This window comes from Streptomyces sp. NPDC002276 (assembly GCF_053891435.1).
Window position 1 is genome coordinate 1 of record NZ_JBSFCQ010000023.1, and the last position, 56050, is coordinate 56050.

Genomic DNA, 56050 nt, shown 5'->3' on the forward strand with positions numbered 1-56050 from the left:
TGCAGGGGGGACCCTGTGGGAGAGTAGGACGCCGCCGAACAAATATTGCGAGAACCCCCGTACCGTTAATTCGGTACGGGGGTTTTCTGCGTTTAGGCTACGGTAGCTATCGTGGCCGATATGAACTACAAGATCCGTTCGATACGCGCCGACGAGTGGGCCCAGGCGAAGGAGCTGCGGCTCGTCGCGCTTCAGGACCCCGTCGCGCACCTCGCCTACCTGGAGACCTACGACACAGCGGTGGCCAGGCCGGACTCCTTCTACCAGGAGCGGGCCGTAGGAGCCGCCGAAGGGGCTGACGGGGCTCAGCAGATCATTGCCGAGGGGCCGGACGGCGAGTGGGTCGGGATGCTGACCGTGCTGCTTGAGGAGGCCGGGTCGGTCGACTGGGCCGGCTATGAGGTCGAACGGAAGCAGGGGCACATCGTCGGGGTGTTCGTGCGCCCGGAGGTCCGGGGCATCGGGCTGACCGAGGTGCTCTTCGACGCGGCCCTGGAGTGGGCCTGGGGGCGCGGGGCCGAGCGGGTGCGGCTCATCGTGCACGAGGACAACGAGCGGGCCCGGCGCTTCTACGGCAAGGCCGGCTTCGTGCCAACGGGCGTCACCGTGCCCTTGGGTGAGCACGCGGACCAGATTGAGGTGGAGATGGCGGTCGAGCGGCCGTAGTAGCCGGGCTGCCGTGCGTAAGTCCCGTTGCTATACCGGGAGTTCGTGGTGCGGCCAGCGGGCCCTGGCCTGTTCCCGGGAGCGGAGGAGGGCCAGGGTGGGCAGGCCTCGGTCCGCTCCGGTGGCCAGGAGGTCGGGGAGTTGGGGGAGCGGGGCGACCGCGGCGATGTCGTCCAGGACGAGCGTCATTGGTGGGTCGAGGCGACCGGCCGATGACCGTTCGGCCATGTGCCGGCCGCGCTCGACCACGCTTGATGCGAGGGCGGTGAGCAGAGGCATCGCACCCGGGTTCGTACGGGGGTCCTCGATGGATTCACCGACCAGATAAAGCGTGCCCCCTTCGTTCGCGAAGGAATCCAAGGAGAGCGCGTCAGTTCTGTTGGGTGTGCAGGCTTCGCGGATGTTGACCGTGAAGAGCGAGGACAGCGCGCGGCTCGTCAACTCCTGCGCGATGTCCCGGCGTTCGGGGTAGGAGGTGAGCGCGGCTTCCAGTTCGCCTGCCGCGCCGGGAGCCGCCTTGGGGTTCGTACGGAGGGTTCGTACCGCGTCCTGGATCTGGGTGCCCTGGGACCAGCGGTGGACGTGGCGGATGGTGCGGCCGTCGATCGCGGCTGCGTGCAGGTAGCTGCGGAGGAGTGTCTCGGCTGTGTCCGCCACCGCCTGGTCGATCTTCGCGGTGGGTTTTACGGGGGCCAGGAGGGCGGCGGCTCGTTTTACCGCGGTCTGCTTGTCCTCGCAGCCTGTTGTGGGGGACCAGTGGAGGCGGGCCGGGGTGTCGCAGAGGTGGGTGGGGTCGTAGAGGAGGACCGGGCCGAGTTTGGCTCGGGCGTCCTTGGTGTCCTGCCAGACCGTTTTGTTCGACGTGACTACCAGGACTGGGCCTTCCGCGTCCCGTACGGCCTGGGTCGCGGTTGCCTGGCGGGTCTCCGCTGTCGCGAGAAAGACCTTTTCCCACCCGCCCAACCGTTCACCGTTCATCGGGGAAGCAGAGGCAGAGGCAGAGGCGAGCGGGGGTGCGCTCGGCGGCTGTTCGAGGACGGCCGTGGGGTGCGGCTGTGGTTCCGGTCTCTGTGCCGGGACCTCGTGAACTTCCGGCGCCTGCCGCTCTGTTCGGGTCCGGGCGCGTACCGCTCGCCATCTCGCCACCGTGCCCATCGTGAACACGGTCAGGACGCACAGGACCATCAGCTGGCCGATGAACAGGCCCCAGAAGAGGCCGTAGCCGGAGAGTTGGGTGGGTGGGGTCTCCGGCCAGGCGCCGGTGATGTCGTGCGGCTGGCCGATCAGGTGGCGCATGGCCAGGGGGGTGCGGGCGAAGGTGACGCCCGTGGGCCAGGCGCCCTTGGAGAACAGGGCTGCCAGGCCCGCGGCCGACCACACCAGCAGGGTCATGCCGAGGAGGAAGGCGAGCAGGCCGATCAACAGGCCGTCGGGGATGCCTCCTCGGCGTTCCCGTTCTCGTTCCCGTTCGTCGTTCGGTCTCATCTCGCCTCTTCGCCTCTCACGCCACCGTGGACTCGGAGGAGCCGTCGAGATCGCTCAAGTGCTGTTCCATGAAGGCCGCCGCGCGTTCCTCCGCCTCCAACTCGGCTGCGCGCAGGGCGTCGTCGGTCAGTTCGCGGTCGTGGTCGCGGGAGGACTGGGTCATCGCACGGTCGGTGAAGACGAGGGGGCGTTCCGTCTCGGTGATGAGGTGTTTGACCACCTGGACATTGCCGTTGACGTCCCAGACCGCGATGCCCGGGGTGAGCGTCGGGATGATCTCCACCGCCCAGCGCGGTAGCCCCAACACCCGGCCCGTTGCGCGTGCTTCGTCCGCTTTTTGAGCGTAGATCGTTCGCGTCGAGGCCATCTTCAGGATCGCCGCTGCCTCTTTCGCCGCCGCTCCGTCCACCACGTCCGACAGGTGGTGGACCACCGCCACGAACGACAGGCCCAGGCGGCGGCCGAACTTCAGCAGGCGCTGGAAGAGTTGGGCGACGAAGGGGCTGTTGATGATGTGCCAGGCCTCCTCGACCAGGAAGATGCGCTTCTTCCGGTCGGGGCGGATCCAGGTGTGCTCCAGCCAGACGCCGACGATGGCCATCAGGATGGGCATGGCGATGGAGTTGCGGTCGATGTGGGACAGGTCGAAGACGATGAGGGGGGCGTCGAGGTCGATGCCCACCGTCGTCGGGCCGTCGAACATGCCTCGGAGGTCGCCGTCGACCAGGCGGTCGATGACGAGGGCCACGTCCAGGCCCCAGGCCCGTACGTCGTCTATGGCGACGTTCATCGCCTCGGCCGACTCCGGTTCTGGGTGCCGTAGTTGCTCGACGATGTCCATGAGGACGGGCTGGCGGTCGACGATCGTCTCGTTGACGTAGGCGTGCGCGACCTTCAGCGCGAAGCCCGAGCGTTCGTCGAGGCCGTGGCCCATCGCCACCTCGATGATCGTGCGGAGCAGGGCGAGTTGGCCCGTGGTGGTGATCGCCGGGTCGAGGGGGTTGAGGCGAATTCCCATGTCCAGGGCGGCTGTTGGGTCCAGGCGGATAGGAGTTATTCCCAACTCCTCCGCGATCAGGTTCCATTCGCCGACGCCGTCCTCGCCCTGGGCGTCCAGGACGACGACTTGGCGGTCGCGGAAGCGGAGTTGGCGTAGGACGTACGTCTTCTCCAGGGCCGACTTGCCGTTGCCGGACTCGCCGAGCACCAGCCAGTGGGGGGCGGGGAGTTGCTGGCCGTAGAGCTGGAAGGGGTCGTAGATGTAGCCCTTGCCGGAGTAGACCTCGCGGCCGATGATGACGCCCGAGTCGCCCAACCCGGGGGCGGCCGTGGGGAGATAGACCGCCTGGGCCTGGCCCGTCGAGGTGCGGACCGGGAGGCGGGTGGACTCGATCTTTCCGAAGAGGAAGGACGTGAAGGCGTCGGTGAGGACGGACAGCGGATCCCGCATCTGACCCCTACCTCCGGATGCCGGTGGCGAACGGCAGTGTGTTCACAAACGCGCGGTGGTGCTCGCGGTCGCACCATTCGAGCTTCAGGTACGACTTGCCGGCGGACGCCCTTATCGTGCGCTTGTCGCGCGCCAGGGCCTCGGGATTGCGGGAGGAGACGGTGATGTAGCCGACCAGGTTCACCCCGGCCGCGCCGCTCGCCAGGTCCTCGCCGCGCTGGTCCATGCGGCCGTGGGCGGCGACGTCGCGGGGGTCGACGGTGCGGTTCATCTTGGCGGCGCGGGAGGCGTCGGCCTCGTCGTTCGTCTTCTCGGTCAGCATGCGCTCGATGGCGACCTCGGTGGGTTCGAGGTCCATCGTGACGGCGACCGTGCGGATGACGTCCGGGGTGTGGACGAGGAGGGGCGCCAGGAAGTTCACGCCTACCGGGGTCATCGGCCACTCCTTCACCCAGGCCGTGGCATGGCACCACGGCTCGCGGGTCGACGACTCACGGGTCTTCGCCTGGAGGAACGTCGGTTCCATGGCGTCGAGTTCGGCCGGCCAGGCGTTGCGCTTCGTCATCGCCTGGATGTGGTCGATGGGGTGGTCCGGGTCGTACATGGAGTGGATGAGGGAGGCGAGACGGCCCTGGCCGAGCGGCTGCCGTACGCGGATGTCGGCTTCCTGGAGACGTGAGCAGATGTCCGTCAACTCGCGCGCCATGACTACCGCGAGGCCCGCGTCCCGGTCGAGCTTGCGGCCCGCGTGCGGGCGCGAGGCGCGGGCCATCGCGTGGGCCTCGGCGGAGAGTTCGCGGGTGAAGTGCATGCACGCGACGAGATAGGCGCGGTGCTGCTCGCTGCTGGTGGACACCATCGACTGGAGCTGGTCGTACGACTGTTGCAGCCAGGTCAGGGACTTCTCGTCGCCGCGCTGGGCGACGTCCTTGGCGTGGGCGTCCGGGTCGGCGGGGAGGGTGCGGGCGAGCATCTGGATGCGGGTGACGAAGCCGTCGCCGTTGGCCACATGCTTGAGGAGGGTGCCGAAGCGGTCGACGAGGGCCTCCTGGTCCTCGCTGTCGCGCAGGCCGACGCCCGGGCCCTCGATCTCGATCGCGGCGGTGACCGTACGGCGGTCGGCGTGCAGGAGTACGGCGATCTCGTCCGGGCCGAAGGGGGCGGCGAGCCAGTTGATGCGGCCGATCCCGGGCGGCGGGCCGATCTCCACCTCGCGGCCGTCGAGGTGGACGCCGGCCTCCATGACGGAGGAGCGGTACGTGGTGCCGTTGCGCAGGGTGCGCTTGTAACTGCGGTTGATCTCGAACCACTTGTAGAACGTGCGGCGCTTGTACGGCACGTAGACCGCCATCAGCGCGAGCAGCGGGAAGCCCGTCAGCAGCACGATGCGGAGAGAGAGGACGGGGACGAGGAGTCCGCACATCATGCCGAGGAACGCGCCCACGATGATGAGCGCGATCTCGCCGGTCTCCCGGTTCTTGCCGACGATCGCGTTCGGCCGTGCCCGGCCGATCAGATATGTCCGGCGGGGCGTGATCGGATGGGACAAATGGGCCGTGTGGGATTCAGCCGTCAACGCCCTTCACCTCCCGTGCGGTTGTTGCGGGCGTTGCTGGCGTGCGGGGTGTTCGCCGGGCTCTGGCGGGGCGGGGGCGCGGAGGTGGGGACTGCTCCGCCGCTGCCTGAGGACGGGCGGGTGCTGTGGGCGGCTACGCCGCCGGAGACCGGGTTGGACGGGCGGGCGCCGCCGGAGGACTGGCCGCCTCCGCCTCCGCCGTCGTTCGTGCGGGCGCTGTGGGTCTTGATGCCCTGGGCGACCATGGTGGCCGGGGAGCTGATGACCGCGGCGGCCTTGCCTTCGGCGCCCTGCATGATGCGGTTGTTGCGGCCGTTGGCGATCTCGTCGCCGAAGCCGGGGACGAAGCGGTAGATCATCGCGCTGGCGAAGATGGCCAGCAGGATGATGGCGAGGCCGGAGACGACGGCGGAGAACGAGTCCGGGCCGTCGGCGGAGGACAGCGCGCCGGCCAGGCCGAGCACGATGACGATGACCGGTTTCACCAGGATCACCGCGATCATGATGCCGGCCCAGCGGCGGACGTGGCCCCACAGGTTCTTGTCGACGAGGCCCGCGTAGACGACGGTGCCGAGGAGGGCGCCGACGTAGAGGAGGGCGGCGCGGATGACGAGTTCCAGCCAGAGGACGCCGGCGGCGAGGATGCTGACCAGGGAGACGACGATCAGCATGATCGGGCCGCCGCCGATGTTGTCGCCCTTGGCGAGGGCGCCGGAGAAGGTACCGAAGAACGTGTCGGTCTGGTTGCCGGTCGTCTTGGCGAGGACGTCCGTGACGCCGTCCGTGGCGGAGACGACTGTGTACAGGATCAGGGGTGTGAACGCGGAGGCGATGACCGTGAGCCAGAGGAAGCCGACCGCTTCGGAGATCGCGGTGGTGAGGGGGACGCCTCGGACCGCGCGCTTCGCTACCGCGAGGAGCCAGAGGAGGAGGGTGAGGATGGTGGAGGCGGCGAAGACTACTGCGTATTGCTGAAGGAAACGCTGGTTCGTGAAGTCGACGTTCGCTGTCTCTTTTACCGCTCCGCTGAGCTTGTCGATCGTCCAGGAGGCGGCGTCGGCGCAGCCTTTTCCTAGGGAGGAGAGGGGGTCGAGGGTGGAGGTGGGGTCGTCGTTGATCGACCCTCCGCCGGTCTTGTCCTTGTGGTCGCTCTCGCACAGGGAGCGGGCGGCCCCCTGGATGAGGCGGCAGGCGTCGCTGCTGGCCGTGGGAGTGGGGGTCGGTGAGGGTGACGGAGCCGCGAAGGCGCGGGTCGCCAGGAGCACGGTGGCGGTCTGGAGTACCGTGACCGCCGCCGCGGCCCTGAGCACGCGGTGCTTACCGGGCATAGGTGAACCCTCCGTACTCCTCGACGGCCTTGGCCATCTGGTCGGCGCTGGACGCCTTGTCGTCTCCGGGGACCGGCGCGGGGCCGTCCGTCTGGGAGAAGGTGTCGACCTTCCAGTCGCCGTCCGCCCAGCGCAGTTGGAGGGTCAGGGTGAACCAGTCGCTGGTGACGGGGTTGGTCGAGCCGTCCCCCGCTGTGCCGTAGAGCCCGGTGCACCAGACCTCGACCGCTGCCGCGGTGTCGGAGTATCCGGTGACCTTGGTGCCGATGGGTACGGTGCGTGAGATGTAGGTCTTGCCCGTGGCCGCGTTGCCGTTCTGGTCGAGGCCGAGGCTGCTCAGGAACTGCTTGGAGTAGGCCTTGTCGAGTTGGGTCTGCACGGCCGTCTGTTGACCGGCGACGAAGACCTGCCGCACGATCTGGGTCCGCCGGGTCGGCTTGAGGATGTCCGCCGAGACGAGAACCGTGGCGTAGTTGGTCGCCGCGCTCTCCGCGCCCTGCTGTCCGTGTGCGAACCCGGCGGGAATCCCGCCCGCCTTGGTCTCCACCGGCTTCGTTCCGCTCGCTGCTGTGGACGCGGCGTCCGGCTTTGAACCGTTGGATGTGGTCGTGTCGTTGGAGGAGGAGTCGTTGCCGCCCCGGTTCGCGAAGGCGATGGCGGCGATGAGGAGGACTACTACTCCGACGACCGTTACCAGGCTTCTGGAGGAGGAGCGGCCGCCTCGGCGGGCGCCGCCGTAGACGTCGCCCGGGGTCTGGGGGTAGCGGGTGCGGGTCTGGCCGGTGCCGCCGTAACCGCCGGAGGTCTCGTGCTCGTCTCCGGAACTCATGCCGGGTACGCCCCTTCGCCGTCGTCCAGAAACATCTGGAAGTACGACGGTAGCCGTGCTGGTTCCCGCGCGGGCGCGGTGTGGTGACTCGACATCAGGGAAACGCAACCTCAGCCGGTGGGCGCGACGGGCGGGTGGGGTGGGGAAGGGGGAAGGCGGTCGAGGTCGGCGGCTATACCGCCATGCCGTACACGATCGTGAAGAGGGTGCCCAGGGAGCCGATGATGAAGACCCCGGTCAGCCCGGCGACGATGAGGCCCTTGCCCTGTTCCGCGCTGAACGTGTCGCGGAGCGCCGTCGCGCCGATGCGCTGTTTGGCCGCACCCCATACGGCGATTCCGAGACAGAGGAGGATGGCGACCGCCATCACGACCTCGATCATCACCTTGGCCTCGTTGCCCAGGCTGCCGAAGGGGCCCCAGTCCGGAGCGATCCCCCCGATGATGGTGTTGATGTCTCCCTTGTCGGCCGCAGAGAGCATGTAAGTCACCGCCCCTGATGGGTAGTTCCGCATCCCCTGCAGGTGCGCAGAGGTCAGGCATCATTGTCGCCGACAATGGCGCCGACGTATGTCGACTTGGCGTCATTGGTTGGCGAGTTTCGTACGAATACCGCGTACGGTCACTCTGTGTATCACGGTAGGTAACGCCGGGCAACGAGGCCTGGGCGGAACCTGTGCGTGGTTCGGTCGTTAGCCCCTGATTATCGAGTTGCTCGTGCTGATGTTCTCATGATGAACGGGCCGCGGCTGGATGCCGCGGCCCGTTCTCTCATGCCACGTGTGGCCCCCACGACCCACGGTGGCATGACATGTGACTGTGGATCAGATCCGAGTGGAGCGGAGGGGGAGCTGGTCGGCCGTTAGTTCGCGAAGGCCGAGATGCCTTCCGGGGTGCCCCAGCCGGTCGGGCCGTCGTAGCCGGTCTCGGCGGTGCAGAAGTAGGCCGTGGTGCAGGAGCCGTTGTAGCCGCTCGTCACGTCGTTGAGGGACGAGGTGCCCGCGTAGTCGTAGGGGTACTGCGCCGGGTAGGTGCCGCTGGCCGGGGTGCCGGCGAGGGCGTAGACGCCGGCGATGATCGGGGCGGAGACGCTGGTGCCGCCGAAGGTGTACCAGCCGGCGGTGACGCCGTAGGAGTCGTAGACCGAGACGCCGGTGGCGGGGTCGGCGACGGCGGAGACGTCGGACTCCATGCGCTTGGTGCAGCCGGTGTCGGTCTGCCAGGTGGGCTTGGCGTCGTAGGCGGAGCAGCCGGAGCCGGTGCCCTCGGTGCTGGAGGTGCGCCAGACGGCCTCGGTCCAGCCGCGGGTGGTGGAGGAGGTGGAGAGCTTGGTGCCGCCGACGGCCGTCACGTACCGGGAGGTCGCCGGGTATTCGGCGCCGTAGGCGCTGTCACCGGAGGAGACGGTGATGGCCACGCCCGCGTGGTTGTAGTACGAGGTGTCGTACGACGTCTGGGACGAGGACTCCGAGCCGCCGTAGGAGTTCGACACGAACTTGGCGCCCAGGGTTACGGCCTCGTTCTCGGCGGTGCCGAGGTTGACGTAGCTGGCGCTGGTGGCCTCGACGAGGGTGATGTTGCAGAGCGGGCAGATCGCGCTCGCCATGTCGAGGTCGAGGGAGATCTCCTCGGACCAGCCGGCGTCGGACGTGGGGAGGGAGGTCGTGGAGCCGGTCTGGCTGACCTTCTTGAAGCAGCCGTTGGCCGTGGTGCAGGCGGAGAGGCCGTAGTACGAGCGGTAGGTCGCGAGGTCGGCCTCGGCGTTGGGGTCGTTGTACGCGTCGACGATGGCGATGGTCTCGCCGGAGCCGTTGGAGGCGGCGGCGGAGGTCAGGCCGTAGGCCGAGCGGAGGTTGGTCGGGCTGTAGCCGGACGGGGTCGTCGCGTCGGCGGCCTTGGGGGTGATGCCGGTCTTCGCGGCCTGCATCTTCTGGAAGGCGGTGAGGCCGCCGGTGACGCGGTAGGACTTGCAGGTGAGATCGCCCGTGTGCTTGGGGGTCGCACAGGGGGTCGCGGCGTAGGTCACCGCGGTGGAGGTGGTGGCGCCGGCTGCCGCGTCGGCCTGTGCGGCGGTGCCGAGGCCGGTGAAGACGAGTGCGGCCGTGGCGACGGCCGCGGAACCTATGCGGCGCCATCTACCGTGCGTGTGGGGGGAGTTGGGGGTCGTGGTACGCAAGGTGCAGCCTCCTGAGTCGGTGGAACAGGGGCGGTGCGGGTGCGTGTCGCCGGTGCGGTTTCCCCGGCGGTGGGGGGCGGCCCGCGATGACCATCTCTTGTTGAGTACGCGACAACAAGAGGCTGCTGGAATCCTGACTTCCGGCTTACCGAACAGGGTCTGGCTCTTTACCAAACCCACAGGTTTTTCATGGGAGTCGGGGGCGGGTCGAGGTCCGGGACACGGCGAACGGGCCGCGGCTGGTTGCCGCGGCCCGTTGCCACTTGCTCCGCCGAGGGGACCCCACGTCCCCCTTTGCCGGCGGCTCCCCGTGACCCGACGGGGAGGCTCTGCGGGAGTGCCTCAGCCGGTGAAGGCCGAGATGCCCTCCGGGGTGCCCCAGCCGGTCGGGCCGTCGTAGCCCGACTTCGCGGTGCAGTAGTACGACGTGGAGCAGGTGCCGTTGTTGCCGCTGGTCACGTCGTTCAGGGCGGAGGTGCCGGCCGCCGCGTAGGGGTAGGAGGCCGGGTAGTCGCTGCTGCCGGGGGTGCCGGCCAGGGCGTAGACCGAGGCGATGATCGGGGACGAGGCGCTGGTGCCGCCGTAGGTGCCCCAGCCGGTGCCGTCGTCGCCGTAGGTGTCGTAGACCGAGACGCCGGTGGCCGGGTCGGCGACCGCGGAGACGTCGGAGATCATGCGCTTGGTGCAGGTGGCGTCGGTCTGCCAGGTGGGCTTGGCGTCGTACGCCGAGCAGCCGGAGCCGGTGCCCTCGGTGCTGCTGGTCTTCCAGACGCTCTCGGTCCAGCCGCGGGAGTTGGAGGAGGTGGAGAGCTTGGTGCCGCCGACGGCGGTGACGTAGCGGGAGCCCGCCGGGTACTCGGCGCCGTAGGCCTCGTCGCCCGCGCTGGCGGTGATCGCGACGCCCGGGTGCTTGTAGTACGAGGTGTCGTACGTCGTGTCGGAGGAGGACTCCGAGCCGCCGTAGGAGTTCGAGACGAACTTGGCGCCCAGCTTGACGGCCTCGTTCACCGCGGTGCCGAGGTTGGCGTCGCTCGCGGACTTGGCCTCGACCAGGAGGATGTTGCAGTTCGGGCAGGTCGCGCTGACCATGTCGAGGTCGAGGGACTCCTCGCCCGCCCAGCCGCTGTCGGCGGAGGGGAGGGAGGTCGTCGAGCCGGTCTGGCTGACCTTCTTGAAGCAGCCGTTGGCGACCGTGCAGGCCGAGAGGCCGTAGTACGAGCGGTAGGTCGCGAGGTCGGCGGCGGCGTTCGGGTCGTCGTAGGCGTCGACGATGGCGACGGTCTGGCCCGAGCCGTTGTCAGCCGCCGCGTCGGCGAGCCCGTAGGCGGACTGGATGTCCGAGGGGCCGTAGCCGGTGGGGTCGTCGGTGGCGGCCTTCGGGGAGATGGTCTTGGGCGCGACGCCCTTCAGCGCGGCCTGCTTCTCCATGAAGGCGGTGGTGCCGCCGGTGACGCGCAGCGCGTTACACGCGGCGAAGCCCTTCTTCGGGGTGGCGCCGCAGGCGGCCTTCTCGTACTGCACATGGGCCTTGGCGACCTGTGTGGCGATGGCCTTGGCGGTCACCTTGTGCGGGGCGGTGGCGGCGCTCGCGTGGGCCGCGGTGCCGAGGCCGGCGATCAGGAGCGCGGCGGTCGCGGCGGCGGCGGAGCCGAGTCTGCGCCAGTTGCCGCGTATGTGGGGGGAGTTGGGGGGTGACGTACGCAACGTACAGCCTCCAGAGAGAGGTGGGCAGAGGCCTGCGGGTGGGGGATCCACCGGTCAGGTTCCCGGTGGGGGCGGCGGCCCGTGACGACCTTCCCTTGTTGAGTACGTGACAACAAGGAGGGTTCCGGAGTTCTGACTTCCGCGTTACTCAAGGGGGTTGGGGGATTGCTGATCAATGGCGCCGGGATGGTACGGCAATGGCCGGAACTTGACTCTCTCCACGGAAAATCCACAGCGTGACGCGCGTTGAACGGCGTCGGGGAGGGGTGCCGGAAGGGCGCTGGGAGTGCGCTGTAAGTGCGGCTGGAAGGGCGCTAGAAGTGGGCGAGGAGCTGGCGCAGGGGGTGGCCGAACGCGGCGGTGACGGTGGCCAGTTCGTCCTCGGTGAGCCAGCCGCGGTTCGGGTACAGGACCTCGATCCTGAAGCTCGCGAAGCCCATCGGCCAGTCGTAGTCCAGGTCGTTGAGCGATGTCTCGGTGCCGCAGCAGGGGACCGTGACCAGGAGGGTGGAGAAGCCGTCGTCGTACCGGTCCTGGACGGCCTCGCCCCACCAGCCGTCGGAGTCCGCGCCGCAGTGCGGGCAGTGGATCGTCTTCAGGTTCGCGCCGCAGTGGACCATTTCGACCGTGTCGTGCCACCGGGCCGCCAGGCCGCGGCGGGCGTCGGCGTCGGGGAGCAGGGCGGACAGGGCGGCCGTGGCACGGTCCGCTGCGGCGCGGTCGGGTCGCCGGTGCGGGTCGGTCGGGATCACCGTCAAGTAGTTGTCGCTCATTGCTCGTTCAGCGCTCGCTCACTGCTCGTTCTCGCGGGGCTTGAGGCCGTTCAGCAGGTGGTGGATCAGGGTCGGGACGCCGGCGACCGCGGACTCCGGGGTGAGAGTGCCCTGGGCCGCGAAGGAGGCCGTGCCGTGCAGGGCGGCGCCGACCACCAGGCTCACCGTCCAGGCGTCGCCGGGGACGATCTCGCCGCGCTCCTGGGCGTCGGAGATGATCCGCACGAAGGGGACCGTGGTGCTCTCCACGGCCGCGCTCAGCTGCTCGGAGATGTCCGCGTCGTGCTTGCGGGAGTACATGACTTCGAGCAGCTCGGCGTTGGACGCGGCGAAGTGGACGTACGCCTTCGCCAGCGCGGTGAGCCGTTCCTCCAGCGGGAGTTCGGGGGTGTCGGCGCCGCTCAGCGTCTGGGCCATGCGCTCGAAGCCGGACAGGGCCAGCGCGTCGACGAGGGCCTGCTTGTCCTTGAAGTGGCGGCCGGGGGCGGCATGGCTGACCCCGATGTCCCGGGCGAGCTCACGCAGGGACAGGGCTGCGACGCCCTTCTCCAGCAGGGTGCGCTCCGCGCTCGCGAGCAGGGCGGAGCGCAGGTCTCCGTGGTGATAGGGGCGTACAGGCATGCGAACCATCGTATCCCGATGTAGACAGCGGCAGCATTGTTGCTACCGACATCATTGTTGTCATTGACAGCATTGTAGTCGTTGCCTACATTGGGAGGCATGGACAACACGGGCAAGACCATCAGTGGCAAGGGCGGCGGCAAGGCCGCCAAGTGGGACGCGAGCCGGATCCCCGACCTCACCGGCCGGACGGCGGTCGTCACGGGCGCCAACAGCGGTATCGGCTTCGCGGCCGCCGCCGAGCTGGCCCGCGCGGGCGCGCACGTCGTGTTCGCCGTACGGGACCCGGAGCGCGGGCGGGCCGCGGCGGCGAAGGCGGGCGGCAGCACCGAGGTACGGCGGCTGGACCTCGCGGACCTGGCGTCCGTGCGGGAGTTCGGCGCGGGCTGGGACGGCCCGCTGGACCTGCTCATCAACAACGCGGGCGTGATGATGCTCCCCGAGGGGCGCACCCGGGACGGCTTCGAGACGCAGCTCGGCACCAACCACCTGGGCCACTTCGCCCTCACGAGCCTGCTGCTCCCGCACATCACCGACCGCGTGGTGACCGTCTCCTCCGGGGCGCACCGGATGGGCGACGGCTACATCCACTTCGAGAACCTCAACCTCGACGGCATCTACGGCCCGCAGCGCGCCTACTCCCAGTCCAAGCTGGCCAACCTGCTGTTCACGCTCGAACTCCAGCGCAGGCTGGAGGCCTCCGGTTCACACGTCCGCGCGCTGGCGGCCCACCCGGGCTGGGCGGCGACCAACCTTCAGAGTCATACGGCGAACCCGGTCAGCCGCGCGCTGATGGCCGTCGGCAACAGGGTCCTCGCCCAGGACGACAAGGGCGGCGCCCTGCCGACGCTCTACGCGGCGACCCAGGACCTGCCGGGCGCGAGCTACGTCGGACCGAGCGGACTGGGCGAGATGCGCGGGGCGCCGACGCTGGTGGGGCGCAGCGCGGAGGCGAGTGACGTGGAGGCGGCGGGGCGGCTGTGGACGGCTTCGGAGGAACTCACCGGGGTGCGGTTCTCGGTGGGGGCGGTGGCGTAGGGGGTCGTAGGGGTCGTAGCGATCAGAGGGGAATCAGGGGGGCTCAACTCCAGCTGCGCGCCTGGGCGTTGAAGACCTCAGAGGCGCTGTGCACCGGCAGGACGCACAGGAGGTGGCCGCCGGGGGCGCGCAGGGTGCGGCACTCCAGCCAGCGGGAGACCGGGGTCGCGCCCAGGGCGAGCAGACGGGCGGTCTCCGCCTCCACGTCGTCGGTCTCGATGTCGATGTGGAAGCGGGGGTTGGGATCGTCGACCGCCTGAACCGCCGTCACCAGGCCGGGGATTGCCTCGTGCAGGGTGGTGAACTGCTCCTCCGCGGGGACCGGTGCGGCGGGGGCGCCGAGGGCCGCCGACCAGAAGGCCGCCGCGGCGGCGGCCTCCGGCCCGGGGGTGTCGATCAGGAGGGCGAAGACGCGGCTTCTATGCATGTGGTCCGGTTTCCGGGGGTGTTGGGTCTGAGGCGTCGGTCGCGTCCACCGCGGCCGTGTCCTCCACGCCCTCCACGAAGTGGTCGAACTCGCCTGCCTGGACGCCCAGTACGAAGGCGTCCCACTTGCGGCGGTTGGTGGTGACCACGTTCTCCGGGTCGCTGGTCTCGCGGATGTAGACCGGGGCCTCGCCGTCGTCCCCCGCGCCGAAGGCGATCTCTATCCAGGGGCCGGGTCCGGTGGCGTCCGGAGGGGCCGCGCGTTCCCAGGTGAGGTCGGGGGGGATGTCGGACACAGGAGATTCCTCTTTCTGGAGCCGGGGCGGCATCGAGTATCGCTCAGGGGGCAGAAGAGACGGGAGGACAGTACGGTGGAATGACCGCCGAACGAAGCGCCGAACGAGTCATTGCACGAGCCGTTCACAGCGAAATCTCAGCAAACGTCGACGTCCTTTCTCACCTTCGTGGGACAAAGTGGGGGCCGATGAAGCGCAGCTCACGCATCTCCCGTTCCGCTCACCTCGCGGGCAACCGCCGGTACGCGCTGTTCGTCGCCGTGGTGACGCTGGCCCTGACCTCGGCGTCCGTGGCCACCGCCGACGACGGCCCGGGGCCCTTCGGGGTGACCACCGTGACCGAGGTGAACAAGCAGAGCGTGCGGGTCGGAGCCCTGTTCGGCGCGGCCCACGCCACCAGCCTGGCCGGCGGCCACCACTGCACCGCGTCCGTGGTGCACAGCGCCGGGCACGACCTCATCGTCAGCGCGGCCCACTGCCTGGACGGCGACCCCGGCGACGTCTTCGTGCCCGGCTACCGGGACGGCAGGGCGCCGTACGGGGTGTGGAAGGTCGTGCGGCGGTTCCTGCCGGACGGGTGGAACCAGGGGCAGGCCGAGGACAGCGACATCGGCTTCGCCACGGTCGCCGAGGTGGACGGTAAGAACATCGAGGACGTGGTCGGCGCCGACCGGTTCGCCACCGGCATGGCCACCGGGGCCACCGCCGTGACCATCACCGGCTACCCCTCCGCCACCGACCAGCCCATCAGCTGCACCAACAAGCCCACCCAGCACAGCGCCACCCAGCAGCGCATCGACTGCCCGGGCTTCACCGGCGGCACCAGCGGCAGCCCCTGGGTCAACGGCGACCAGCAGGTCGTCGGTGTCATCGGCGGACACGAACAGGGCGGACTGACGCCCGATATCTCCTACAGTGTCGTGCTCGGGAAAGAAGCGGCCGAGTTGTACAAGGACGCCACGAGCGACCCGTAATAAGGGCCGCCGCACCTCCCGTTCCGCTCGCTGAATACGCGTCACATCCGGCGGAAACACAGCGAAATGCCGCCACCCTGCCCCGAAATGGCCTTGAACAGGGCTGACATGGGGGAGGGTTGAGCCGTGCGAAAAGTATGGGTGATCGGTGGGGTCGCGGCCGGGCTCGGGCTCAGCTTCGTGATGCTGCTCGTCGTCGGGGTCTACCTCGTCGCCGGGAACCTCGTCAACGGAGCCGGCGGAGGCAGCGTCTCGCTCGCCAAGGGCGCGGTGCCGGCGGCCTATTCGTCACTCGTGCAGAAGTGGGGCAACCTCTGCTCCGCCCTCAACCCCGCACTGCTCGCCGCCCAGCTCTACCAGGAGAGCGGCTTCAACCCGAACGCGAAGAGCCCCGCGAAGGCCGAGGGGATAGCGCAGTTCATCCCCGGCACGTGGGCCACGCACGGGATCGACGGCAACGGCGACGGCGTCCGCAACGTATGGGACCCGAACGACGCGATTCCCTCGGCCGCGACCTACGACTGCCAGCTCGCCTCCTATGTGAAGGACGTGCCCGGCAACCAGAGCGAGAACATGCTCGCCTCGTACAACGCGGGCGCGTACGCCGTCATCAAGTACCAGGGTGTGCCGCCGTACGCGGAGACCAAGAACTACGTGAAGACGATCACGTCCCTGGAGCAGAGTTTCGCCGCGCCCGTCAGCCGGGTCGACCCCTCCCAGCAGGCCGCCACCGCCATCACGTACGCCCAGAGCAAGCTCGGCACCCCCTATCTGTGGGGCGGGAACGGCACCGCCGACCAGAACGGGCGGTTCGACTGCTCGGGGCTGACCAAGGCCGCGTTCGAGAGCGCGGGGATCACGCTGCCGCGCGTTGCGAACGACCAGTACAACGCGGGACCGCATCCGCAGCGGGCCGAATTGCTGCCGGGAGATCTGGTGTTCTTCTCGGACGACCTCACCAATTCCCGCGCCATCCGGCATGTGGGGATTTATGTCGGCGGCGGATACATGATCGACGCGCCTCGCACGGGTGCTGTGATCCGTTTCGACCCTATTGACACCCCTGATTACTTCGGCGCCACCAGAGTCACCGAAGATGGCGCGAAAGCGCTCCCCACGACGGTGTGAACCGAGCGTGAACCCACCCCCTGAGCTGCGGCGATGAGTCTCTCTTCGATAACGTCTGCGTGATCATTCGGTGGAGTGTGGAACGTATCAAGTGAGGCCGTGCGTTCCTGTTGCAGTAACGCGCACGAGAGGTGCGCCCGGAACCACGACGAAGGAGCCGCAGCACCATGGCTGTACTCGCCGAATCCGGGTCCAACCCCGACGTCGATCTGCTCTACGACATCAATGGCCTCGCCAAGGACGCGCCGCACTGGCTCGACCGGGTCGTGGAGTTCGTCGGTGAGTACGGGCTGCTGGTCGCCATGGTGCTGCTCGTGGTCTGGTGCTGGTGGTCCGTCCGGCGGCGCGCGGACGACGACGCCGCGCAGTCCGTCGCGGCGCTCGTCTGGACTCCGCTGGCCGCGGCGATCGCCGTTCTTGTGAACGTGCCCATCCGCGGGTTCGTCGAGCGGCCCCGCCCCTTCCTCGACCACACCGGCATCGACGTCCTCGTCTCCGGGAAGACCGACTACTCCTTCGTGAGTGACCACGCCACGATCACCATGGCGATGGGCGTCGCGCTGTTCGTCGCGAACCGGCGGTTCGGCCTGCTGGGGATCGGGCTCGCGCTGGTGGAGGGGTTCTGCCGGGTCTATATGGGCGTGCACTATCCGACCGACGTGATCGGTGGGTTCGCGCTCGGTACGGCTGTGGCTCTTCTGCTGTCTCCGCTGGCGATGGCGCTGCTTACGCCTGTGCTGAAGGCTGTTGAGAGTTCGCGGTGGGGGGCGTGGTTGGTTCGGTCCGGTGATGCGCGTCGGTTGGCCCGGGACGCGGTGATCCCGGGGGCTCGGACGGAGACTTCGGGGACTGAGGAACGGGACCTGGCTGCGTAGGCGTCGATTTTCGTCTGCGGGTGCGTTGTGGCTGGGCGCGCAGTTCCCCGCGCCCCTTTGGGGCGCCTACAGGCCCTGTGGGTATGTGAAGAAGTGATTCGGGTCGTACTGCTTCTTCAAAGTCGTGAGGCGGGTTGCCGCGTCGCCGTAGTACGCCTTGCGCCAGTTGGTGAGGGTGGGGTCCGTGTAGTTCTGGTAGGCGGCGCCCGAGGCGTACGGCTTCATCGCGGTGTGGAAGCGGGTCAGCCAGGACTGGGCCGCGGTGCCCGCGGTGCCGGCCGGCCAGGAGACGAGGTACTGGGCCAGCATCCGGGAGCGGCGGTGCACGAAGGCCGTCGCCGTGGGGGAGACCCGGTTGACCGCGCCGCCCAGGGCCGTCAGCGCGATGTCGCCGCTGCCGCTGACCGACCGCATCTGCGCGAGCATCGTCTGGATGCCCGCGTCGGATATCGAGCGGTCGAAGAAGTCGGAGCGGCCGGTGTAGGTCTCCCTGGCCAGCGCGCCCTGCGGGTTGCGGCCCGGGGTCGTACCCGGGAGGTGGCACTGGGCGTCGGTCGAGAACGACGAGCAGCCCGCGTAGGCGTTCATCGACTCCTCGTACGTGTGCCGCCTGAGCGAGACGCTCGACGCGTTGCCGCCGACGAGGTGGGCCAGCTTGTCGACCGCGTTCTGGAGTTCGTTGTAGGTGCCGAGGGAGAAGGCGGCTACGGAGACCTTGGGGATGCCGCCGGGGGTGTTCGAGAGGTGGCAGGACGACCAGATCTCGTCGGGCTGGTCGGGGCCCCACTCCTGCCAGGCCTTCACCACGGCCGCCGCCATGGAGGACGGCCAGGTCAGGTAGCCCGACACGGCCTGGGGCGCGGGGTGGGTCTTGAACTGGAGTTCCGTCACGACGCCGAAGTTGCCGTTGCCCGCGCCGCGCAGCGCCCAGAACAGGTCCTTGTTCTCGCTCGCGTTGGCGATCAGCTGCTTGCCGTCGGCGGTGATGAGCGTGGCCTGGGTGAGGCTGTCGCAGGTCAGGCCGTACGCCCGGGAGACCACGCCGTGGCCGCCGCCGAGGGTGAGGCCGGAGACGCCGACCGTGGGGCAGGAGCCGGCGGGGATGGTCACGCCCTTCGCGGCGAGGCCCCGGTAGACGTCGATGAGCTTCGAGCCGGCGCCGACGACCGCGGTGGAACCGCTCGCCCGGATCTTGTTCAGCTTCGACACGTCGACGATCAGCCGGTTGTCGCCGGAGGACCAGCCGGCGTAGGAGTGGCCGCCGTTGCGGATCGCGACCTTGATGCTGTGGGCGCGGGCGTAGGAGAGGACGGAGTGGATGTCGTCGGCGTTCGCGACATAGGCGACCGCGGCCGGCTTCAGGTTGTCGAAGCGGGTGTTGTAGAGCTGGTGGGCCGTCTTCCAGGAGGCGTCGCCGGGGCGGACGAGGGTGCCGTCCAGGTCCCGGGCGAGGGCGGTCCAGTTGGCCGCGGCGCTAGGCAGTTTGCCGGTGCCGGTGGTCTTGGAGGTGTTGGCGACGGTGGACGTGTCACCACTGCCGATGTCCAGGCTCTTGCCGCTGCACCCGGCCGTGGCCACCGCCGCTATCGCGGCCGCGCCGCCGCCTATGAACGTACGCCGTTCCATTTCGCCTCCTGTGGGGATTCCGTGAAGTGAGATACGTCCGGCGTCCCACAAGTTCTCGCGCTCATGTCACGGGTTCGGAACAGACGGGTTCGGCAAAGACAGGTGCCCCGCGGCGTCCGTTCTGGCCTGGCTTCTCGCCCGTCTCGCCGGACCGCGCCAGCCGCATACGCACCGCCCGAAGCAGAAAGGTCCCTGCTCGACGAGTGCCGTGCGATGTTCCGGATGTACGGGGGGAGCCTCTCGGCCGTCCTGCTGCGCCACTCCGACAACGTTACCGAGGTTCAGTAAAGGGTTCGTATGGCGGCCGGAAGTCGTTGTACCCGGCCCGGATCCGCGTGACGGGGTCACCTGCCCGCTCGTTAGGCGGGGCGACAGGGGGCCCGTGACGACGTACCGGGGGTACGGCAGCGATGGAGGAGCGGCAGCGCAGGCGCGCCGGTGGGGTGGTCGTCGCGGCGGGGCTCGTGATGGGGGTCTGTGCCGGGGCCGGTGGATGCGGTGGTGGCGACGGGGCGGTCACGGCGGACGCGCGTGGTGGCGGGGACGCGGTCGCGGTGGTGCGGCGCGCGGCCGACACCCTTGTCGCGGCGGGGAGTTCACAGGCCCGTACGTCCATGGAGATGGCCACCGGCGGCACCCGCGTGACCATCCGCGGCGCGGGCGGCTACGACTTCCGCCGCCAACTCGGCCGACTCACCGTGCAGTTGCCGCAGGACCCGGCCGGGGCCAGTGAGCACCGGCCGATCACCGAACTCCTCGCGCCCGGCGCCCTGTTCATGAAGAACCGGGGTGCCGGGGTGCCCGCCGACAAGTGGGTACGGGTCGACACCGGGACGCTGTCCGACGGCAACCTCGTGACCGGCGGGGCCACCGACCCGTATGCCGCCGCCGAGGTGCTGCGCGGGGCGACTACGGCGACGTATCTGGGGAAGACGGAGGTGGCCGGGGCCCTCGTGCGTCACTACCGGGGGGTCGCCGATCTCTCCGTCGCCGCGCGGAGCGCTTCGGCGGGGAACGCGGCGGCTCTGAGGTCGGCGGCGAAAGGGTTCGCCACCGCCCGGGTGCCCTTCGACGTCTACCTCGACGACCAGGGGCGCGTCCGCAAGGTCCGGCAGCGGTTCAGCTTCGTCAACGGGCAGCGCCGCAGCACCGTGGCGGTCGCCTCGACGACGCTGCTGTACGACTTCGGGGCCTCCGTGGACGTACGGCTTCCGGCATCGAAGGACATCTACGCCGGGCAGATCGCCGAGAAGTGACCTGATCCGATCGGTGACGAGTCCCTGTGAGAACTAGCCCGTCCGTGCCATGCGCGGTGTGTAGACCGCTCCCTACTCTAGGAAGTCGGTGACGGCAGAGAAGAGGTGACGCACGTGGCTCCGGTCGGCGGTACGGCAGTTCAGGACCACGTGGCACTCGCCGAGATCGAGCTGTGCGGAGACCTGATCATCGCGGCCTCGGCCGCCCAGGACCGGCTCAGCCTGGAGAGCATCGACGAGGTGCTGAAGGTGGCCGAGGAGCGGGACGCCTCCAACAGGTCCTAGGTACTGGGTACTTACTAGGTGCGCAGCAGTCGGGCGATGGCCTTCGTCGCTTCTTCGACCTTCGCGTCGATCTCCGTGCCGCCCTTGACTGCGCCCAGAGCGGAGCTCTCAATGGCTGCAGTGGCGACGCAGTGGCGCAGGTGTTCCTCCAGGAGTTGCAGCGCGAACGACTGCAAGGCCTTCGTGGAGGCGGACACCTGGGTGAGTATGTCGATGCAGTAGACGTCCTCGTCGACCATGCGCTGGAGGCCGCGGATCTGGCCCTCGATCCGGCGCAGGCGCTTGAGGTGTTCGTCCTTCTGTTTGTGGTAACCGTGGGTCACCGGTCCGGAAGGCGTCGTCGCCGCGTCGGCCTCGGTGGTCGTCATCGCGTCCGTCGCGTCCATCACGTCCTCCAGACATATACCCCTAGTGGGTATATCGTAACGAACTTTGCTGGGTATAGGGCCTGTGGTACGCCCCCGTGCGGATCACTGTGCCTGATGGGCGACACTGGGGGACGGCCCATTAGCCGTGGCCGGATGATGCACTTAGCATCAGCCTGACCGAAACCGATGCATCCCGAGGACCCCTTGTGCGCTTTCGTCTGACCCCCAGGGAGACGAGCTTCTACGACATGTTCGCCGCGTCCGCGGACAACATCGTCACGGGCTCGAAACTCCTCATGGAACTGCTCGGGGCGGACACCGCCGGCCGGGCCGAGATCGCAGAGCGCATGCGGGCCGCTGAACACGCCGGTGACGATGCCACGCACGCGATCTTCCACCAGTTGAACTCCTCCTTCATCACGCCCTTCGACCGCGAGGACATCTACAACCTCGCTTCCTGCCTCGACGACATCATGGACTTCATGGAGGAGGCCGTCGACCTGGTCGTCCTCTACAACGTGGAGGAACTGCCCAAGGGCGTCGAGCAGCAGATCGAGGTTCTGGCGCGGGCGGCGGAGCTGACTGCCGAGGCCATGCCGAACCTGCGCACGATGGACAACCTCACCGAGTACTGGATCGAGGTCAACCGGCTGGAGAACCAGGCCGACCAGATCCACCGCAAGCTGCTGGCCATGCTCTTCAACGGCAAGTACGAGGCCATCGAGGTGCTCAAACTCAAGCAGATCGTGGATGTGCTGGAGGAGGCGGCGGACGCGTTCGAGCACGTGGCGAACACGGTGGAGACCATCGCCGTCAAGGAGTCCTGACCTCTCCATGGACACCTTCGCTCTGGTCGTGACCATTCTGGTCGCGCTCTTTTTCACGTACACGAACGGTTTTCACGACTCCGCCAACGCCATTGCTACGTCCGTCTCGACGCGGGCGCTGACTCCGCGTGCCGCGCTGGCGATGGCCGCGGTCATGAATCTCGCGGGTGCGTTTCTCGGTTCCGGGGTCGCCAAGACGGTGAGTGAGGGGCTGATCGAGACGCCCGAGGGGTCGAAGGGGATGGGGATCCTCTTCGCCGCGCTGATCGGTGCGATCACCTGGAACCTGATCACCTGGTACTTCGGGCTGCCGTCCTCGTCCTCGCACGCGTTGTTCGGCGGGATGGTGGGGGCCGCGCTGGCCGGCGGTACGGATGTCATCTGGCACGGTGTCGTCGACAAGGTCATCATCCCGATGTTCGTGTCGCCGGTCGTCGGGCTCGTCGCCGGGTATCTGGTGATGACCGCGATCATGTGGATCTTCCGGAAGGCCAATCCGCACAAGGCGAAGCGGGGGTTCCGGATCGCGCAGACGGTGTCCGCGGCGGGGATGGCTCTTGGCCACGGTCTCCAGGACGCGCAGAAGACCATGGGTGTCGTGGTGATGGCCCTGGTGATCTCCGGCCACTCGACCTACGGCGATCCGATCCCGGTGTGGGTGAAGATCGTCTGCGCGCTGATGCTGTCGCTGGGGACGTACGCGGGTGGGTGGCGGATCATGCGGACGCTGGGGCGGAAGATCATCGAGCTGGATCCGCCGCAGGGTTTTGCCGCCGAGACGACGGGGGCGGCGATCATGTTCACGACCGCCTATCTCTTCAAGGCGCCGGTTTCCACGACGCATGTCATCACCTCGGCGATCATGGGTGTGGGGGCGACGAAGCGGGTGAACGCGGTGCGGTGGGGTGTCGCGAAGAACATCGTGATGGGGTGGTTCATCACGATGCCGGCGGCGGCGGTGGTCGCGGCGTGCTCGTTCTGGATCGTGAACCTCGCGTTCCTGTAGGCGCCGTTGTATGCCGGGGGCTGCGCCCCCTGGACCCCCGGGCCTATCCCACCCACCACCCGACTCGGTGGGTCGAGAAGTGGGTCATCACGCGACTCGGGTCCCTTGAGCGTTCACCTCTTGACCGACCGTAAACGGGTGGGTGGGTGGGCAAAGAACGAAACGAAAAGGCCCGCCCCCGGGAGCCAGGGGCGGGCCCTTTTCGTCCTCGCGGTGGCACCGCCATGCAGCACCGCGAGGGGTTTCAGGAGAGGAGCGGCTCGGTTTAGCCGAAGCGGCCCGAGATGTAGTCCTCCGTGGCCTGGACCGACGGGTTGGAGAAGATGCGCTCCGTGTCGTCGATCTCGATGAGCTTGCCGGGCTGGCCGACCGCCGCGAGGTTGAAGAAGGCCGTACGGTCCGAGACGCGGGCCGCCTGCTGCATGTTGTGCGTCACGATGACGATCGTGAAGCGTTCCTTCAGCTCACCGATCAGGTCCTCGATCGCGAGGGTGGAGATGGGGTCCAGGGCCGAGCAGGGCTCGTCCATGAGCAGGACCTTCGGCTCTACCGCGATCGCCCGCGCGATGCACAGACGCTGCTGCTGGCCACCCGACAGACCCGAACCGGGCTTGTTCAGGCGGTCCTTGACCTCGTTCCAGAGGTTCGCGCCCTTGAGCGACTTCTCCACGACGTCGTTCAGTTCGCTCTTCTTGTACGAGCCGGCGAGCCGCAGACCCGCCGCCACGTTGTCGAAGATCGACATGGTGGGGAAGGGGTTCGGGCGCTGGAAGACCATGCCGATCTCGCGGCGCACGGACACCGGGTCGATGGCGTGGCCGTAGAGGTCCTCGTCGTCCAGGAGCACCTTGCCCTCGACCCGGCCGCCGGGCGTGACCTCGTGCATGCGGTTGAGCGTGCGCAGGAAGGTCGACTTGCCGCAGCCGGAGGGGCCGATGAAGGCCGTCACCGTGCGGGGCTCGACCGTCATCGAGATGTCTTCGATTGCCTTGTGGGAGCCGTAGTAGGCGGTGAGCCCACTTACGTCGATTCGCTTGGCCATGACTGCTTCACTTCCAGACTTCAGAACGGTCGCTGAGGGGGTCGCGTCAGCGACCGGTCTTGGGGGCCTTCCAGCGGGCGATGCCGCGGGCCACCAGGTTGAGGATCATCACGAAGGCGATCAGCGTGAGGGACGCGGCCCAGGCACGGTCGTAGGCCGCACCGGAACCCGCGCTCTGCGCGAACTGCTGGTAGATGTACAGCGGCAGCGACGCCTGAGCACCGGAGAACGGGTCGTTGTTGATGAACGGGTTGCCGAACACCAGCAGCAGGACGGGCGCGGTCTCACCGGCGATGCGTGCCACCGACAGCATGATGCCGGTGGTGATGCCGCCGATGGCGGTCGGGAGGACCACCTTCAGGATGGTGCGCCACTTCGGGATGCCGAGGGCGAGGGACGCTTCACGCAGCTCGTTCGGGACGAGCTTCAGCATCTCCTCGGTGGAGCGGACCACGACCGGCATCATCAGGATGGCCAGGGCGCAGGAACCGGCGAAGCCGGAGGGCCCCATGTCCCACATGAGCATCAGGGACAGGATGAACAGACCCGCGACGATCGACGGGATGCCCGTCATGACGTCGACGAAGAACGTGATCGCCTTCGAGAGCCTGCCGTGTCCGTACTCGACGAGGTAGATCGCGGTGAGCACACCGATCGGGGCGCCGATCACGGTGGCGAGGCCGACCTGCTCCAGGCTCCCGATGATGGCGTGGTAGATACCGCCGCCGGGCTCGGTGTCGCCGACCACACCCATCGAGTGGGTCAGGAAGTAGACGTCGAGGACCTTCACACCGCGCGCGATCGTCGTCCAGAGGAGGGAGACGAGCGGTACGACGGCGAGCAGGAAGGCGACCCAGACGAGGCTGGTCGCGATGCGGTCCTTGGCCTGGCGGGAACCCTCGACGCGCGCGGCGATGACGTACGTGCCGACGACGAAGAGGATCGCCGCGATCAGGCCCCACTGGATCTTGCTGTCCAGGCTGCCGACCAGTCCGATGAGGATGGCCACCACGATGGATCCGCCGGCGATCGCGTACGGCGACCACTTGGGGAGTGTCGCGCCCTGGAGGGTGCTCACGGGCTTGTCGGCTACGGCTGTGTTGCTCATGCGTTGGCCCCCGAGTACTCCGCGCGGCGGGCGATGATGAGCCGGGCCGCGCCGTTGACCAGCAGGGTGATGACGAACAGGACGAGACCGGACGCGATCAGTGCGTCACGGCCGAACGGTGTCGCCTCGCTGAACTTGCTGGCGATGTTCTGGGCGAAGGTTCCGCCGCCCGGGTTGAGCAGGCTGGCGTGGATGATGAAGTCCGGGGAGAGCACGGTGGCGACGGCCATCGTCTCGCCGAGCGCGCGGCCGAGGCCGAGCATCGAGGCGGAGATCACGCCGGAGCGGCCGAAGGGGATCACCGCCATGCGGATGACCTCCCAGCGGGTGGCGCCGAGGGCGAGGGCCGCTTCCTCGATCATCTGCGGGGCCTGCCGGAAGACCTCGCGGCTGACGTTCGTGATGATCGGCAGGATCATGACCGCGAGCAGGATGCCGACGGTGAGCATCGAGCGGGGCGCGCCCTCTTCCCAGGAGAAGATCCCGGTCCAGCCGAAGTAGTCGTTCAGCCAGCCGAAGAGGCCGATCATGTGCGGTACGAGGATCAGGGCGCCCCACAGGCCGTACACGATGGACGGTACGGCGGCCAGCAGGTCGATCACGTAGGAGACCGGGCCGCGGAGCTTGCGCGGGGCGTAGTGCGTGGTGAACAGGGCGATGGCGACCGCGATCGGGACCGCGATGACCATGGCGATGATCGAGGACACCACCGTGCCGAACGCCAGGACGGCGATGCCGAACTTCGGCGGCACCAGGCCGGTGTTCCACTCGAAGGTGGTGAGGAAGTTCGCGTGGTCCTTGCTGATCGCGAGGGAGGCGCGGTAGGTGAGGAAGACCGCGATGGCGGCCATGATCACCAGCAGCAGGATGCCCGACCCGCGGGAGAGACCGAGGAAGATCCGGTCACCGGGTCGGGTGGCGCCGCGGGCCGCGGACTTCTCCGGGGCGGCGGGCTCGGGGGTGGGAGGGGGTGCTTCTTCGGGGTTCTTTGTCGATATATCCATCGGGATTCTCCGGTCTGCGGGTCCACACGTGCGGTGTGCGGTCCGTGGCGGCGGTGCACCGGACGGTGCGGCCGGGCCCCTGGATCGGGACCCGGCCGCACACTCGGACTAGCTGATGCTCGCGATGGTGCTGCGAACCTTGGTGATGATCGCGTCGGGGATCGGCGCGTAGTTGATGGTGGAGAGGACCTTCTGGCCGTCCTCGCTGGCGATGTAGGTGAGGAACGCCTTCGTGGCGGGCAGCGTGTCGGCCTTGTTGCCCTTGTCGCAGACGATCTCGTACGTCACCAGGGTGATCGGGTACGCGCCCTCGGCCTTGGTGTTGTAGTCCAGCTTCAGCGTCAGGTCGTTGCCGGTGCCCGTGACCTGGGCGGCGGCGATGTCCTTGGTGGCGCTGTCGGTGCTGGGCGCGACGGGGGCGGCGGCACCGGTGTTGATGCTGACGGCCTTGACGCCGTCCGCGACGTAGGACAGCTCGAAGTAGCCGATGGCGCCGGAGGTCTGCTTGACGCCCGCGGCCACACCCGCGGAACCGGACGCCGACTGGCCGCCCTTGGCCTGCCAGGCCTTACCGCCGGAGTACTTCCAGTTGTCCGGGGTGGTGGCGATCAGGTACTTGGTGAAGTTGTCCGTGGTGCCGGACTCGTCCGAGCGGTGGAACGCCTGGATCTTGAGGTCGGGCAGCGTGGCGGACGGGTTCAGCTTCTTGATCGCCGCGTCGTTCCACTTGGTGATCTTGCTGTCGAAGATCTTGGCGAGCGTCGGGGCGTCCAGGACCAGGTTGTCGACACCCGGGACGTTGTAGCCGAGCGCGATCGGGCCGCCGACCATCGGGAGGTCGATGCCCTGGCCGCCGGAGCAGACCTGCTTGGAGGCGGTGACCTCTTCGGGCTTCAGCGCGGAGTCGGAACCGGCGAACGCCAGCTGACCCTGGTTGAAGGAGGTGACGCCGGCGCCGGAGCCGCCGCCCTTGTAGTTGATCTGGACGCCACAGGCCGTGCTGAACGCCTTGACCCACGCGTCGATCGCGTTCTTCTGCGCGGACGAGCCGTCGGCGAGCAGCTGCTGGCCCTTCTTGGCGTCGCCGCAGATGGCCGAGCTCGCGTTGTTCGTAGCCGAGGAGCTGCTGCTCGACGTGCCGCCGTTGTCGTCCGAGCCGCACGCCGTGAGGGCCAGGGCGCCGGAGACCGCGAGAGCACCGAGGGTGAGGGCCCGCCGGTTCATGCGCTGAAGCTTCACTTGAAAGAATTCCTTCCGAGAGCCGCCGTCCTGAATTCCGGCGGCGTGCGAAGACGTGGGTGACGCGGTAGCGACCCCCAGGTCGCGGCTCGCATCGCGTAAGGCCGAAATTAGGCAGAACAGGTGAAGGCGCCTATGGGCATAAGTGAACGGAGGGTGAACCCCTGTGGGCGGTGCGGTTAGGTCACGGAACGCTTACGTCGAGGACACGACCCGATTCCGGACTATGCCAGGCGTAGTGCCGTCAACTGGGCGCCCACGAGCGGACGGTCCCTCGGTCGGGTGACGGCCCCGCTCGGACCGCCTCCTCGCAACGTAACGCGAGGCGGGAGGCGCGGCACCCGCGGCACGGCGGGCGTAATCCGCTGGTCCCGCGGTGGCGCGGGCACGTAGGTTCACGTCGTTCCCAGGAGGTGCGGCCATGTCCACGTACGGCTCGCTGTTGATTCCCGTGCCGCTCGACCGGGCGGCCCCCGTCCTGCGCGAGGTCTGCCCGGCGGCCTACGCGGCGCCCGCCGGGCCGGGATTCTGCCTCGTCCATCCGGACCGGTTCATCGACGGCAACGATGTCTTCTCGGTCGCCGGGCCGGTCGCCGGCGCGCTGGGCGTTCCGGTGCTGGCCGCCTTCCAGTACGACGGCGACCGGCTGGAACTGGAGGTCTGGCGGGACGGGGCCCGTGCCTACCGCTACGACTCCTGGCCGGACCGGGACGACGAGGGCGCCGACGGCACACCCGAGGACGCGGACCCCACCGCGTTCCTGGACTTCGCCGCCGGCCCCGTGGACGGCTACGGGCTCGCCTGCGCGCTCGCGGACACCCCGCTCGACGAGCGGGAGATGGACGTCGACGGGGAGCCGGGGTACGTCTGGGCGCAGGGCCTGCACTGGGACGTGCTGGGCGCGCTCGGACACCCGGACGAGGTGATCGGCCGCGCGCAGCGGGACCACTGCCATTTCAAGCGCGCGCCGCAGGCACTCGCGCGGCTCCTGGAGTGCGGAGAACTCGTCGACCTGGGCACGGCCTAGTCACGGGGGTCCTCGTCCGTGCCGACCGCCATGAGCACCAGGGAGATCAGGTCGCGGTCCCGCTCGTGGGTGAGCCGCCGGTGGGCCTCGTCCGGCCTGAGCCAGACGAGCGCGTCGACCTCGTCGTTGGGCTCGAAGGCCCCGCCGGTGGCCTCCGCCGCCCAGTAGCGGACCTCCTTGGGCCGCCCGTGGTGGTCGACGTACCGGGCGGAGGGGAGCCGCGTCCCCAGCCGGCAGGTGTGGCCGGTCTCCTCCAGGACCTCGCGGTGGGCCGCCTCCTCGAAGGTCTCGCCCCGCTTGAGCTTGCCCTTGGGCCACGACCAGTCGTCCCACTTGGGCCGGTGGACCAGCGCCAGTTCGAGATCTCCGGCGGACCGGTGCCGCCACAGGGCGCAGCCAGCCGCCTGGACGGTGGTGTCGTTCGTCGAGGAAGTCACTGAAGGTTCACCGTTTCCTCCGCGCGGGTTGGTGCGGGGTGTCAGGGGGTGCCCGCCACCCGTTTCTGCCACGACTGCTGGAAGGCGAAGCGGGCCGCCTCCACCTCGTGCCGCTGGTCGGCGTGCAGCACCCCGAGGGCGTACGCGGTCGCCGGGGCGATCCGCGGGGTCCGGGCCGCCGACGCCGCCGCGGCGGCGGCCTCCGAGGCGTCCCGGTGCAGATTGAGGGCCTGTCCGGCCGTCAGCAGCCGTACGTCCAGGGGCGGGCCGTCCCCGTGCAGGACCTCACCGGCGTAGCGGTGCAGCCGCAGCAGCAGCCGGACCTGGTGCCAGGGGCCGTCCTGGGGGTGCGGGGCCGGGTCGGGGGAGAGGCCGTGGATGAGGGCCTCCGCGTTGTACGGGTGCCCGGCGGTGATCAGCGGCAGCGCGGTGACCGCGTCGTTCAGCCGCTCCCCGGCGGCGGCGGCCAGCGGGCGCAGGTCGGCCCCGGCGGCGGCCGGGGTCAGGGGGACCTCGCTGGCCAGTACGGCGACCTTGTCGGCGACCGCGTGGAAGCGGGAGGAGCCGAGGGCCTGGAGGGCGGTGGAGTGGGCCCGGGTCCGGGCGAGGGTGAGCTGGCGTTCCAGGAGGGCGCCCGCCTTGGCCGCGCCCACGGTGAGGTTGCCGCGTTCGGCGGTGGCGGTGGCCGGTGCGGTCGCTCCGATGCCCCGGCCGCTCGCGGGTGCCGGGACGCCCCGGCCGGCGCCGGTGAGCCGGCCGCCCACGGCGGAGGCCGCCGACTGGGCGGGGAACACGGCCGAGCCCGAGAGCCGGTGCAGGGCGAGCAACAGCCGCTCAAGGCGGGCCGCGCACGCGTGCTCCAGCGCCAACGTGCCCGACAGCCACGCCAGTTCGGGGCGCATCTCCTCGGACCAGTCGGCGTCCAGGAGCGGCCGGAAGGTGTGCAGGCTGCCGCTGATCCGGCGGGCCGAGTGGCGCAGGGCGCGCGCCGCGTCGACGGACTCCTCCGTGCCGTTCTGCCCGCCGCCGGTCTCCCGGTGCAGTCGCAGTGCGCGGAGGAACTCCGTGGCCTGGCCGCGCAGGTAGCCCGCGAGGGCGTCACCTGTCACGGCACGGGCCGTGGGATCCGTCGGGTCAAGGTGTTGCTGTGCCACGCCGGCGCCTCCGGGCGTCTATGAGCATCTCCTGGACGTTGCGCAGGGGTTGGCCTTCCGCGTCGGTCGCGTGCCGGGTCCACTCGCCGTCCGGGCCCAGGTGCCAGGAGGAGGTGGTGTCCGACATGCCGGTCTCCAGGAGCCGGCTGATCGTGGCGCGGTGGGCCGGATCGGTGACCCTGACGAGGGCCTCGATCCGTCGGTCGAGGTTGCGGTGCATCATGTCGGCGCTGCCGATCCACACCTCGGGTTCGCCGCCGTTGCCGAAGACGAAGACGCGGGAGTGTTCGAGGAAGCGGCCGAGGATGGACCGTACGCGGATGTTCTCGGACAGGCCGGGGACGCCGGGCCGCACCGCGCAGATGCCGCGCACCCACACGTCGACCGGGACGCCCGCCTGGGACGCGCGGTAGAGCGAGTCGATGATCGCCTCGTCCACCATCGAGTTGACCTTGATGCGGATGAACGCGGGGCGTCCGGCACGGTGGTGCTGGACCTCCTTGTTGATCCGGGCGATCAGGCCGTCGCGCAGGGACTTGGGGGCGACCAGCAGGCGGCGGTAGGTCTCGCGGCGCGAGTAGCCGGAGAGCCGGTTGAAGAGGTCCGAGAGGTCGGCGCCGACCTGGGGGTCCGCGGTCAGCAGGCCGAGGTCCTCGTAGAGGCGGGCCGTCTTGGGGTGGTAGTTGCCGGTGCCGACGTGGCTGTAGCGGCGCAGCGTGTCGCCTTCCTGGCGGACCACGAGCGACAGCTTGCAGTGGGTCTTGAGTCCGACCAGGCCGTAGACGACATGGCAGCCGGCCTCCTCCAGCTTGCGCGCCCACTTGATGTTGGCGTGCTCGTCGAAGCGGGCCTTGATCTCGACCAGGACGAGGACCTGCTTGCCGGCCTCGGCGGCCTCTATGAGCGCGTCGACGATCGGGGAGTCGCCGGAGGTGCGGTACAGGGTCTGCTTGATGGCGAGGACGTCGTCGTCGTTGGCCGCCTGCTCCAGGAACCGCTGCACGGACGTGGAGAACGAGTCGTACGGGTGGTGCAGCAGTACGTCCCGGTTGCGCAGGGCGGCGAAGATGTCGGGCGCGGACGCGGTCTCGACCTCGGCGAGGTCGCGCTGGGTGCCCGCGATGAACTTGGCGTACTTCAGCTCGGGCCGGTCCAGGCCGCCGATGCGGAACAGGCCGGTGAGGTCGAGCGGGCCCGGCAGCGGGTAGACCTCGGCCTCGCTGATCTTCAGCTCGCGCACCAGCAGGTCGAGCACCTCGCGGTCGATGGACTCCTCGACCTCCAGGCGCACCGGCGGCCCGAAGCGGCGCCGCATGAGTTCCTTCTCCAGGGCCTGGAGCAGGTTCTCGGCGTCGTCCTCCTCGACTTCGAGGTCCTCGTTGCGGGTGAGCCGGAACGCGTGGTGCTCCAGGATCTCCATGCCCGGGAAGAGTTCCTCCAGGTGGGCGGCGATGACGTCCTCCAGGGGGACGTACCGGCCCGGCGAGGACTCCAGGAAGCGGGAGAGCAGCGGCGGCACCTTGACGCGCGCGAAGTGGCGGTGCCCGGTGACGGGGTTGCGGACGACGACCGCGAGGTTCAGCGAGAGGCCCGAGATGTACGGGAAGGGGTGCGCGGGGTCGACGGCCAGCGGGGTCAGCACGGGGAAGATCTGGTGCCGGAACAGGGTGAAGAGGCGCGCCTGCTCCTTCTCGGTCAGCTCGTTCCAGCGGACCAGGTGGATGCCCTCCTCCGCGAGCGCGGGGGCGACGTCCTCGTGGTAGCAGGCGGCGTGCCGGGCCATCAGTTCGCGCGAGCGGGCCCAGATCATCTCCAGCACCTCGCGCGGCTGGAGGCCGGACGCGGAGCGGGTGGCGACCCCGGTGGCGATACGGCGCTTGAGGCCGGCCACCCGGACCATGAAGAACTCGTCCAGGTTGCTGGCGAAGATCGCGAGGAAGTTCGCCCGTTCCAGGAGCGGGGTGTTGGGGTCCTCGGCGAGCTCCAGGACTCTCTCGTTGAACGCCAGCCAGCTGCGCTCCCGGTCCAGGAAGCGGCCCTGCGGAAGCTGGGGCCCGTCGTACGGCGACTCCTCGTACTCGTCGAGGTCGGCGTCGATGTCGGGTTCCAGATCGGAGACCGCCGCCGACACGGTGTGCGGGCGGTGGGCGGCTATGGAGCCCACGGAGGGCTGCGCGTGCTGGACCTGTGCCTGGGCGTTGGGCTGGCTGCTCATGTGCCCATTGTTCCGCGCCACCGGCGATACGGGCGCGTCGGAGAGCGCCGGAAGGAGCGGGAGGACGGCGCCGTTGCTCCCGTTCACCTCGGGAGGCGGCGAAGGCTCTGGCACGACGGGCTTCATTCGCCGAGCGTCGCAAGCCCGTCTGAACCAATGGTTACGGCGACATGGCGTGCGGGATATCGCAGGGCGGCTCCCGGACGTCTACGCCACCCGAACGAACGTAACGGATGCCTGGGAGCCACCGTGAGGCGGGTTCCGGTCAGGCGGTGCGGCGGCGCAGCAGGGTGAAGGCGACGGCGAGGACCAGGGCGGTGAGGGCCAGGACGATGCCGGTCTCCACGAGCTGGAGGGGCCAGAAGTGGGCGGCGGGGTGGTAGTCGACGTAGTAGCCGGTGATGTCGACGCCCTTGAGGCACTTGGTTTCCGCGAAGCAGGTGTCGGTGACATGGATGCCTGTGGCGGTGACGGCGCCCTGGTCGACGTGGAGGACGTCCGGTGGAGCGTCGTAGCCGGTGGGCACGCCGCTGACGCGGGTCACCGTCGGCCACAGGTACGGGCGGGCGAAGCCGAGGGTGGTGACGGCGAGGCCCATGGAGGCGATCGCGAGGCCGGCCGCGGTCAGGGCGTGGCGCTGGAGGAAGCCCGCGAGGGCGCCGACGGCGAGGCCGAGGAGGGGGTAGGTGATCGCGATGGTGCCGTTGGCGGTGAAGGTCTCGTCGTTCCACCGGTTCCAGCCCTCCGGTATGTGGTGGGCGTCGAACACCAGCCGGTGCAGCAGGACCAGCACGGTGGTGCCGGCGGTGAGCAGCGCGGCGGGCACGGCGAGGCTGGTGGCCAGCCAGCGGGTCGGGGAGACGCCCTGGGTCCAGGCGAGGCGTACGGTGCCGCGCTCCAGTTCGCGGGCGACGAAGGTGCCCGCCCAGACGGCGGCGAGATAGGGGACCCAGCCGATCAGCACCTCGGCGACGGTGTAGGTCGCGTTCCCGCCGGGGCCGTAGGCCCACAGCAGCCCACCGGACACGGCGGTGACGAGTACGGCCCACCCGGTCAGGGCGGCCCGGTGCAGGCGCAGCACGGCCCGCCACATGCGGGCCGGTCTCGGGTGGACCGTCGGGTCCACGGCGAGGGTGGTCATACGGGGGCTCCCTTGGTGTTCGTACGGCGGCCGAGCAGCGTGAAGGCGGCGGTGGTGGCCAGGGCGGCGAGGGTGAGGATCAGGGCGGTCTCGGTGAGCTGGAGGGGCCAGAACTGGGAGGAGGGGTGGTAGCGCCGGTGGTGGCCGCCGGTGACGGTGGACTTCCACGGCCAGAGGTGGGGGCTCGCCCAGAGGACGAGGCTTCGCGTGAGCACGGTCGCTACGGCGGCGACGGCGAGGCCGGGCACGGAGCGGCGTACGGCCAGACCTCCGAGGGCGCCGAGGGCGAGGCCGAGCAGCGGGAACGCGACGGCGATCGGACCGTTGGCCTCGAAGGTGCCGTTGTCGGACCAGTTCCAGCCTTTCGGTACCTGGTGCGCGTCGTACAGCAGGCGGTGCAGCAGGACGAGCAGGGTGGTGCCCGCGGTGAGCAGTGCGGCCGGGACGGCTAGTTTGGCGGCGAGCCAGCGGGCCGGGCTGACCGCCTGGGTCCAGGCGAGTTCCGCGGTGCCGTTCTCCAGTTCGCGGCCGATCAGCAGGCCGCCCGCCCAGAGGGCGACGAGGACCGGCAGGAAGCCGATCGCGGTCTCGCTGAACCGGTAGGCGAGGTGGTAGCCGTCGATCGAGTAGTCCGAGTCGCAGAGGTCGACGGTGCACTTCCGCCGCCACGCGGCACCGGCCGCGTTCCCTCCCGGGCCGTACGCCCACAGGAGCACCGCCGAGACCACGGCGACGAAGACTCCCCACAGGACGAGGGCGGGCCGGTGCAGCCGCAGGACGGCGCGCGAGGCGCGGGCCGGTCGCGGCCGGTCGGCGGGGGCGACGGCCTGGGCGGTCATACGGCGGCTGCCGTGGGTGCGGGCGCGGAACCGGTCCGGTGCTTGAGGAGGCGGAAGGCGGCCACGGTGAGGGCGGCGGTGACGGCGAGGATGAGCGCGGTCGCGGTCAACTGGAGCGGCCAGTAGTGGGATTGGGGGTGGTGGTCGTTGTAGTAGCCGACCGCGTCGAGTTGGGCGTAGGCGGTCTCGCAGGGGCCGTAGGTGGTGCTGCCGCACAGGTGGCCGGAGAGGTGCTTGCCGGTGGAGGTGACCAGGCCCTGGTCGACGACGATGCCGGAGCCGGCCGGGACGCTGTGGGTGAGGCCGCTGACCGTGGTGACCGAGGGCCACAGGTGGGGTGTCGCGATGGCGACGACGCTCCACAGGAAGCCGGTGCTCGCCAGTGAACCGACCAGCGCGCCGAGGGAGTTGTGCTTGTACAGCCCCCAGAGGACGCCGCTCGCCAGCCCGGCCAGGGCCATCGCGGTGGTGGCGGTGCCGTTGGCTGCGTAGGTGCCGAGGTCGTACCAGTTCTTGGCTGTGTCGATGCGGCCCTGGCTGTTGGACCAGGCCCAGTGGTGCAGTCCCGCCAGCAGCCCGGAGCCGACGGTGACCAGTACAGCCGGGACGGCGAGCTTCGCGGTCAGCCAGCGGGCCGGGGAGACCGCCTGCGTCCACGCCAACTGCGCGGTGCCGCTTTCCAGTTCACGGCTGACCAGCGCGGCACCGGACCAGGCGGCGACCAGGAACGGGGCGGCTACGACGGCGATGGTCGTGTACGTGTACCAGTCCTTGTAGCGGCCGATCGCGTCCGCGTCGTACACGCAGCTGTCCGTCCCGCAGGCGCGGTACTGCTTCCAGGCCTCGGCCGAGGCGTCGGTGAGCGGGCCGCCGAGCCACAGCAGCAGGCCGCCGACGACGAGCACGAAGGCGATCCAGGAGAGCAGGGCCGGCCGGTGCAGTCGGACCAGCCAGCGCAGCAGACGCGGTGACCGGGCCGGGCGCGCGGTGAGCGCCGGCGGTGTGGCGAGGGCGGTCATGCGGCGGTCTCCGGGCTGTCGGGGGTGGTTGCCTGCTGGGGCGTGGGGGTGAATCTAACCGTCGTAATGGTCGATGAGTGGTTAGAAAAGACCCCACCGTTCAGAGAGTGCGGGGCCGGGAACGGGGAGGGGAGGGTCACGCGACGGGCTCCGGGGTCTTGGTGACGGGGGCCTCGGGGTTGCGGAGGTAGGAGAGGACCAGCTCCTCCAGCGTGGGCGTGCCGGTCTGCCAGTCGGCGGCGAGCGGGGCCAACGGGCGTATCAGGGCCGTGAGTTGGCGGCCGGTGGTGCGCGACTCGACGACCGTGTGCGCGTCGAGCACGGTGTCGGCGGGCGCGGACACCCGCCGGTGCGCGGCCAGCAGTTCGTCGATCTCGCCCGCGACACGGACCTTGCCGTCGCCGATCAGCAGCAGGTGGTCGCAGGAGTCCTCCAGCTCGGCCACCACGTGCGAGGACATCACGATCGTGGTGCCGGACTCGGCGGCCTGCGCCATGAGCAGACCCATCATCTGGTGCCGGGCCAGCGGGTCCAGGTCGGCCATCGGCTCGTCCAGGAGCAGCAGTTCGGGCCGCTTGGCCAGCGCGAGGGCGAGCGCGACGCGGGTGCGCTGGCCGCCGGAGAGCGCCCGGATGCCCGACTTCGGGTTGAGGTCGCCGTCGGCGACGATGCGCTCGGCGACCGAGGCGTCCCAGCGGTCCGTGTTGAGGTCGGCGCCCATCCGCAGCGTCTCGGCGACCGTGAGCTGCGGATAGAGGGGCTTGTCCTGAGCGACGTAGGAGACCCGTTCGCGGGCCGCGCCCGGACGTCCGCCGAGGACGGACAGCTCGCCCTCGGTGGGGGCCAGCACTCCGGCGGTCAGCGCGAGGAGCGTGGACTTGCCGGCGCCGTTGGGGCCGACGATCGCGCAGACGCGCCCGGCGGGCAGCCGGAACGCGCAGTCCCGCAGCGCCCACCCGCCCCGCCGGCCGAACCGCTTGCCGAGCGCGACGGCCTCTATCGCGGCGGTGCCTGTCATGAAGGTTCTCCTTGGAAGTGCTTTTCGAGTACGGCGGTGAAGAGTGCGGCGACCTCGTCCCGGCCCAGGCCGGCGGTCCGGGCCCGGTCGGCCCAGTCGTCCAGCTCCAGCCGCAGCGGCGAGTCGGCGGGTGTGGTGCTCAGCCCCTTGCGGACGAAGGTGCCGAGGCCGCGGCGGGCCTCGACCAGTCCCTCGCGCTCCAGTTCGCGGTAGGCCTTGAGGACGGTGTTCGGGTTGATGGCGGTGGCCTCGACGACCTCGCGGGCCGTCGGCAGCTTGTCGCCGGGCTCCAGCATTCCCAGGTGGAGCGCCTGCTTGGTCTGCTGGACGATCTGGACATAGGTGGCCACGCCGCTGTGCCGGTCGATGCGGTACTCGACCACTGGGGTTCCACCACCCTTTCACTAATTGAGTAGTGAAAGGGTGGTGGAAGATGGTTCAGAAAGTCAAGACCGATCAGCATGCCGATCCGTGAACCGGTCGGCGGGGCTCGTGCGATGAGGAGATGTGAGCGATACGGGAAGCGACGGGGAGCTGCTGCGGGCCATCGCGGCGGACGGCGACCGACGCGCGTTCGAGGAGCTGTACCGGCGGTACGCGCCGTGGCTGACCGCCCGGCTGCGCGGCCGGTGTGCCGACGCCGGGATGGTCGACGACGTCGTACAGGAGACGTTTCTCGCGGTGTGGCGGGGCAGTGCCCGCTACCGCGAGGACGGTGCCTCGACGGACGCCGCCGGGTGGCTGTGGCGGATCGGGTCGCGGCGGCTGATCGACGTGCTGCGCGGCGACGGCGCGCGCGGCCGGATGCGGCAGGCGCTGGCGCGGCTGCGGCACCGGGACGAGGCGTCGGCGGAGGAGCGCGTGCTCGCGGGGGTGGAGCACGGGGACCTCGCGGGTGCCCTGGTCCGGCTCTCGCCCGAGCTGCGGGCGGTCCTCCAGGCCACCGTGATCGACGGGCTGACCACCCGGGAGGCCGCCGTCCTGCTGGGCATCCCGGCCGGGACGGTCAAGACGCGGGCCATGCGGGCCCGTAAGCAACTGCGGGAGGAGCTGGCATGACCTGGCATGTGGCCGAAGACGACGTACGCGCCTACGCGCGGGGCGAGTTGGCACCGCCCATGCTCTGGTCCGCCGACACCCACCTCGCCGAGTGCGCCGAGTGCCGGGACCTGTTGGCGTCCGTCACCGACCCCGTCGCGCTGGACGCCGGCTGGGAGCGGCTGGACGCCGAACTCGACGTCCCGAAAAGGGGGTTGGTGGAGTCGCTGCTCGTGCGGATCGGCGTCGCCGACCACACGGCACGGCTGCTCGCGGCGACACCGGTACTGCGCCGCTCGTGGCTCGGCGCGGTGGCCGCGCTGCTGGTGATGACCGTCCTGGTCACCAACGCGCTGAAGACCGCCCAGTCCCCGACCCTCTTCCTCGGCCTCGCCCCGCTGCTGCCGCTCGCGGGCGTCGCGCTGTCGTACGGGCCGCAGTTCGACCCGACGTACGAGATGACCGTCGTCGCCCCGCTGCACGGCTTCCGTCTCCTGATGATCCGCACGGTCGCCGTCCTGGCCACCGGCCTCGGCCTCAACCTCCTGGCGTCCCTGGCCCTGCCCGCATACGGCCTGGCCGCCCTCGGCTGGCTGCTGCCCGCACTCGCCCTCACGGCGACCGGCCTGGCCCTGACCCCCCGCCTGGGCCCGGTGCTCGCGCCGTCCCTGGTCGGCGGCGGCTGGGTGCTGTTCCTGCTGTTCGCCCACGACCGGCACTCCGGAACGCTCGCCCCCTTCACCCCGGCCGGACAGGGGGTGGCCGCAGCGGTGGCCGCCCTGGCGGCCGGACTCCTCTACCTCCTGCGGGACCGCTTCGACGCGCGCCCCGTCGCCTTCGGGCCCCTCGACTGAACCTCTGAACCTCTCGAACCCTGACTGGAGTTCCGTACATGACCACCACCGTCTCCGCGGCCGGGCTCAGCCTGCGCTACGGCTCGACGCACGCCCTCGACGACGTGTCGCTGCGGCTCGGCGAGGGCGTCACCGGCCTGCTCGGCCCCAACGGGGCTGGAAAGACCACCCTGTTGAGGGTGCTCGCCACCGCGCTGCCCGCCGACTCGGGCGCGTTCACCGTGCTCGGCCACGACCCGAGCACCACGGCGGGCCGCCAGGAGGTACGGCGCGTCCTCGGCTATCTCCCGCAGACGCCCGGCTTCCACCCGGACTTCACCGCCTTCGAGTTCGTCGACTACGTCGCGATCCTCAAGGAACTCACCGACCGCGAGGGCCGCCACCAGGAAGTGCGCCGGGTACTCGCGGAGGTCGACCTCTCCGACGTGCGCGGCAAGCGCATCAAGAAGCTGTCCGGCGGCATGCGGCAACGCGTCGCGCTCGCGGCGGCCCTCGTCGGCGACCCGGGCTTCCTCGTCCTCGACGAGCCGACCGTCGGCCTCGACCCCGAACAGCGCATGCGCTTCCGGGAGTTGATCGCGAGGGCGGGCGAGGGCCGCACGGTCCTGCTCTCCACCCACCAGACCGAGGACGTCGCGATGCTCTGCAACCGCGTCGTCGTCATGGCCGGCGGCACCGTCCGCTTCGAGGGCACCCCGGCCGAACTCACCGCACGGGCCGCCGGCCGGGTGTGGAGCGGCACCGAACGCGACCCCGCCGCGATGGCGGGCTGGCGCACCGGACTCGGCGCCTTCCGCAACGTCGGCGACCCGCCCCCCGGCGCGGAACTCGTCGAACCCACCCTGGAGGACGGCTACTTGATCACCCTCGACGGCATGGCCGCGGAGGTGGCGGCATGAGCGCCGTACTGGAGAAGGCACCCCCGGCCGAACGCGCCGCCGAGCAACGCCGTTCCTGGGCAGCGGTGTTGGCGCTGGCCCTCTTCGAGGCCCGCAAACTCCTGCTCCGCCTCCCGGTGTTGCTCATGTTCGTCCTCTACGCCGCCTGGATCGGCTGGACCATGCGCGACGCCTGGACCACCTACCCCGCCCTCCAGGACGTCGACCGCGCCACCCAGACCGGCCCGCTGCTGCCCGCCCTGGCCGTCCTGCTCTGCGCGAACCAGGCCGTGCTGCGCTCCCGACGCCAGGACACCGACCGGCACTTCGACGTACTCGTCCTCGAACCCTGGCGCCGCACGGTCGCGTTCGTGCTGTCCGTCCTACCGGCCGCCCTGCTCACCGCGCTGCTGGTGGCCGCCCAGTTCACCTGGGGCGTGCTCGCGCCCGGCTCGGTCGGCCACGGCTCGGTCGGCGAACTGCTTGTCGGCCCGCTCACGGTGCTGCTCGCCGGAACGGCCGGCGTACTGCTGGCCCGGATCGTGCGGTCGCCGTTCGCCGCGCCGATGCTCCTGGTGCTGGCGTTCTTCTCGACCCTCTTCCTCGGGGCCGTCCCGGGCGACACCAACGGCAGCGCGACACGCTGGCTGGTCCCGGTCATCGGCGACGCGAGCAGCAAGACCCTCCCCTCCGACCTGCTGGGCCGCCCGGCCGCCTGGCACGCCCTCTACCTGGCCGGACTCGCCCTGACCCTGGCCCTCGCCGCGGTCCTGGTCAACGGCGGCCGTACCAAGACCGTCGCCGCCGCGCTCGTCGTGACGGTCGGCCTCGGCACCTGGGGCGCGGTGGGTCAGGCGGCCAAGGTGTCCAAGGCGACCACCGACGCCCGCGTGCTGGCCACCCTCAACCCGGCGAAGGTCCAGTCCTGCGCCCGGCACGGCAACTCCACGTACTGCGCGTTCCCGGAGTGGCTGCCCCGCACCGGCACCTGGGCGAAGGTCACGGACAACGTCCAGTCCCTGGCAGGCGGCACCGCCGCCCAGGAGAAGCTGCTCGTACGGCAGCGCGTCGATGCCCGCTACGGCATGGACGGCGACGGCGCGATCGAATCGTCCACCGTGCCCTACCAGGTGACGGTCGGCACGCGCTGGGGCGGCTCCCGCGTACCGGAGTTCGCCGCGGCCGTCTCCTCCGTGCTGGTCACGGGCAGCGAGAAGGCGACCGAGTCGCTCTGCGACGGCCGCATGGTCACCATCATGTGGCTCGCGCTCGGCTGGCAGTCCGACCCGGTGTCCGCACTGCGCACGGTCCGCCTCGACGACAGCGTGACCGGCTCCGCGATCGTGCTCTCGCCGACCGACCCGATGTCGATGACGGCCGAACAGACCGCGGTCGTACGGGAGTTGCTCACGGCCGGCAAGGCCACGATCACCCCCAAGGTGAAGGCCCACTGGGCGGAGCTGACGGCACCCAAGGTGAGCACCGCGAAGGTCGCCGAACTGCTGGGCGTCAAGGGGCCGACGGGAGCGGACAAGTGCGAGTGACCACAAGGGTGTTGGGGCAGCTGGCGCGCCCGGTGCTGCGCGCCCTGCCCCGGCGGGCCCTCGGCGCGGGCGCCGTCGCGGGACTGCTGCTGGCCGCGCTGCCGCGCCTCACCTCGGCCGACTTCGACCCGCGGTCGGCCACGCTCCTGCTGCGCGGCGCCGTACTCGCCTTCGCCCTGGGCCTGACGTTCCTCCTGGACGATCCGGCCCGCCAGGTGACGGTGGCGGTGCCGACCCGCCGCATGCTCCGCATCGCCCTGCGCACCGCACTGGTCGCCCCGCTCGCCGTGCTGTGGTGGACCGCCGTCCTGCTGCTGATACCGGCGCAGGCCCGGCCCCCGGTCGGCGACATCACCCTGGAGGCGGCCGCCGCGGTGGTCGTGGCCCTCGCGGCCTCGGCCGCCGCGATCCGCCTCACCGACGAGGCGGAACCGGGCCAGCGGCTCGCGATCGCCCTCCTCGCCACGTCCATGGCGGCGGCCCTGCTGCTGCCGGAGAAGTGGGGCCTGTTCGCCCTGCCGAAGGAGAAGTGGTGGGCACCGGGCCACGACCACTGGGCGTTCGTCCTGACGGCGGCGGTACTGGTGTGGGCGGCGTCCGGCCCGGAGCCGCTGCGGCGCGGACGGTTGCGGCCCACCCCTTCCTGACCGACCGGGCTCCTCACGACTCCGAGCGGTACATCAGGTCCGTCTCGTACGTCGTGAATCCCAGCCGCTCGTACACCGACACCGCCGCCTTGTTGTCCGCGTCGACGTACAGCATCGCCGTCGGCAGCCCCTGCGCGGCCAGGTGCCGCAGCCCGATCGTCGTCAGGGCCTTGCCCAGCCCGCCGCCCTGCGCGCCGGGCAGCACCCCGACGACGTACACCTCGCCCCGCTGCTCCTCCGCGTGGACCTTCGTCCAGTGGAAGCCGATCAGTTCGCCGTCGCGTTCGGCGAGGAAGAAGCCCGAAGGGTCGAACCAGGCCTCGGCCTCGCGGTCGTCGAGGTCGCGTTGGGTGAGGGAGCCCTGCTCGGGGTGGTGGGCGAAGGCGGCGGTGTTGACGGCGAGCCAGGCCGCGTCGTCGGCGCCGGGCACGAAGGTCCGTACCGTAACGCCCTCCGGGAGGACCGGCTCGGGCAGTTCCAGATCCGCCAACGACCGCCGCAGCTGGCGCAGTTCGCGGAACAGGGCGAGCCCGAGCACCTGGGCCAGATGGCGCGCGGCGGGATGCCCGCCGTGCGCCCACACCCGCAGCCGCTTCCCCGACGCGGCCAGCAGCGCCGCGCCGAGCGCCCGCCCGTGCCCGTGCCCGCGCTCCGAGGGCCGTACGAGGAGTTCGGCGGCCGGTGCCTCCACCGGGTCGGTGTCCTCCAACTGCCCGTAGCCGACGAGATCTTCGCCCAGGGTGAGCAGCAGATGCGAGACCCCGGGCCGCGTGCCGCCGCGTAGTTGCAGCCGTCCCTGCTCGGACACCGCGGGCTGTCCGTCGGTCCCGGCGGCCTCGGCGATCAGCGTGAGGACGGCCCCGGCCTGGTCCGGGGTCAGCTCGGAATAGGTCTCGATGGAACGGGAGATGGGCGCGGGCCGTGCGGTGTCGTCGCTGGTCATGGCCTCAGGGTAAGCGGACCCACCAGCAAAGTGGCGGCAAAGAAGAAACCAGGATGTAACCAAGAACCCCCTGTCACGCTACGCGCGTTGACCCTAGGCTGCGCCGGAACGTGGTGACTTCTCAGCCGACTCACAGGGGGGCTCATGCCAGCCACTTCCCAGCCGTACCGCCCGCGCAGACGCCGTGTCGCAGGCCTGCTCGCCGCCGCCGCGAGCCTGGCCACGGCCGGTGCGCTGGCCGCCGCGCTGCCCGCCGACGCGCACGCCAACCCGACCGGTCACGGGCACAAGCCGAGCCGCTACCAGGACGTCCAACTCCTCTCCTTCAACGACCTGCACGGCAACCTGGAGCCCCCGTCCGGTTCCTCCGGCCGGGTCACCGAACTCCAGGCGGACGGCACGACGAAGACGATCGACGCGGGCGGCGTCGAGTACCTCGCCACCCACCTGCGCGAGGCCCGCAAGAACAACCCGTACTCGATCACCGCGGCCGGCGGCGACATGGTCGGCGCCTCCCCGCTGATCTCGGGCCTGTTCCACGACGAGCCGACCATCGAGGCGCTCAACAAGCTGGACCTGGACGTCACTTCGGTGGGCAACCACGAGTTCGACGAGGGCGCCAAGGAGTTGGCCCGCCTCCAGAACGGCGGCTGTCACCCCACCGAGGGCTGCTACACGGACAAGAAGTTCAAGGGCGCCGACTTCCCCTACCTCGCGGCCAACGTCCTCGACGAGAAGACGAAGAAGCCGATCCTCAAGCCGTACTGGGTGTGGAAGAAGAACGGCGTCAAGGTCGGCTTCATCGGCGTCACGCTGGAGGGCACCCCGGGCATCGTCTCCGCGGACGGCGTCAAGGGCCTCCAGTTCAAGGACGAGGTCGAGACGATCAACAAGTACGCCAAGGAGCTTCAGAAGCAGGGCGTGAAGTCGATCGTCGCGCTGATCCACGAGGGCGGCTTCCCCGCGTCCTCCGCCTACAACTACGACTGCGACGCGTCCGGCGGCGGCTCCGGCATCTCCGGCCCGATCGTCGACATCGCGAAGAACGTCACCCCGGCGGTCGACGCCCTCGTCACCGGCCACACCCACAACGCGTACGTCTGCACGATCAATGACCCAAGTGGCAAGCCCCGCATGGTCACTTCGGCCGCGTCCTTCGGCCGCCTCTACACGGACACCACGCTGACGTACGACCGCTGGACCGGTGACATCGCGCGTACGGCGGTCAAGTCCGCGAACCACGTGGTCACCCGGACCGTGCCCAAGGCCGCCGACATGACCGCCCTGATCGGCAAGTGGAACACCCTCGCGGCCCCCATCGGCAACCGCGCGATCGGCTACATCTCGGGTGACGTCAACAGCACCGGCACCGAGTCCCCGATGGGCGACCTCATCGCCGACGCCCAGCTCGCCTACGGCAAGGAGCTGGACCCGGAGACCGACCTCGCGCTGATGAACCCCGGCGGGGTGCGCGCGGGCCTGACCTACGCGGCCAAGGGCGCGGAGGGCGACGGCGTGGTGACGTACGCCGAGGGCTTCACGGTGCAGCCGTTCGCGAACACCGTGAACCTCCAGAACTTCACCGGCGCGCAGGTGATCCAGACGCTCAAGGAACAGGTGAGCGGCACGAACGCGGCGGCGCCGAAGATCCTCCAGCCCTCGTCCGGGCTGACGTACACGCTGGACCTGACGAAGACCGGCGCGGACCGCGTGGTGACGGACTCGATCCGTCTGAACGGCGCGGCGATCGACCCGGCGGCCACCTACCGCGTCGCGACGAACAGCTTCCTCGCGGGCGGCGGCGACGGCTTCACGACGCTGGGCCAGGGCACGGGTGACCTGGTCGGCACGGACGACCTCTCCGCACTCGCCCAGTACCTGACCGCCCACTCCACGGCGGCGAGCCCGCTCACGCCTCCGGCGGCGAACCGGATCACGATCGTTCAGTAACGGCCGACCCCTTGGGGGCCCGGCGCCGCAGGTCGGCGCCGGGCCCCTTCCTTATTCCCGTTCTAAATTCTGTGTAAGTACGGGTTCAGTTCCGCGAATTACATAAGAATCATCCATGGCAATCGCACAGGAAGGTCTAAGCGAAAATCGCTTTTCCTGCGCCGGAAGTCCAGTAGTGTTTTCCATGTCGAAAGCGAACGGCGCAAACGACAGAGGCAACGCAAGACAAAGGAGAGCATGATGAGCTTCCACAAGATCGTCCCCGTCAAGAAGCACCACAAGCCCGCCCCGGCCCCCAAGAAGGCCCCGAAGAAGCCTGCTCCGAAGCGCCGCCCGATCGACCACAAGGGCTGACAAAGGATTTACAGGCGTAATTCAAATTAACTCAAAGGCAGTTGCAGCAGATCGGTAGAGGAACTGTTGCAGAACCGCAGCAGACACCGCGACAGCCGTATCGGAGAGGGAACCCGTCATGAGCTTCCACAAGATCGTCCCGGTCAAGAAGCACCGCAAGCCCGCCCCGGCCCCGAAGAAGCCCGCGCCGAAGAAGCCGGTGCCGAAGCGCCCGGTCGGGCACAAGTAAGCAGTCCCGCGAGCCGCAGAAGACCCGCAGCACCCCACACCCGGCCGCAGCGCCGGACTCCCAGGGAGGGAACCCACCATGAGCTTCCACAAGATCGTCCCCGTCAAGAAGACCCGCAAGCCGGCCCCGGCCCCCAAGAAGCCCGCGCCGAAGAAGCACACCCCGAAGCGCCCGATCGCCCACAAGGGCTGAGCCGGCACCCAGTGAGGCGGGGCCACCGGTTAGCGAGTCCGCTCGCGCCGGTGGCCCCGCCTCGGCCACGTCCAGGCCAACCATCAGATCCTTGAAGGGAGTTGTTGACCATGAGGGAAGCTCGTGAGGCCTTCCGCCGTTTCTGGCCGCTGACCCGCGGTGACCGCAAGTGGCTCGCGGTGATCATCACGTGCGTCATCGTGTCGGCACTCGCCGAGACCGCCGCGATCCTGCTGTTCGCGGAACTCACCGACAACGCCCTCAAGGCCGGTTCGCTGTCCGCGTTCTGGGGCCCGGCCGCCGCGTGGCTCGGCGTCGCCGTACTCGGCGCGCTCGTCGGCTACTTCGGCAACTCCCTCGCCACCTGGACCGCCGAACGCTTCGTCCTGCGCCTGCGCGCGAACGTCTTCCGCCATGTCCAGGACCTCCCGCCCCACTTCTTCCAGAAGCACCGCCAGGGCGACCTCGTCGAACGCCTCACCGGAGACGTGGAGGCCATCGAGCAGATGGTCGTGTCCGGCGTGGTCGGCACCATCTCGGCCGCCTTCTCCGCGGTCTTCTACGCCTGCGCGGCCCTGTACCTCCGCTGGGACCTGGCCCTGGCCACGTTCGTCCTGGCACCCCTCTTCCTCCTGGCCGCCCGCCGCTTCTCGGGCCGTATCAGGCAGGCCTCGCAGGACGAGCGGGTCGCGGACGGCGCGATCACGTCGGTGGTGGCGGAGTCCCTCGGCAACGTCGTCCTCACCCAGGCGTACAACCGCCGCCGGGACGAGGAGAAGCGCCTCGACACCGAGGCCCGCGCGTGGATGAAGGCATCGGTACGAGGCGCCCGCCTCAGCGAGATGTACGAGCAGTTCGTGGAAGTGGTGGAAACCCTCTGCGTCCTCGCGGTCATCGGTCTCGGCGTCTGGGAGATCTCGGCCGACCGCATGACCCTCGGCGCGCTCCTCGCCTTCGCCGCCTTCATCGGCTACCTCTACCCCCCGGTCCGCAACCTCGGCCAACTGGGCCTCACCCTCACGGCAGCGACCGCCGGCGCGGCCCGCATCAACGAAATCCTGGACGCCACCCCGTCCGTGGGCGACCCCCGCGAACCGGTCCCCGCCTGGCCCGTCCACGGCTGGGTCAGCTTCCACGGCGTGACCTTCCGCTACCCCGGCGCGGCCCGCGACACGGTCGACAACGTCACCTTCAGGGCGGACCCGGGCGAGCTGGTGATCGTCACGGGCGAGAGCGGAGCGGGAAAGTCGACCCTGTCGAAGTTGCTGACCCGCTTCTACGACCCCTCCGAGGGCGTGATCTGTCTGGACGGCGTCCCCCTCCGTGACGTACCGCTCGAATTCCTGCGCGAGAACGTGGCGTTGCTGCCCCAGCAGACCCTGATCCTCAACGGCACGATCCGCGAGAACATCGAGTGCGGCCGCCCGGGCGCGAGTGACGAGGAGATCGAGCGGGCGGCGCGGGCAGCGGCGGCGCACGACTTCATCACGGCACTCCCCGAGGCCTACGACACGGAGATCGCCCCCGGCACGGCGGCACTCTCGGGCGGACAGCTCCAGCGGATCGCGATCGCGCGGGCGATGCTGCGCCAGGCCCCGGTCCTGGTCCTGGACGAACCGACCGCCGGCCTCGACTCGGTGGCCGCCCGCCAGGTGATCCAGCCCCTGCGCCGCCTGATGTCCGGCCGTACGACGATCATGATCACCCATGACCTGAGCCTCGCCCCCGACGCCGACCGCATCCTGGTCATGGAGGGTGGCCGTCTGGTGGAGACGGGCACGCACGCGGAACTGGTCGCGAGGGGCGGCGCGTACGCGCGACTCGCGGGCCCGCTGCCGGAGATGGCGATCACGGGACAGGGCACGGGACGGCACCGTGCGGAGGACACGATGATCCTGCGCCAAGTCCCGGACGAGACAATGATCCTGAGGCTCCCGAAGCCGAACAGGTAGATCAGGCACGGGCAGTTGCAGTTGCCCGGAGGGTGTACCCGAGCCCCCGCACGGTGTGGATGAGCCGCGGTTCGCCGCGGCTCTCCAGTTTCCGGCGCAGATACATGACGTAGACGTCGAGGGTGTTGGACGCGGGCTCGAAGTCGAATCCCCAGACGTGCCGGTGGAGCCGGGGCCGGGTCAGCACGGTGCCCGGATGCCGCAACAGGTACTCCAGCAACAGGAATTCGGTCCGGGTGAGATCGAGCGGCCGGCCGCCGCGGGTGACGGTACGGGTACGCGGATCCATCACGAGATCGTGGAAGACGAGCTGTTCGAGCTCGGGCGCGGGCAGCGGCTCGTCGCCCGCCCGCCGCCCACTCCTCCGCAGCAACGCCCGTACCCGCGCCAGCAGTTCATCCACCGCGAACGGTTTGCTGAGGTAGTCGTCGGCGCCGTTGTCGAGGGCGACGATCCGGTCGCCGACGGCGGTCCGACCGGTGAGCATCAGGATCGGCACGGTGGACCCGGAGGCCCGGATGCGCCGGGTCGCGGCCAGCCCGTCCAGCTCGGGCATGGTGACGTCCATCAGCACCAGGTCGGGCGCGCCACCGAGCAGATCGAGGGCGGTACGCCCGTCCTCCGCGAGGACGGTCTCGTACCCCTCGAACCTGAGCAGCCGCCCGATCCCTTCCCGTACGTCCACGTCGTCATCGGCCAGCAGAATCTTCCGCGCCTCCGCCATTCGAACACGGTGTGACGGGTGGCTGTGGCGGGGCTGGCAGAGGGCTATGTGTGGGCTGGGGCTCGGGAGGCGAGCAGGCGGAGGAGCGCGAGGAGGAGGGCGTAGACGGCGAGGGGCGCGCCGAGGAGCAGGAGGAAGGGGTGGGGTTCGCCGCCGGTGTCCACCTCCCAGATGAGATAGATGCCGCCGACGAACCAGGCGAGCACAGCCCAGGTGATGGCCCGTTCCTGTGCCTTGCGATGCACCGCGCGCAGCCTGATCTTGGCCTCGACCTCGGGCCGTGGTTCCCAGGCCATGCCGCGGTGTGCGGCGGCGACGGTACGCAGATCGTCGATCTCGGCCCACAGGTCCGGGAGTTGCCAGTCGTCGACGTTGGGGAGGAGCAGCCGGCGGCCGTCGTTGTCGTAGAGCCAGGTCCACCACCGGAAGTCCGTGCGGGCCCGCTTCGGACGTTCCTCGACGCGCAGATCGTAGATGTCGTGCCAGGCCCGCCTGCGTACGCGGAAGGCACCGCGGACGGTGACACCGTCGGCACCGACGGAGGTGAGCCCACGCAGCGCGGCGAGAACGGCCCAGACCAACAGCGCAGCCATGAGCGCCAGCACCAGCAGTTTGTACCGGAACGGAATGCCGGCGGGCCGCGTCATCTGAAACACGCTGTTCCCCAGGAGAAGCCACACGAGGACGACCCGCCCCCCGGACATCTTCCTCCACCGGCGGTACTCCCGCTCGATCCCGCGCCCGTCCCCGTCCCCGTGCATGGACCCTCCGGTCAACACCTGTTCTCCTGAGTCGAGTCGGGCCTCCTCGACAGCTCATCGTCCAAGTAATGAAGTTGCCGGTGGAGTGCAGCTCGTAGAGGATCCCTGATCATGACATGTCCATCAGGGGCATGCCAAAGTGAATTCGGGGTGTTCGGATGTCGAAGATCAAGGCCAGACTCGTAACGGTAGCGGGGGTTCTCGCGCTCGCGGCCGGGCTGGTTGTGGCGGGTGGAAACCAGGCCGGGGCTGTCACCGTGTATGACGACTTCAGCTTCACCGGCTTGCTTGACTCGGCTGACGGGTACTGGAGTCTCACCGTCCACAACGACACCAAGAACAAGAATGCCGGGTACGCGGCCTGGCAAGCGGACGGTGACACCCTCATCGCATATGACGGCTTGGGTGACGGCTACGGGATCGTGGCGCACCTGAGTGACGGCAGGGAAGCGTCCACCGCTGGGCTGAGCAGCCCGGTCACCGTGAAGAAGGGCGGCAATCTACCCGAAAACCACACGTATCAGATGTGGGTGTGTGTCGTGAAGGGGGACGCCTTCAAGCGGTGCTCATACAAGATCGACGTGAACAGTTCTTGATCCCGGCTGGGAAGAAGCGAGCGCCGACATTGATTTCCCTCCGGACGTCTCTCTGAGGATCTCTCCGGATCTCTGAGGATCTCTGCGGAGGACCAGATGGTGCCTGTCATCATCTGGTCCGCCAGCGGACGCTCATGGCGCCGATTCCCGCGGAGGAGTCGGCGCCCCCGGCAGTCGTACCGTCGCCACAGTCCCGCCCCCCGCCGCGCGGGACAACGTCACCTCGCCGCCCGCCTGTTGGACCGTGCGGGCGACGATGGACAGGCCCAGCCCCGAGCCGGGCAGTGCTCGTGCGCTCGGGGAGCGCCAGAAGCGGTCGAAGACGTGGGGGATCTCGTCCTCCGGGATGCCGGGGCCGTGGTCGCGGACCGTGAGGACACCGCGGGTGAGCTGGACCTCGATCGTGCCGCCCTCGGGGCTGAACTTCACCGCGTTGTCGAGGATGTTGACTACCGCGCGTTCCAGGGCGGAGGGCTCCGACTGGACGTACCACGGCTGGACGTCGGCCGTGATCGTCAACTCCGGGCCGCGCAGGCGGGCTCGGCGCAGGGCCGCCTCGACGGTGTCCTGGAGCGAGACGATCTGGACGCGCTCGCCCCGCTGCCCCTCCGAACGGGACAGTTCCTGCAAGTCGCCGATCAGGGACGCCAGTTCGGTCATCTGCGCCTTCACCGAGGCGAGCAGTGCCTTGCGGTCCGCCGGGGGGATCGGACGGCCGGTCTCCTCGCTGCGGGTGAGGAGTTCGACGTTCGTGCGGAGGGAGGTGAGGGGGGTGCGGAGTTCGTGGCCGGCGTCCGCGATGAGCTGTTGTTGCAGCTCGCGGGAGTTGGCGAGGGAGGTCGTCATGGAGTTGAAGGAGCGGGAGAGGCGGGCGATCTCGTCGTCGCTGTCGTCGTCCACGGGGATCCGGACGGCCAGGTCCTCGGTACGGGCCACGTGTTCGACGGCCTCGGTGAGTTTGTCGACCGGGCGGAGCCCCGCGCGGGCGACGGCAAGACCCGCGGCTCCGGCGCCGACCACTCCGATGCCGGAGACGACGAGGAGAACGAGGGCGAGTTCGTTCAGGGTGTTCTGGGTGCTCTTGAGCGGGACCGCGACGACGAGCGCGGTGTTGGGGTACAGCTGAGGGAGGGTCGGGCCCGACCTGACGAGCAGAGGCGTGGTCATCACGCGTACGGCGTTGCCCTTCGAGTCGACGCCGTTGCGGAACACCCCCTTGAGGGTGGACGGAAGCGACGTGAGGGCACTCGCGTCCTTGATCACTTTCTTGTCGGCACCGGTGACCTTGACGATGCCCGCCGAACCGGAGGAGACACAGAACTTCCCGCTGGACTGGACCAGTTGGAGATAGGTGGTCGGCGTCCGGATCCCGTTGAAGCCGCTGGGGTCGGTGGTGTCGTTGTCGCTCTGCGTGCTGTCGACGGTCTGCGGGCAGGTCTGGAGGAACCCCACGACATCACCGGTCCGCTGCGGCTGCGCCATCTGCCGTAGATCGGCGTCGACCTGCTCGTACAGCTTCCCCTGCACGATGAACCAGCACGTGACCGAGACGGCGGCCACCCCGAACGCCACCGCCGCCGCGACCAGCATCGCGAGGCGGGACCGGATCGGCAGGGTGCGGAAGCGGTGGAGGAACCGGTCGAGGACGTTCTTCACTCCGCCCCACCCTGTCGCAGCACATACCCCACGCCCCGGACCGTGTGCACGAGCCGCGGCTCGCCGCCCGCCTCGGTCTTGCGGCGCAGGTACATCACGTACACGTCGAGGGAGTTGGAGGACGGCTCGAAGTCGAAGCCCCACACCGCCTTCAGGATCTGTTCGCGGGTGAGGACCTGGCGGGGGTGGGCGAGGAACATCTCCAGCAGTGTGAATTCCGTGCGGGTCAGCTCGACTTGCCGGCCGTTCCGGGTCACCTCGCGCGTCGCGAGGTCCATGCGGAGGTCGGCGAAGGTCAGGGAGTCGTCCTCGGGTGCCTGCCCGGCCGCCGCGGCCGCCGCGTACGAGCTGCGGCGCAGCAACGCCCGTACCCGCGCGAAGAGTTCGTCGAGTTCGAAGGGCTTGACGAGGTAGTCGTCGGCGCCCGCGTCGAGGCCGGTCACGCGGTCGCCGACCGTGTCGCGGGCCGTGAGCATCAGGATCGGCGTCGTCGTGCCCGCCCCGCGCATGCGGCGCGCGGCCGTGAGGCCGTCCATGCGCGGCATCTGGATGTCGAGGACGACCAGGTCGGGCTGGTAGGCGGTCGCCTTCTCCAGCGCGTCCGCGCCGTCGACGGCGACCTCGGTGTCGTACCCCTCGAAGGCCAGACTGCGCTGGAGTGCTTCACGCACTGCGGGCTCGTCGTCGACGATCAGGATGCGCTGGGTGTCACGGTCGCCTTCGGCGGGGCTCATGGGCTGGATTCCTCGGGTGCGGTGGGACGGGGAGACAACGATCGGCCGGTCGTCATCAGCCTCGCATGTTTCCCGGCCGGCGCGTAAAGGGGAGGGGAGGGGAGAAACCGGCTGAGATCAGTCTCGTACGGCGCCGGATCAGGCTCGTACGGCGCCGGATCGGTCTCGTACGGCGGCGGATCAGGCTCGCATCGTGGCGAGCCGGTTCAGCGGCACCTTCCGGTGGTGCGGGTGGGCCGCGCTGGTGCGGAGCCCCATCAGCTCCGGGGCGGGCGCCAGTTCCGGTGCCCGGGCCGCCGGCGCGTGCAGTTCGTACGCCACCCCGAGGGCCAGGCCGAGACCGGCCGCTCCGGCGTCGGTCACCGTGTGCGAAACCTGCTTGATCATGACGTACTCCCTACGGATCGTTGGACTACGGACTCAGCTGTCGGAACCGCCCGCTCGCAGCGAAGCCAGGTCCGCCTTGACGGTGTTGATCGGGATGGCGAAGCCGATGCCGATGCTTCCGGCCTCGGACGAGGAGGACGAGGAGTCCGAACTCGACGAGTACATCGCGGAGTTGATGCCGATGATGTCGCCGTTCGCGTCGATCAGGGCGCCGCCGGAGTTGCCGGGGTTGAGGGACGCGTCGGTCTGGATGGCCTTGTACGTCGTGGTCGACGAGCCCGTGTCGCCGTTGAACTGCTGGCCGCCGAACTGGAACGGCCACTGGCCGCTGCCGCCCGAACCCGAGCCCGAACCCTGGCTCCGGCTCTCGTCGGTCGAGACGGTCACGTCACGGTTCAGGGCGGAGACGATGCCGCTGGTGACCGTGCCGGTGAGGCCCTCGGGGGAGCCGATCGCGACGACCGTGTCGCCTATCTGGATGCCGTCGGAGTTGCCGAGGGTGGCCGCCTTCAGACCGGAGGCGTTCGCCAGCTGGAGGAGCGCGAGGTCCTTCTTGCTGTCGGTGCCGACGACCTTCGCGGTGTACGACTTGCCGTCGCTCGTCTTGACCTTGACGGACGTGGCGCCGGAGATGACGTGGTTGTTGGTGACGATCTGGCCGTCGGTCGTGATGATCACGCCCGCACCGGTGGAGGTGCCGTTGCTGAGGGTGGCCTCGACCTCGACCACGCTCGGGCTGACGGTCGCGGCGATGGTCGCGACGTCGCCCTTCTTGCTGGAGGGCACGACCGCCGTGGTGGTGCTGGACGTGGCGACGGTGTCCTTGCCGGTCAGCTGCTGGAAGGCGTAGGCCGTGCCGCCGCCGACGGCCGCGGCGACGATCGCCACGGCGGCGAGCAGCGCGATCGGGCCGCGGTTCCGCTTCTTGGGCTTGGGAGCTTCCGCCTGGACGGGGGTGAGGAGAGCCGTGTCGCCACCGCCGCCACCGGAACCGCCGTAGCCGTCCGCGCCGAACGCGGCCTGCGGGGCGGGCGAGGGGGCGGGCGTCTGGCCGCCCGGCCACACCGTCGTACCCGGCTCGACGGTGACCGGCTGCTGAGGCTGAGCCGGCTCAAAAGGCTGAGCGGGCTGAGCGGACTGCACCGGCTGCGGCTGATACGCCGGCGGGGGCGGCCACTCCGGGTTCACGGGAGAAGAGGCGTGCTGCTGCTGGGGGTACGCCTGCGGCTGGTCGCCCTGGGGGGTCTCGTACTCGCCGCTGCGGCGGAAGCTCTCGGTCATGGAAAAGAGACTGTCGCGCGATCATGAGAGGTACCTGAGTCCCCGCTGAGAAGCCCGACAGAACCTCGTATGCCCGATATAAAGACGCCGGAGGCCCGGAAACTCGGGGAAACGGGAGGTTGCGGGGGAGTGAGGACACGGCACGGACCGGACGAATACTTGTGTGAGCCCTGTGGGACAGGTGTGCGAGGTGACAGCTGAGGCCTACGATCTCCGGGCCGGAGGGGGGCTCCGCGAACAGAGCCGGTACATGCGCCGTCACCGAAAGCTCACGGAAAGCATGTCGTCGGTCCTGCGTGGTCGCGTCGTACGCCCTTCTCGGGCCCACTACGACACCCACCACAGGAGTCCCGAGTGATACGTGCCCTGCGCGGCCGTCTGAGACGCCCCATCACGGCGCTCCCGGCCGCCGCCCTCGCGCTGGCGCTGAGCTGCGCCGGCGTTCTCGCGGCCCAGCCCGCCACCGCCGCCGACGGCCCGCCCGGACTGCCGTCCGCCGCCGCTGCCGCCGCCCAGGCGGGGCTGCCGCAGCCCGTCGCCTCCGACAAGGAACTGCGCTCCCGCGTCGTCGACGCGGCCCGCACCCAGGCGACCGCCAAGAAGACGGCGACCAAGACGCCGTACATCATCGGCGGCACGGAGACCACGATCTCCAGCGCGCCCTGGATGGTCCAGCTCGCCTACTACGACGACACGAGCGGCGACGGCTACTTCTGCGGCGGCACCCTGGTCGCCCCGAACAAGGTCCTCACCGCCGCGCACTGCGTCGCGGGCCTGGACTGGACGAAGAACGGTGCCGTCCTGGCCGGTGCGACCGGTCTCTACGACGACACGTCCGGCACGGTCACCGGCGTCCTGCACCAGTGGAGCCACCCGCGCTTCAACGCCACCACGGCCCAGAACGACATCGCCGTCCTCACCCTGGACCGTCCCCTGGACCAGCAGTGGATGCGGCTCGCGTACCTGAACGACCTCGGGTACATCACCCCGGGCGCGAAGGCCACGGTCTACGGCTGGGGCCTGACCTCCGGCACCGGCACCGAGCTGTCGGCGAACCTGAAGAAGGCCACGCTGCCGGTCGTCGACGACGCGACCTGCGACAGCGCGATGAAGACGGTCCTCGGGGACGACGAGTTCATCGAGGGCTCGATGTTCTGCGCGGGCACTCCCGCCTCCGGCACCGACGCGGGCACCGTCAGCACCTGCAACGGTGACTCCGGCGGTCCGGTGATCGTCGGCAACAAGGTCATCGGCATCGTCTCCTGGGGCGTCGCCGGCTGCACCGCCAAGGGCGCCTACCCGGTCTTCACCAAGGTCGGCTCCTACGCCTGGGCGGCCCAGCCGCGCATCGACGACACCGACCTGTCCTACGACGGCCGCGCCGACATCCTGGGCCGTACGCCCTCGGGCGGGCTGTTCCAGCAGAACAGCAAGGGCACCTCGCTCGCGCAGCGCGCCTACCTCGGCAGCGGCTGGCAGACGGCCAGTTGGGGTCTTCAGGCCGACCTGGACCGGGACTACTACCAGGACCTGATCGTCCGCGACAAGACGGACGGCCACCTCTACCGCGACTATCTGGACCACTCCACGGGCGAGTTCACGTGGATGCAGATCAGCTCGGTGTGGGGCGGCTACAAGTCGTACGCGATCCCCGGCGACCTGACCGGTGACGCCCGCCCCGACCTGGTCGCGGTGGACGCCGACGGCTCGGTCTACCTCTACCCGGGCAAGGGCGACGGCCAGTTCTACGGCAAGGTCAAGGTCGTCAACAAGGCGTGGAAGAACGTCAAGATCTTCGGCCACGGAGACCTGACGGGCGACGGCCGCGCCGACCTCCTGGTCCGCAACTCCTCCGGTGTCCTGTACCTCTACGCGGGCACCCAGGTCGAGAACGCCCCGTGGAAGACCCGCGTCCAGGCCCGTACCGGCTGGAACTTCACCTCGTACGTCTCCAACGGTGACGTCAACGGAGACGGCATCGCGGATGTCATCACCCGCGACTCGGGCGGCACGCTGTGGCTCTACCCGGGCACCAACAAGGCGACGACCGCGCTCTTCGGGACGCGGATCAAGCTGGGTACCGGCTACAACCAGTACAACCTGCTGTTCTGACCGAGCAGTTGTGAACCGGCGGTCCGGTCAGGCTTCGCAGCCGCAGGACCGCCGGGTCACCAGGCGGGAGGGGAACACCTTCAGCCGCTCGCGCCGGGAGCCCGCCACGCGGAGCCCGTCATCGAGCACGAGGTCCACGGCCGCCCTGGCCATCGCCGGACGATCGGAAGCGATCGTCGTCATCGGCGGATCGGCGAGGGCGGCTTCCTTGATGTCGTCGAAGCCGATCACGCCGAGTTCGCGGGGTACGTCGATGCGCAGCTCGCGGGCGGCCCGCAGCAGGCCGATCGCCTGGTCGTCGGTGGAGCAGAAGATCGCGGGCGGCCGCCGGGGCCCGGCGAGGATCCCGAGGGCGACCTGGTAGGCGTCGTAGCGGTTGTACGGTGCCTCGAAGAGCCGGTCCTCGGTGGGCAGACCGGCCTCGGTCATCGCGCGCCGCCAGCCCTCGACGTGGTCGGAGACCGGGTCGCCGACGGCCGGGGTGTCCGCCGTACCGCCCATACAGGCCACGTAGTCGTAGCCGTGCTCCAGGAGGTGGCGGACGGCGAGCTGGGCGCCGCCGAGGTCGTCCGTGACGACGGCCACGTCGTCGATGGCCTCGGGGCGTTCGTGGAGAAGGACCACGCGGGCGTCCCAGGCCTCGATCTCGGCGGCGGCGAGGTCGTTCAGCGCGTGGCTGACGAGGATCAGGCCGGAGACGCGCATGCCGAGGAAGGCCCGCAGATAGTGGACCTCGCGCTCGGCGACGTAGTCGGAGTTCCCGACCAGCACCATCTTTCCGCGCTCGGACGCGGCCTGTTCGACCGCGTGCGCCATCTCCCCGAAGAAGGGCTGGCGCGCGTCCGGCACGATCAGGCCTATGAGGTCCGTACGCCGCGACGCCATGGCCTGGGCCACCCGGTCCGGTCGGTACCCCAGTTCCTTGATCGCGGCGAGGACACGCTCGCGCGTGGCCGGGGCAACCGGCCGGGGTCCGTTGTTGATGACATAGCTGACAACGGCGGTCGAAGTACCCGCCAGTCGCGCCACATCATCCCGAGTCACCTTGGCCACGCGCGGAGTCTACGCGGATTGACCGGCCCTGGGCAGGGCGTTTCGAAGCTTCTCGTCGCTTCCGCACAGCATCTCCGTGCGGAACCGACGAGAACCGACGAGAACCGACGAGTAGCTGTGCGGAAGCGATGCCCTGCCCGGACGCGGGTTATGCCTGCGCCGGGATCTCGGCCGCGTCCAGGGCGGCCGAGTCGGCCGTCTCGTCCGCAT

The 56050-nt window shown here is 69.6% G+C and carries 54 protein-coding genes (1 of these 54 cut by a window edge); 19 read left to right on the forward strand and 35 right to left on the reverse strand.

Translation table 11 applies throughout. The features are described 5' to 3' along the window. Positions 1–120 precede the first annotated feature (120 nt). Positions 121–666: a GNAT family N-acetyltransferase gene (locus ACWIHT_RS39950; protein ID WP_456173450.1), complete on the forward strand. Its 546-nt coding sequence runs from the start codon at positions 121–123 to the stop codon at positions 664–666. Positions 667–696: 30 nt separating this feature from the next. On the opposite strand, the gene ACWIHT_RS39955 is transcribed toward ACWIHT_RS39950, so the two are convergent. The 10 genes from ACWIHT_RS39955 to ACWIHT_RS40000 all read right to left on the reverse strand — a co-directional run bounded on the left by ACWIHT_RS39955 (position 697) and on the right by ACWIHT_RS40000 (position 12607). Next, positions 697–2151: a type IV secretory system conjugative DNA transfer family protein gene (locus ACWIHT_RS39955; RefSeq protein WP_456173452.1), complete on the reverse strand. Its 1455-nt coding sequence runs from the start codon at positions 2149–2151 to the stop codon at positions 697–699. Positions 2152–2167: 16 nt separating this feature from the next. Beyond that, positions 2168–3601: an ATP-binding protein gene (locus ACWIHT_RS39960; RefSeq protein ID WP_019073677.1), complete on the reverse strand. Its 1434-nt coding sequence runs from the start codon at positions 3599–3601 to the stop codon at positions 2168–2170. 7 nt (positions 3602–3608) lie between these two features. Next, positions 3609–5177, reverse strand: a complete 1569-nt coding sequence (locus ACWIHT_RS39965; protein ID WP_456173454.1) for an SCO6880 family protein — start codon at positions 5175–5177, stop codon at positions 3609–3611. Then, positions 5174–6505 (reverse strand): hypothetical protein, encoded by a 1332-nt coding sequence (locus ACWIHT_RS39970; RefSeq protein ID WP_456173456.1) that lies wholly within the window; start codon positions 6503–6505, stop codon positions 5174–5176. The genes ACWIHT_RS39965 and ACWIHT_RS39970 overlap by 4 nt, the downstream gene beginning before the upstream one ends. After that, entirely contained in the window at positions 6495–7334 is an 840-nt protein-coding gene (locus ACWIHT_RS39975) for a hypothetical protein (protein ID WP_456173458.1), read from the reverse strand. Before ACWIHT_RS39975 ends, ACWIHT_RS39970 begins: the two co-directional genes overlap by 11 nt. 172 nt (positions 7335–7506) lie before the next feature. Next, on the reverse strand, positions 7507–7815 hold the full coding sequence (locus ACWIHT_RS39980) for a hypothetical protein (protein WP_033281366.1): 309 nt from the start codon (positions 7813–7815) through the stop codon (positions 7507–7509). Positions 7816–8195: 380 nt separating this feature from the next. Beyond that, a complete protein-coding gene (locus ACWIHT_RS39985; RefSeq protein ID WP_456173459.1) occupies positions 8196–9509 on the reverse strand; it encodes a S53 family peptidase in 1314 nt (437 codons plus the stop codon). A 342-nt stretch (positions 9510–9851) separates the two neighbouring features. Beyond that, positions 9852–11213 (reverse strand): S53 family peptidase, encoded by a 1362-nt coding sequence (locus ACWIHT_RS39990; protein WP_456173460.1) that lies wholly within the window; start codon positions 11211–11213, stop codon positions 9852–9854. Between the two features lie 314 nt (positions 11214–11527). After that, on the reverse strand, positions 11528–11986 hold the full coding sequence (locus ACWIHT_RS39995) for a hypothetical protein (RefSeq protein WP_456173461.1): 459 nt from the start codon (positions 11984–11986) through the stop codon (positions 11528–11530). Between the two features lie 18 nt (positions 11987–12004). After that, a complete protein-coding gene (locus tag ACWIHT_RS40000) occupies positions 12005–12607 on the reverse strand; it encodes a TetR/AcrR family transcriptional regulator (protein WP_456173462.1) in 603 nt (200 codons plus the stop codon). Between the two features lie 99 nt (positions 12608–12706). On the opposite strand from ACWIHT_RS40000, the gene ACWIHT_RS40005 reads away from it, so the two are divergent. Further along, positions 12707–13645 carry an oxidoreductase gene (locus tag ACWIHT_RS40005; protein ID WP_456173463.1) on the forward strand — a complete coding sequence of 313 codons (939 nt, stop codon included), beginning with the start codon at positions 12707–12709 and terminating at the stop codon, positions 13643–13645. A 43-nt stretch (positions 13646–13688) separates the two neighbouring features. On the opposite strand, the gene ACWIHT_RS40010 is transcribed toward ACWIHT_RS40005, so the two are convergent. Next, positions 13689–14072 (reverse strand): VOC family protein, encoded by a 384-nt coding sequence (locus ACWIHT_RS40010; protein WP_456173464.1) that lies wholly within the window; start codon positions 14070–14072, stop codon positions 13689–13691. Next, positions 14065–14367: a DUF397 domain-containing protein gene (locus ACWIHT_RS40015; protein WP_456173465.1), complete on the reverse strand. Its 303-nt coding sequence runs from the start codon at positions 14365–14367 to the stop codon at positions 14065–14067. Before ACWIHT_RS40015 ends, ACWIHT_RS40010 begins: the two co-directional genes overlap by 8 nt. Before the next feature lie 188 nt (positions 14368–14555). Here ACWIHT_RS40015 and ACWIHT_RS40020 point away from each other — a divergent pair, with 188 nt between their 5' ends. The 3 genes from ACWIHT_RS40020 (at position 14556) to ACWIHT_RS40030 (ending at position 17344) form a co-directional block, all read left to right on the forward strand. Beyond that, the gene (locus ACWIHT_RS40020) at positions 14556–15341 is read left to right on the forward strand and encodes a trypsin-like serine peptidase (RefSeq protein ID WP_456173467.1); all 786 of its coding nucleotides are present in this window, start codon (positions 14556–14558) and stop codon (positions 15339–15341) included. 183 nt (positions 15342–15524) lie between these two features. Next, on the forward strand, positions 15525–16469 hold the full coding sequence (locus tag ACWIHT_RS40025) for a bifunctional lytic transglycosylase/C40 family peptidase (RefSeq protein WP_456173592.1): 945 nt from the start codon (positions 15525–15527) through the stop codon (positions 16467–16469). A gap of 167 nt (positions 16470–16636) precedes the next feature. Further along, the gene (locus ACWIHT_RS40030; RefSeq protein WP_456173468.1) at positions 16637–17344 is read left to right on the forward strand and encodes a phosphatase PAP2 family protein; all 708 of its coding nucleotides are present in this window, start codon (positions 16637–16639) and stop codon (positions 17342–17344) included. Between the two features lie 66 nt (positions 17345–17410). Here the strand turns inward: ACWIHT_RS40030 and ACWIHT_RS40035 are convergent, their stop codons facing one another. Continuing rightward, a complete protein-coding gene (locus ACWIHT_RS40035) occupies positions 17411–18970 on the reverse strand; it encodes an FAD-binding oxidoreductase (RefSeq protein WP_456173469.1) in 1560 nt (519 codons plus the stop codon). Positions 18971–19380: 410 nt separating this feature from the next. Here ACWIHT_RS40035 and ACWIHT_RS40040 point away from each other — a divergent pair, with 410 nt between their 5' ends. Then, on the forward strand, positions 19381–20226 hold the full coding sequence (locus tag ACWIHT_RS40040; protein WP_456173470.1) for a hypothetical protein: 846 nt from the start codon (positions 19381–19383) through the stop codon (positions 20224–20226). 105 nt (positions 20227–20331) lie between these two features. After that, the gene (locus ACWIHT_RS40045) at positions 20332–20511 is read left to right on the forward strand and encodes a hypothetical protein (protein WP_456173471.1); all 180 of its coding nucleotides are present in this window, start codon (positions 20332–20334) and stop codon (positions 20509–20511) included. A 14-nt stretch (positions 20512–20525) separates the two neighbouring features. Here the strand turns inward: ACWIHT_RS40045 and ACWIHT_RS40050 are convergent, their stop codons facing one another. Further along, positions 20526–20879 carry a metal-sensitive transcriptional regulator gene (locus ACWIHT_RS40050; RefSeq protein WP_456173593.1) on the reverse strand — a complete coding sequence of 118 codons (354 nt, stop codon included), beginning with the start codon at positions 20877–20879 and terminating at the stop codon, positions 20526–20528. Positions 20880–21085: 206 nt separating this feature from the next. Between ACWIHT_RS40050 and ACWIHT_RS40055 the strand changes: the two genes are divergently transcribed. Continuing rightward, a complete protein-coding gene (locus tag ACWIHT_RS40055) occupies positions 21086–21706 on the forward strand; it encodes a DUF47 domain-containing protein (RefSeq protein ID WP_026151758.1) in 621 nt (206 codons plus the stop codon). Positions 21707–21713: 7 nt separating this feature from the next. Continuing rightward, on the forward strand, positions 21714–22712 hold the full coding sequence (locus ACWIHT_RS40060; RefSeq protein WP_456173472.1) for an anion permease: 999 nt from the start codon (positions 21714–21716) through the stop codon (positions 22710–22712). A 265-nt stretch (positions 22713–22977) separates the two neighbouring features. Here the strand turns inward: ACWIHT_RS40060 and pstB are convergent, their stop codons facing one another. The 4 genes from pstB to pstS form a co-directional block, all read right to left on the reverse strand. After that, positions 22978–23754: a phosphate ABC transporter ATP-binding protein PstB gene (gene pstB / locus ACWIHT_RS40065; RefSeq protein WP_200690547.1), complete on the reverse strand. Its 777-nt coding sequence runs from the start codon at positions 23752–23754 to the stop codon at positions 22978–22980. Between the two features lie 46 nt (positions 23755–23800). Beyond that, positions 23801–24862 carry a phosphate ABC transporter permease PstA gene (gene pstA / locus ACWIHT_RS40070; protein ID WP_456173473.1) on the reverse strand — a complete coding sequence of 354 codons (1062 nt, stop codon included), beginning with the start codon at positions 24860–24862 and terminating at the stop codon, positions 23801–23803. Then, positions 24859–25866, reverse strand: coding sequence for a phosphate ABC transporter permease subunit PstC (gene pstC / locus ACWIHT_RS40075; protein WP_456173475.1), 1008 nt, complete (start codon positions 25864–25866; stop codon positions 24859–24861). The genes pstA and pstC overlap by 4 nt, the downstream gene beginning before the upstream one ends. A 108-nt stretch (positions 25867–25974) precedes the next feature. Further along, on the reverse strand, positions 25975–27105 hold the full coding sequence (pstS, locus tag ACWIHT_RS40080; RefSeq protein ID WP_456173477.1) for a phosphate ABC transporter substrate-binding protein PstS: 1131 nt from the start codon (positions 27103–27105) through the stop codon (positions 25975–25977). Positions 27106–27526: 421 nt separating this feature from the next. On the opposite strand from pstS, the gene ACWIHT_RS40085 reads away from it, so the two are divergent. Continuing rightward, the gene (locus ACWIHT_RS40085) at positions 27527–28132 is read left to right on the forward strand and encodes a hypothetical protein (protein WP_456173479.1); all 606 of its coding nucleotides are present in this window, start codon (positions 27527–27529) and stop codon (positions 28130–28132) included. On the opposite strand, the gene ACWIHT_RS40090 is transcribed toward ACWIHT_RS40085, so the two are convergent. The 8 genes from ACWIHT_RS40090 to ACWIHT_RS40125 all read right to left on the reverse strand — a co-directional run bounded on the left by ACWIHT_RS40090 (position 28129) and on the right by ACWIHT_RS40125 (position 36338). After that, on the reverse strand, positions 28129–28569 hold the full coding sequence (locus tag ACWIHT_RS40090; protein WP_456173481.1) for an NUDIX hydrolase: 441 nt from the start codon (positions 28567–28569) through the stop codon (positions 28129–28131). The genes ACWIHT_RS40085 and ACWIHT_RS40090 overlap by 4 nt on opposite strands. 41 nt (positions 28570–28610) lie before the next feature. Continuing rightward, entirely contained in the window at positions 28611–29723 is a 1113-nt protein-coding gene (locus ACWIHT_RS40095) for a CHAD domain-containing protein (protein WP_456173483.1), read from the reverse strand. After that, a complete protein-coding gene (locus ACWIHT_RS40100; protein WP_456173485.1) occupies positions 29704–31938 on the reverse strand; it encodes an RNA degradosome polyphosphate kinase in 2235 nt (744 codons plus the stop codon). Before ACWIHT_RS40100 ends, ACWIHT_RS40095 begins: the two co-directional genes overlap by 20 nt. 265 nt (positions 31939–32203) lie before the next feature. Next, positions 32204–33079, reverse strand: coding sequence for a hypothetical protein (locus ACWIHT_RS40105; protein ID WP_456173486.1), 876 nt, complete (start codon positions 33077–33079; stop codon positions 32204–32206). Further along, complete coding sequence (locus ACWIHT_RS40110) at positions 33076–33918, reverse strand: hypothetical protein (RefSeq protein WP_456173487.1); 843 nt, start codon at positions 33916–33918, stop codon at positions 33076–33078. The genes ACWIHT_RS40105 and ACWIHT_RS40110 overlap by 4 nt, the downstream gene beginning before the upstream one ends. Next, entirely contained in the window at positions 33915–34937 is a 1023-nt protein-coding gene (locus ACWIHT_RS40115; protein ID WP_456173489.1) for an ABC transporter permease, read from the reverse strand. Before ACWIHT_RS40115 ends, ACWIHT_RS40110 begins: the two co-directional genes overlap by 4 nt. Positions 34938–35073: 136 nt before the next feature. After that, positions 35074–35955 (reverse strand): ABC transporter ATP-binding protein, encoded by an 882-nt coding sequence (locus ACWIHT_RS40120; RefSeq protein ID WP_456173491.1) that lies wholly within the window; start codon positions 35953–35955, stop codon positions 35074–35076. Next, the gene (locus ACWIHT_RS40125; protein WP_456173493.1) at positions 35952–36338 is read right to left on the reverse strand and encodes a GntR family transcriptional regulator; all 387 of its coding nucleotides are present in this window, start codon (positions 36336–36338) and stop codon (positions 35952–35954) included. The genes ACWIHT_RS40120 and ACWIHT_RS40125 overlap by 4 nt, the downstream gene beginning before the upstream one ends. 124 nt (positions 36339–36462) lie before the next feature. On the opposite strand from ACWIHT_RS40125, the gene ACWIHT_RS40130 reads away from it, so the two are divergent. From ACWIHT_RS40130 to ACWIHT_RS40150, 5 genes are read left to right on the forward strand one after another with little or no spacing between them, the layout of a single operon-like run. Next, positions 36463–37014: an RNA polymerase sigma factor gene (locus tag ACWIHT_RS40130; protein WP_456173495.1), complete on the forward strand. Its 552-nt coding sequence runs from the start codon at positions 36463–36465 to the stop codon at positions 37012–37014. Continuing rightward, positions 37011–37847 carry a zf-HC2 domain-containing protein gene (locus ACWIHT_RS40135; RefSeq protein WP_456173497.1) on the forward strand — a complete coding sequence of 279 codons (837 nt, stop codon included), beginning with the start codon at positions 37011–37013 and terminating at the stop codon, positions 37845–37847. Before ACWIHT_RS40130 ends, ACWIHT_RS40135 begins: the two co-directional genes overlap by 4 nt. A 38-nt stretch (positions 37848–37885) precedes the next feature. Next, positions 37886–38746, forward strand: a complete 861-nt coding sequence (locus ACWIHT_RS40140) for an ABC transporter ATP-binding protein (protein ID WP_456173499.1) — start codon at positions 37886–37888, stop codon at positions 38744–38746. Beyond that, a complete protein-coding gene (locus ACWIHT_RS40145) occupies positions 38743–40269 on the forward strand; it encodes an ABC transporter permease (RefSeq protein WP_456173501.1) in 1527 nt (508 codons plus the stop codon). The genes ACWIHT_RS40140 and ACWIHT_RS40145 overlap by 4 nt, the downstream gene beginning before the upstream one ends. Then, positions 40260–40916 carry an ABC transporter gene (locus ACWIHT_RS40150; RefSeq protein WP_456173503.1) on the forward strand — a complete coding sequence of 219 codons (657 nt, stop codon included), beginning with the start codon at positions 40260–40262 and terminating at the stop codon, positions 40914–40916. Before ACWIHT_RS40145 ends, ACWIHT_RS40150 begins: the two co-directional genes overlap by 10 nt. Before the next feature lie 13 nt (positions 40917–40929). On the opposite strand, the gene mshD is transcribed toward ACWIHT_RS40150, so the two are convergent. Then, positions 40930–41859 (reverse strand): mycothiol synthase, encoded by a 930-nt coding sequence (mshD, locus tag ACWIHT_RS40155; RefSeq protein ID WP_456173504.1) that lies wholly within the window; start codon positions 41857–41859, stop codon positions 40930–40932. 144 nt (positions 41860–42003) lie between these two features. Here mshD and ACWIHT_RS40160 point away from each other — a divergent pair, with 144 nt between their 5' ends. Both ACWIHT_RS40160 and ACWIHT_RS40165 read left to right on the forward strand, forming a co-directional pair. Further along, a complete protein-coding gene (locus ACWIHT_RS40160) occupies positions 42004–43809 on the forward strand; it encodes a bifunctional metallophosphatase/5'-nucleotidase (RefSeq protein WP_456173505.1) in 1806 nt (601 codons plus the stop codon). An 885-nt stretch (positions 43810–44694) separates the two neighbouring features. Further along, a complete protein-coding gene (locus ACWIHT_RS40165) occupies positions 44695–46536 on the forward strand; it encodes an ABC transporter ATP-binding protein (RefSeq protein WP_456173506.1) in 1842 nt (613 codons plus the stop codon). A gap of 1 nt (position 46537) precedes the next feature. On the opposite strand, the gene ACWIHT_RS40170 is transcribed toward ACWIHT_RS40165, so the two are convergent. Both ACWIHT_RS40170 and ACWIHT_RS40175 read right to left on the reverse strand, forming a co-directional pair. After that, on the reverse strand, positions 46538–47260 hold the full coding sequence (locus ACWIHT_RS40170; RefSeq protein ID WP_456173507.1) for a response regulator transcription factor: 723 nt from the start codon (positions 47258–47260) through the stop codon (positions 46538–46540). Between the two features lie 44 nt (positions 47261–47304). Further along, entirely contained in the window at positions 47305–47907 is a 603-nt protein-coding gene (locus ACWIHT_RS40175; protein WP_456173508.1) for a PH domain-containing protein, read from the reverse strand. A 272-nt stretch (positions 47908–48179) separates the two neighbouring features. Between ACWIHT_RS40175 and ACWIHT_RS40180 the strand changes: the two genes are divergently transcribed. Then, positions 48180–48617 (forward strand): hypothetical protein, encoded by a 438-nt coding sequence (locus ACWIHT_RS40180; protein WP_456173509.1) that lies wholly within the window; start codon positions 48180–48182, stop codon positions 48615–48617. 132 nt (positions 48618–48749) lie between these two features. Here ACWIHT_RS40180 and ACWIHT_RS40185 read toward each other — a convergent pair whose 3' ends face one another. The 4 genes from ACWIHT_RS40185 to ACWIHT_RS40200 all read right to left on the reverse strand — a co-directional run bounded on the left by ACWIHT_RS40185 (position 48750) and on the right by ACWIHT_RS40200 (position 52675). After that, complete coding sequence (locus tag ACWIHT_RS40185; RefSeq protein WP_456173594.1) at positions 48750–50207, reverse strand: sensor histidine kinase; 1458 nt, start codon at positions 50205–50207, stop codon at positions 48750–48752. A 62-nt stretch (positions 50208–50269) separates the two neighbouring features. Then, positions 50270–51007, reverse strand: a complete 738-nt coding sequence (locus ACWIHT_RS40190) for a response regulator transcription factor (protein WP_200713942.1) — start codon at positions 51005–51007, stop codon at positions 50270–50272. Between the two features lie 180 nt (positions 51008–51187). Beyond that, the gene (locus ACWIHT_RS40195; RefSeq protein WP_200713943.1) at positions 51188–51394 is read right to left on the reverse strand and encodes a hypothetical protein; all 207 of its coding nucleotides are present in this window, start codon (positions 51392–51394) and stop codon (positions 51188–51190) included. A gap of 33 nt (positions 51395–51427) precedes the next feature. Continuing rightward, positions 51428–52675, reverse strand: a complete 1248-nt coding sequence (locus ACWIHT_RS40200; RefSeq protein ID WP_456173510.1) for a S1C family serine protease — start codon at positions 52673–52675, stop codon at positions 51428–51430. Positions 52676–53029: 354 nt separating this feature from the next. Here ACWIHT_RS40200 and ACWIHT_RS40205 point away from each other — a divergent pair, with 354 nt between their 5' ends. Then, positions 53030–54787 (forward strand): trypsin-like serine protease, encoded by a 1758-nt coding sequence (locus ACWIHT_RS40205; RefSeq protein ID WP_456173511.1) that lies wholly within the window; start codon positions 53030–53032, stop codon positions 54785–54787. Between the two features lie 27 nt (positions 54788–54814). Here ACWIHT_RS40205 and ACWIHT_RS40210 read toward each other — a convergent pair whose 3' ends face one another. Beyond that, the gene (locus ACWIHT_RS40210) at positions 54815–55840 is read right to left on the reverse strand and encodes a LacI family DNA-binding transcriptional regulator (RefSeq protein ID WP_456173512.1); all 1026 of its coding nucleotides are present in this window, start codon (positions 55838–55840) and stop codon (positions 54815–54817) included. Between the two features lie 148 nt (positions 55841–55988). Next, positions 55989–56050: the final stretch of a winged helix-turn-helix transcriptional regulator gene (locus tag ACWIHT_RS40215; protein ID WP_456173513.1), read on the reverse strand. It continues 748 nt past the right edge of the window; only the last 62 of its 810 coding nucleotides appear in the window; the start codon falls outside the window, past its right edge; it ends in the stop codon at positions 55989–55991.

What these genes read in the sequence shown, in the direction of transcription:
- ACWIHT_RS40160 (WP_456173505.1), top strand. Translation starts at nt 42,004, where the DNA reads ATGCCAGCCACTTCCCAGCCGTACCGCCCGCGCAGACGCCGTGTCGCA.
- ACWIHT_RS40050 (WP_456173593.1), bottom strand. Translation starts at nt 20,879, where the DNA reads ATGACGACCACCGAGGCCGACGCGGCGACGACGCCTTCCGGACCGGTG.
- ACWIHT_RS40115 (WP_456173489.1), bottom strand. Translation starts at nt 34,937, where the DNA reads ATGACCGCCCTCGCCACACCGCCGGCGCTCACCGCGCGCCCGGCCCGG.
- ACWIHT_RS40020 (WP_456173467.1), top strand. Translation starts at nt 14,556, where the DNA reads ATGAAGCGCAGCTCACGCATCTCCCGTTCCGCTCACCTCGCGGGCAAC.
- pstC (WP_456173475.1), bottom strand. Translation starts at nt 25,866, where the DNA reads ATGGATATATCGACAAAGAACCCCGAAGAAGCACCCCCTCCCACCCCC.
- ACWIHT_RS40040 (WP_456173470.1), top strand. Translation starts at nt 19,381, where the DNA reads ATGGAGGAGCGGCAGCGCAGGCGCGCCGGTGGGGTGGTCGTCGCGGCG.
- ACWIHT_RS40185 (WP_456173594.1), bottom strand. Translation starts at nt 50,207, where the DNA reads ATGCTGGTCGCGGCGGCGGTGGCGTTCGGGGTGGCCGCCGTCTCGGTC.
- ACWIHT_RS39980 (WP_033281366.1), bottom strand. Translation starts at nt 7,815, where the DNA reads ATGCTCTCTGCGGCCGACAAGGGAGACATCAACACCATCATCGGGGGG.
- ACWIHT_RS39950 (WP_456173450.1), top strand. Translation starts at nt 121, where the DNA reads ATGAACTACAAGATCCGTTCGATACGCGCCGACGAGTGGGCCCAGGCG.
- ACWIHT_RS39960 (WP_019073677.1), bottom strand. Translation starts at nt 3,601, where the DNA reads ATGCGGGATCCGCTGTCCGTCCTCACCGACGCCTTCACGTCCTTCCTC.
- ACWIHT_RS40120 (WP_456173491.1), bottom strand. Translation starts at nt 35,955, where the DNA reads ATGACAGGCACCGCCGCGATAGAGGCCGTCGCGCTCGGCAAGCGGTTC.
- ACWIHT_RS40035 (WP_456173469.1), bottom strand. Translation starts at nt 18,970, where the DNA reads ATGGAACGGCGTACGTTCATAGGCGGCGGCGCGGCCGCGATAGCGGCG.
- ACWIHT_RS40085 (WP_456173479.1), top strand. Translation starts at nt 27,527, where the DNA reads ATGTCCACGTACGGCTCGCTGTTGATTCCCGTGCCGCTCGACCGGGCG.
- ACWIHT_RS40170 (WP_456173507.1), bottom strand. Translation starts at nt 47,260, where the DNA reads ATGGCGGAGGCGCGGAAGATTCTGCTGGCCGATGACGACGTGGACGTA.
- ACWIHT_RS40180 (WP_456173509.1), top strand. Translation starts at nt 48,180, where the DNA reads ATGTCGAAGATCAAGGCCAGACTCGTAACGGTAGCGGGGGTTCTCGCG.
- ACWIHT_RS40165 (WP_456173506.1), top strand. Translation starts at nt 44,695, where the DNA reads ATGAGGGAAGCTCGTGAGGCCTTCCGCCGTTTCTGGCCGCTGACCCGC.
- ACWIHT_RS40025 (WP_456173592.1), top strand. Translation starts at nt 15,525, where the DNA reads ATGCTGCTCGTCGTCGGGGTCTACCTCGTCGCCGGGAACCTCGTCAAC.
- ACWIHT_RS40190 (WP_200713942.1), bottom strand. Translation starts at nt 51,007, where the DNA reads ATGAGCCCCGCCGAAGGCGACCGTGACACCCAGCGCATCCTGATCGTC.
- ACWIHT_RS40110 (WP_456173487.1), bottom strand. Translation starts at nt 33,918, where the DNA reads ATGACCGCCCAGGCCGTCGCCCCCGCCGACCGGCCGCGACCGGCCCGC.
- ACWIHT_RS40060 (WP_456173472.1), top strand. Translation starts at nt 21,714, where the DNA reads ATGGACACCTTCGCTCTGGTCGTGACCATTCTGGTCGCGCTCTTTTTC.
- ACWIHT_RS39995 (WP_456173461.1), bottom strand. Translation starts at nt 11,986, where the DNA reads ATGAGCGACAACTACTTGACGGTGATCCCGACCGACCCGCACCGGCGA.
- ACWIHT_RS40000 (WP_456173462.1), bottom strand. Translation starts at nt 12,607, where the DNA reads ATGCCTGTACGCCCCTATCACCACGGAGACCTGCGCTCCGCCCTGCTC.
- ACWIHT_RS39955 (WP_456173452.1), bottom strand. Translation starts at nt 2,151, where the DNA reads ATGAGACCGAACGACGAACGGGAACGAGAACGGGAACGCCGAGGAGGC.
- ACWIHT_RS40030 (WP_456173468.1), top strand. Translation starts at nt 16,637, where the DNA reads ATGGCTGTACTCGCCGAATCCGGGTCCAACCCCGACGTCGATCTGCTC.
- ACWIHT_RS40195 (WP_200713943.1), bottom strand. Translation starts at nt 51,394, where the DNA reads ATGATCAAGCAGGTTTCGCACACGGTGACCGACGCCGGAGCGGCCGGT.
- pstB (WP_200690547.1), bottom strand. Translation starts at nt 23,754, where the DNA reads ATGGCCAAGCGAATCGACGTAAGTGGGCTCACCGCCTACTACGGCTCC.
- ACWIHT_RS40135 (WP_456173497.1), top strand. Translation starts at nt 37,011, where the DNA reads ATGACCTGGCATGTGGCCGAAGACGACGTACGCGCCTACGCGCGGGGC.
- ACWIHT_RS39975 (WP_456173458.1), bottom strand. Translation starts at nt 7,334, where the DNA reads ATGAGTTCCGGAGACGAGCACGAGACCTCCGGCGGTTACGGCGGCACC.
- ACWIHT_RS40010 (WP_456173464.1), bottom strand. Translation starts at nt 14,072, where the DNA reads ATGCATAGAAGCCGCGTCTTCGCCCTCCTGATCGACACCCCCGGGCCG.
- ACWIHT_RS40200 (WP_456173510.1), bottom strand. Translation starts at nt 52,675, where the DNA reads ATGACCGAGAGCTTCCGCCGCAGCGGCGAGTACGAGACCCCCCAGGGC.
- mshD (WP_456173504.1), bottom strand. Translation starts at nt 41,859, where the DNA reads ATGACCAGCGACGACACCGCACGGCCCGCGCCCATCTCCCGTTCCATC.
- ACWIHT_RS40005 (WP_456173463.1), top strand. Translation starts at nt 12,707, where the DNA reads ATGGACAACACGGGCAAGACCATCAGTGGCAAGGGCGGCGGCAAGGCC.
- ACWIHT_RS40145 (WP_456173501.1), top strand. Translation starts at nt 38,743, where the DNA reads ATGAGCGCCGTACTGGAGAAGGCACCCCCGGCCGAACGCGCCGCCGAG.
- ACWIHT_RS39970 (WP_456173456.1), bottom strand. Translation starts at nt 6,505, where the DNA reads ATGCCCGGTAAGCACCGCGTGCTCAGGGCCGCGGCGGCGGTCACGGTA.
- ACWIHT_RS40100 (WP_456173485.1), bottom strand. Translation starts at nt 31,938, where the DNA reads ATGAGCAGCCAGCCCAACGCCCAGGCACAGGTCCAGCACGCGCAGCCC.
- ACWIHT_RS40105 (WP_456173486.1), bottom strand. Translation starts at nt 33,079, where the DNA reads ATGACCACCCTCGCCGTGGACCCGACGGTCCACCCGAGACCGGCCCGC.
- pstA (WP_456173473.1), bottom strand. Translation starts at nt 24,862, where the DNA reads ATGAGCAACACAGCCGTAGCCGACAAGCCCGTGAGCACCCTCCAGGGC.
- ACWIHT_RS40140 (WP_456173499.1), top strand. Translation starts at nt 37,886, where the DNA reads ATGACCACCACCGTCTCCGCGGCCGGGCTCAGCCTGCGCTACGGCTCG.
- ACWIHT_RS40175 (WP_456173508.1), bottom strand. Translation starts at nt 47,907, where the DNA reads ATGACGCGGCCCGCCGGCATTCCGTTCCGGTACAAACTGCTGGTGCTG.